The 57,346-nt window shown below is 58.8% G+C and carries 53 protein-coding genes (1 of these 53 only partly in view); 10 read left to right on the forward strand and 43 right to left on the reverse strand.

The window, feature by feature from the left end; all coding sequences use genetic code 11:
- Window positions 1-50: 50 nt before the first annotated feature.
- From N008_RS03625 to N008_RS03640, 4 genes are all read right to left on the reverse strand, one after another.
- Window positions 51-401, reverse strand: coding sequence for a DNA-directed RNA polymerase subunit omega (locus N008_RS03625; RefSeq protein ID WP_044013803.1), 351 nt, complete (start codon window positions 399-401; stop codon window positions 51-53).
- A 103-nt stretch (window positions 402-504) separates the two neighbouring features.
- Window positions 505-1,332 (reverse strand): outer membrane protein assembly factor BamD, encoded by an 828-nt coding sequence (locus N008_RS03630; RefSeq protein ID WP_052381160.1) that lies wholly within the window; start codon window positions 1,330-1,332, stop codon window positions 505-507.
- 98 nt (window positions 1,333-1,430) lie between these two features.
- The gene (locus N008_RS03635) at window positions 1,431-3,116 is read right to left on the reverse strand and encodes an OstA-like protein (RefSeq protein ID WP_052381161.1); all 1,686 of its coding nucleotides are present in this window, start codon (window positions 3,114-3,116) and stop codon (window positions 1,431-1,433) included.
- Between the two features lie 133 nt (window positions 3,117-3,249).
- Window positions 3,250-4,152, reverse strand: a complete 903-nt coding sequence (locus N008_RS03640) for a glycerophosphodiester phosphodiesterase (protein WP_052381162.1) — start codon at window positions 4,150-4,152, stop codon at window positions 3,250-3,252.
- A 108-nt stretch (window positions 4,153-4,260) separates the two neighbouring features.
- Between N008_RS03640 and tilS the strand changes: the two genes are divergently transcribed.
- From tilS to N008_RS03660, 4 genes are all read left to right on the forward strand, one after another.
- The gene (gene tilS / locus N008_RS03645; protein ID WP_044013805.1) at window positions 4,261-5,592 is read left to right on the forward strand and encodes a tRNA lysidine(34) synthetase TilS; all 1,332 of its coding nucleotides are present in this window, start codon (window positions 4,261-4,263) and stop codon (window positions 5,590-5,592) included.
- 44 nt (window positions 5,593-5,636) lie between these two features.
- Window positions 5,637-5,978 (forward strand): hypothetical protein, encoded by a 342-nt coding sequence (locus N008_RS22960; protein WP_156108996.1) that lies wholly within the window; start codon window positions 5,637-5,639, stop codon window positions 5,976-5,978.
- 329 nt (window positions 5,979-6,307) lie between these two features.
- Entirely contained in the window at window positions 6,308-7,249 is a 942-nt protein-coding gene (gene mdh / locus N008_RS03655) for a malate dehydrogenase (RefSeq protein ID WP_044013809.1), read from the forward strand.
- Between the two features lie 234 nt (window positions 7,250-7,483).
- On the forward strand, window positions 7,484-8,749 hold the full coding sequence (locus N008_RS03660; protein WP_044013810.1) for an aspartyl protease family protein: 1,266 nt from the start codon (window positions 7,484-7,486) through the stop codon (window positions 8,747-8,749).
- A gap of 222 nt (window positions 8,750-8,971) precedes the next feature.
- Here the strand turns inward: N008_RS03660 and N008_RS03665 are convergent, their stop codons facing one another.
- From N008_RS03665 to mutL, 3 genes are all read right to left on the reverse strand, one after another.
- Entirely contained in the window at window positions 8,972-9,868 is an 897-nt protein-coding gene (locus tag N008_RS03665; protein ID WP_044013812.1) for a rhomboid family intramembrane serine protease, read from the reverse strand.
- Between the two features lie 63 nt (window positions 9,869-9,931).
- Window positions 9,932-10,729, reverse strand: a complete 798-nt coding sequence (locus N008_RS03670; protein ID WP_044013813.1) for a rhomboid family intramembrane serine protease — start codon at window positions 10,727-10,729, stop codon at window positions 9,932-9,934.
- 216 nt (window positions 10,730-10,945) lie between these two features.
- The gene (gene mutL, locus N008_RS03675; RefSeq protein ID WP_044013815.1) at window positions 10,946-12,964 is read right to left on the reverse strand and encodes a DNA mismatch repair endonuclease MutL; all 2,019 of its coding nucleotides are present in this window, start codon (window positions 12,962-12,964) and stop codon (window positions 10,946-10,948) included.
- Window positions 12,965-13,282: 318 nt separating this feature from the next.
- Between mutL and N008_RS03680 the strand changes: the two genes are divergently transcribed.
- Together N008_RS03680 and bshA are read left to right on the forward strand one after the other, a co-directional pair.
- Window positions 13,283-16,237 (forward strand): glycoside hydrolase family 3 N-terminal domain-containing protein, encoded by a 2,955-nt coding sequence (locus N008_RS03680; protein ID WP_044013817.1) that lies wholly within the window; start codon window positions 13,283-13,285, stop codon window positions 16,235-16,237.
- Window positions 16,238-16,471: 234 nt separating this feature from the next.
- Window positions 16,472-17,614 (forward strand): N-acetyl-alpha-D-glucosaminyl L-malate synthase BshA, encoded by a 1,143-nt coding sequence (bshA, locus tag N008_RS03685; protein ID WP_044013820.1) that lies wholly within the window; start codon window positions 16,472-16,474, stop codon window positions 17,612-17,614.
- A gap of 71 nt (window positions 17,615-17,685) precedes the next feature.
- Here bshA and N008_RS03690 read toward each other — a convergent pair whose 3' ends face one another.
- The 3 genes from N008_RS03690 to N008_RS03700 are packed head-to-tail and all read right to left on the reverse strand — an operon-like array spanning window position 17,686 to window position 19,175.
- Window positions 17,686-18,216, reverse strand: coding sequence for a 5' nucleotidase, NT5C type (locus tag N008_RS03690; protein WP_044013821.1), 531 nt, complete (start codon window positions 18,214-18,216; stop codon window positions 17,686-17,688).
- Between the two features lie 33 nt (window positions 18,217-18,249).
- A complete protein-coding gene (locus N008_RS03695; RefSeq protein WP_156108997.1) occupies window positions 18,250-18,630 on the reverse strand; it encodes a hypothetical protein in 381 nt (126 codons plus the stop codon).
- A gap of 8 nt (window positions 18,631-18,638) precedes the next feature.
- Window positions 18,639-19,175, reverse strand: coding sequence for a hypothetical protein (locus N008_RS03700; protein ID WP_044013826.1), 537 nt, complete (start codon window positions 19,173-19,175; stop codon window positions 18,639-18,641).
- A 267-nt stretch (window positions 19,176-19,442) separates the two neighbouring features.
- Between N008_RS03700 and N008_RS03705 the strand changes: the two genes are divergently transcribed.
- Window positions 19,443-19,796, forward strand: a complete 354-nt coding sequence (locus tag N008_RS03705; RefSeq protein ID WP_044013828.1) for a HesB/IscA family protein — start codon at window positions 19,443-19,445, stop codon at window positions 19,794-19,796.
- A gap of 62 nt (window positions 19,797-19,858) precedes the next feature.
- Here the strand turns inward: N008_RS03705 and N008_RS03710 are convergent, their stop codons facing one another.
- From N008_RS03710 to N008_RS03750, 9 genes are all read right to left on the reverse strand, one after another.
- Window positions 19,859-20,209, reverse strand: a complete 351-nt coding sequence (locus N008_RS03710; protein WP_044013829.1) for a hypothetical protein — start codon at window positions 20,207-20,209, stop codon at window positions 19,859-19,861.
- 74 nt (window positions 20,210-20,283) lie between these two features.
- Window positions 20,284-21,234 carry an MBL fold metallo-hydrolase gene (locus N008_RS03715; RefSeq protein WP_044013831.1) on the reverse strand — a complete coding sequence of 317 codons (951 nt, stop codon included), beginning with the start codon at window positions 21,232-21,234 and terminating at the stop codon, window positions 20,284-20,286.
- Complete coding sequence (locus tag N008_RS03720; protein ID WP_044013833.1) at window positions 21,224-21,691, reverse strand: GNAT family N-acetyltransferase; 468 nt, start codon at window positions 21,689-21,691, stop codon at window positions 21,224-21,226. Before N008_RS03720 ends, N008_RS03715 begins: the two co-directional genes overlap by 11 nt.
- A gap of 12 nt (window positions 21,692-21,703) precedes the next feature.
- Complete coding sequence (locus N008_RS03725) at window positions 21,704-22,339, reverse strand: hypothetical protein (RefSeq protein WP_044013835.1); 636 nt, start codon at window positions 22,337-22,339, stop codon at window positions 21,704-21,706.
- A 130-nt stretch (window positions 22,340-22,469) separates the two neighbouring features.
- Window positions 22,470-23,345 (reverse strand): ChaN family lipoprotein, encoded by an 876-nt coding sequence (locus N008_RS03730; RefSeq protein WP_044013836.1) that lies wholly within the window; start codon window positions 23,343-23,345, stop codon window positions 22,470-22,472.
- Between the two features lie 117 nt (window positions 23,346-23,462).
- Entirely contained in the window at window positions 23,463-24,824 is a 1,362-nt protein-coding gene (locus N008_RS03735; RefSeq protein WP_044013838.1) for an ABC transporter permease, read from the reverse strand.
- A 191-nt stretch (window positions 24,825-25,015) separates the two neighbouring features.
- Window positions 25,016-25,957, reverse strand: a complete 942-nt coding sequence (locus N008_RS03740) for an ABC transporter ATP-binding protein (RefSeq protein WP_044013840.1) — start codon at window positions 25,955-25,957, stop codon at window positions 25,016-25,018.
- A 117-nt stretch (window positions 25,958-26,074) separates the two neighbouring features.
- On the reverse strand, window positions 26,075-26,638 hold the full coding sequence (locus N008_RS03745; protein WP_044013841.1) for a hypothetical protein: 564 nt from the start codon (window positions 26,636-26,638) through the stop codon (window positions 26,075-26,077).
- A 50-nt stretch (window positions 26,639-26,688) separates the two neighbouring features.
- Window positions 26,689-27,201, reverse strand: coding sequence for an RNA polymerase sigma factor (locus N008_RS03750; protein WP_044013843.1), 513 nt, complete (start codon window positions 27,199-27,201; stop codon window positions 26,689-26,691).
- Window positions 27,202-27,354: 153 nt separating this feature from the next.
- Between N008_RS03750 and N008_RS03755 the strand changes: the two genes are divergently transcribed.
- Window positions 27,355-27,666, forward strand: a complete 312-nt coding sequence (locus N008_RS03755) for a hypothetical protein (protein WP_044013845.1) — start codon at window positions 27,355-27,357, stop codon at window positions 27,664-27,666.
- Window positions 27,667-27,935: 269 nt separating this feature from the next.
- Here the strand turns inward: N008_RS03755 and dnaJ are convergent, their stop codons facing one another.
- The 8 genes from dnaJ to N008_RS03795 all read right to left on the reverse strand — a co-directional run bounded on the left by dnaJ (window position 27,936) and on the right by N008_RS03795 (window position 37,469).
- Window positions 27,936-29,075, reverse strand: a complete 1,140-nt coding sequence (gene dnaJ / locus N008_RS03760; RefSeq protein ID WP_044013847.1) for a molecular chaperone DnaJ — start codon at window positions 29,073-29,075, stop codon at window positions 27,936-27,938.
- A gap of 136 nt (window positions 29,076-29,211) precedes the next feature.
- Window positions 29,212-29,778 carry a nucleotide exchange factor GrpE gene (locus tag N008_RS03765; RefSeq protein WP_044013849.1) on the reverse strand — a complete coding sequence of 189 codons (567 nt, stop codon included), beginning with the start codon at window positions 29,776-29,778 and terminating at the stop codon, window positions 29,212-29,214.
- 316 nt (window positions 29,779-30,094) lie between these two features.
- Window positions 30,095-31,177 carry a GTPase ObgE gene (obgE, locus tag N008_RS03770; protein ID WP_081910595.1) on the reverse strand — a complete coding sequence of 361 codons (1,083 nt, stop codon included), beginning with the start codon at window positions 31,175-31,177 and terminating at the stop codon, window positions 30,095-30,097.
- Window positions 31,178-31,346: 169 nt separating this feature from the next.
- A complete protein-coding gene (locus N008_RS03775) occupies window positions 31,347-31,970 on the reverse strand; it encodes an adenylate kinase (protein ID WP_044013850.1) in 624 nt (207 codons plus the stop codon).
- A gap of 121 nt (window positions 31,971-32,091) precedes the next feature.
- Complete coding sequence (hpt, locus tag N008_RS03780; protein ID WP_044013852.1) at window positions 32,092-32,637, reverse strand: hypoxanthine phosphoribosyltransferase; 546 nt, start codon at window positions 32,635-32,637, stop codon at window positions 32,092-32,094.
- A 188-nt stretch (window positions 32,638-32,825) separates the two neighbouring features.
- Window positions 32,826-35,060: a sodium-translocating pyrophosphatase gene (locus N008_RS03785; RefSeq protein ID WP_044013854.1), complete on the reverse strand. Its 2,235-nt coding sequence runs from the start codon at window positions 35,058-35,060 to the stop codon at window positions 32,826-32,828.
- Window positions 35,061-35,320: 260 nt separating this feature from the next.
- On the reverse strand, window positions 35,321-36,433 hold the full coding sequence (locus N008_RS03790) for an acyltransferase family protein (protein WP_081910596.1): 1,113 nt from the start codon (window positions 36,431-36,433) through the stop codon (window positions 35,321-35,323).
- A gap of 121 nt (window positions 36,434-36,554) precedes the next feature.
- Window positions 36,555-37,469 carry a M20/M25/M40 family metallo-hydrolase gene (locus N008_RS03795; RefSeq protein WP_044013858.1) on the reverse strand — a complete coding sequence of 305 codons (915 nt, stop codon included), beginning with the start codon at window positions 37,467-37,469 and terminating at the stop codon, window positions 36,555-36,557.
- Window positions 37,470-37,579: 110 nt separating this feature from the next.
- Here N008_RS03795 and N008_RS03800 point away from each other — a divergent pair, with 110 nt between their 5' ends.
- Entirely contained in the window at window positions 37,580-38,821 is a 1,242-nt protein-coding gene (locus tag N008_RS03800) for a tetratricopeptide repeat protein (RefSeq protein WP_044018282.1), read from the forward strand.
- A gap of 10 nt (window positions 38,822-38,831) precedes the next feature.
- Window positions 38,832-40,169, forward strand: a complete 1,338-nt coding sequence (locus tag N008_RS03805; protein WP_052381164.1) for a hypothetical protein — start codon at window positions 38,832-38,834, stop codon at window positions 40,167-40,169.
- Between the two features lie 23 nt (window positions 40,170-40,192).
- Here N008_RS03805 and N008_RS03810 read toward each other — a convergent pair whose 3' ends face one another.
- From N008_RS03810 to N008_RS03890, 16 genes are all read right to left on the reverse strand, one after another.
- A complete protein-coding gene (locus N008_RS03810; protein WP_044013860.1) occupies window positions 40,193-41,260 on the reverse strand; it encodes a glycosyltransferase family 4 protein in 1,068 nt (355 codons plus the stop codon).
- A gap of 26 nt (window positions 41,261-41,286) precedes the next feature.
- Entirely contained in the window at window positions 41,287-42,417 is a 1,131-nt protein-coding gene (rffA, locus tag N008_RS03815) for a dTDP-4-amino-4,6-dideoxygalactose transaminase (protein ID WP_044013862.1), read from the reverse strand.
- A 63-nt stretch (window positions 42,418-42,480) separates the two neighbouring features.
- Window positions 42,481-43,119, reverse strand: coding sequence for a NeuD/PglB/VioB family sugar acetyltransferase (locus tag N008_RS22240; RefSeq protein ID WP_071884479.1), 639 nt, complete (start codon window positions 43,117-43,119; stop codon window positions 42,481-42,483).
- A gap of 9 nt (window positions 43,120-43,128) precedes the next feature.
- A complete protein-coding gene (locus N008_RS03830) occupies window positions 43,129-44,061 on the reverse strand; it encodes a glycosyltransferase family 2 protein (protein ID WP_044013865.1) in 933 nt (310 codons plus the stop codon).
- Window positions 44,058-44,762, reverse strand: a complete 705-nt coding sequence (locus N008_RS03835) for a WbqC family protein (protein ID WP_044013867.1) — start codon at window positions 44,760-44,762, stop codon at window positions 44,058-44,060. The genes N008_RS03830 and N008_RS03835 overlap by 4 nt, the downstream gene beginning before the upstream one ends.
- Window positions 44,763-44,782: 20 nt before the next feature.
- Window positions 44,783-45,988: a glycosyltransferase gene (locus N008_RS03840; protein ID WP_044013869.1), complete on the reverse strand. Its 1,206-nt coding sequence runs from the start codon at window positions 45,986-45,988 to the stop codon at window positions 44,783-44,785.
- A 466-nt stretch (window positions 45,989-46,454) separates the two neighbouring features.
- Window positions 46,455-47,273 carry a glycosyltransferase family 2 protein gene (locus N008_RS03845; RefSeq protein ID WP_044013871.1) on the reverse strand — a complete coding sequence of 273 codons (819 nt, stop codon included), beginning with the start codon at window positions 47,271-47,273 and terminating at the stop codon, window positions 46,455-46,457.
- Window positions 47,274-47,351: 78 nt separating this feature from the next.
- Window positions 47,352-48,572, reverse strand: a complete 1,221-nt coding sequence (locus N008_RS03850) for a hypothetical protein (protein ID WP_044013874.1) — start codon at window positions 48,570-48,572, stop codon at window positions 47,352-47,354.
- A gap of 12 nt (window positions 48,573-48,584) precedes the next feature.
- Window positions 48,585-49,499, reverse strand: coding sequence for a glycosyltransferase family 2 protein (locus N008_RS21275; RefSeq protein ID WP_197062944.1), 915 nt, complete (start codon window positions 49,497-49,499; stop codon window positions 48,585-48,587).
- An 81-nt stretch (window positions 49,500-49,580) separates the two neighbouring features.
- The gene (gene gmd / locus N008_RS03860) at window positions 49,581-50,693 is read right to left on the reverse strand and encodes a GDP-mannose 4,6-dehydratase (protein WP_044013875.1); all 1,113 of its coding nucleotides are present in this window, start codon (window positions 50,691-50,693) and stop codon (window positions 49,581-49,583) included.
- A gap of 50 nt (window positions 50,694-50,743) precedes the next feature.
- Window positions 50,744-51,688: a GDP-L-fucose synthase family protein gene (locus N008_RS03865; RefSeq protein ID WP_044013877.1), complete on the reverse strand. Its 945-nt coding sequence runs from the start codon at window positions 51,686-51,688 to the stop codon at window positions 50,744-50,746.
- Between the two features lie 88 nt (window positions 51,689-51,776).
- Window positions 51,777-52,772, reverse strand: a complete 996-nt coding sequence (locus N008_RS21280; RefSeq protein WP_081910597.1) for a glycosyltransferase family 2 protein — start codon at window positions 52,770-52,772, stop codon at window positions 51,777-51,779.
- 10 nt (window positions 52,773-52,782) lie between these two features.
- Window positions 52,783-53,781 (reverse strand): STELLO glycosyltransferase family protein, encoded by a 999-nt coding sequence (locus tag N008_RS03875; protein ID WP_044013879.1) that lies wholly within the window; start codon window positions 53,779-53,781, stop codon window positions 52,783-52,785.
- Between the two features lie 192 nt (window positions 53,782-53,973).
- Entirely contained in the window at window positions 53,974-55,386 is a 1,413-nt protein-coding gene (locus tag N008_RS03880) for a lipopolysaccharide biosynthesis protein (protein WP_044013881.1), read from the reverse strand.
- Between the two features lie 82 nt (window positions 55,387-55,468).
- The gene (locus tag N008_RS03885) at window positions 55,469-56,623 is read right to left on the reverse strand and encodes a glycosyltransferase family 1 protein (protein ID WP_044013882.1); all 1,155 of its coding nucleotides are present in this window, start codon (window positions 56,621-56,623) and stop codon (window positions 55,469-55,471) included.
- Window positions 56,624-56,676: 53 nt separating this feature from the next.
- A protein-coding gene (locus N008_RS03890; protein WP_071884480.1) for a glycosyltransferase crosses the window boundary here: on the reverse strand, window positions 56,677-57,346 show its 3' portion. It continues 302 nt past the right edge of the window; only the last 670 of its 972 coding nucleotides appear in the window; the start codon falls outside the window, past its right edge; it ends in the stop codon at window positions 56,677-56,679.

Raw genomic sequence — 57,346 nt, forward strand, 5'->3', positions numbered from 1 at the left:
CTTCGCTTCGCTCTGCATGACGTGCTTTACGGTAGGGCCAGAGAAGCTGCTTAGCCTTCGATGGCGCGCAGGTTGCCGTTTTCGTCGAATTCCGACGGCGTGCGGTAGTGCACTTTGCCTTCCAGGAACTCTTCGATGGCTAGGTTGGTGGGCTTGGGCAGACGCTCGTAGTGCTTGCTGATTTCGATCTGCTCGCGGTTTTCGAACACTTCTTCCAGGTTGTCAACCGTGGTAGCAAACTCGGCCAGCTTGCCGTTCAGCTCCTCTTTCAGCTTCACCGAAATCTGGTTGGCGCGCTTCGAGATGATGGCAATCGACTCGTACACGTTGCCGGTTTCGTTGGCGAATTCCGACATGTTGCGGGTCACGATGGAGGCAGAAACGTTGTTAGGTGCTTTCATGGGTTGAACGGTTAAATTGTTGCATTGCTTAATTGTTGTCGTTGAACGTCGGCCGTTACGTGTGTAAGAAACCAGCAATTCAACAATTCAACAATTCAGCCATTTATTTAGCTGCCGTCGGGTCGGCGGGCTTGAGCTTGGCGGCCTGGGCCTGGGCGTCGATGAACATCTTCTCGGCCTCCTTCAGGCGGCGGCTTTGCGGATACGTATCGATGAAGTGCTGGTAGAACGCCTGCACCTCCAGGTATCGTTCGCGCTGTTTCTCTTCTACGCTTTCGCGGGCCAGATCGTACTGCGCGCTTACTTTCAGAAACTCGGCTTCCTCATTGAAGGCCGAAGCCGGAAACTGCTGCTGGAAGCCGCCCAACGCCACCACGGCCGACTGGTAGTAGCGCAGGTTGTAGTAGAGCTTGGCGCCCTGATAGGCTTTCAGCTCAAGCTTTTTCTGCAGTTCCTGCGACATACTCTCGGCCTCGGGCCGGAACGTGCTGGTGGGGTAGCGGTTGATGAACTCCTGAATGGACTCCAGCGCCGAGTAGGTGTTGGTCTGGTCCAGCTCCCATTCCGGCGAGTCGCGGAACAGCGACTTGGCCTGCAGGAAGTTGGCTTCCTCGGCGTACTGCGAGTTCGGGTAGGTGTCGGCGAAGCTCTTGAAGTAGTAGGCGCCGAGCGTGTAGTTGCGCTGCCGGAAGTTGGTGTTGGCGAAGTAGAACTGCGCTTTTTCGGCTTCGGGGCGGCCTTTCAGCAGCGGCAGCAGGTCTTCGAGCAGGGTGCCGGCCTTGAAGTAGTCGCCCTTCTCGTAATACTGGATGGCCGCTTCGTACTTCTTGTTCACGTCGCTGCTCTTGAGCAGCTTCTGGTAGCCGGTGCACGCGCCAAGCAACAGGGTGCTTAGCAGCAGAACAAAAAGGGTCGGGCGGAAATAGTGCATAAGGGGCGCAAAGGTAACGGATTCTGCCTGAATGGCTGAAGGGTTTGTGGTTTGAGGTGGCCGCGGCGGCCGCCATGGCCGCGTACGGCGCTGGCGGGCTACTTCCGGGCCGGAACCGGGCGGGCCGGCGCGGCCGGCGTCACCGGCGCCTTGGTGGTTTTGGGTTTGGCGCTGGCTTTGGCGGGCGTTTTGGCTTTCGGCTTGGCCTTGGCTTTCACCGGCACGGCGAAGTGCTTGCCCAACACCATGCGGCGGGTAGGGCGTTCCGTGGGGCGCCAGCGGAAGTCTTTCAGCTTCTCATCTTCGGGCTTGAGTTCATGGGGCGGAATAAAGCTGGCATCGGGGTTGGTGAGGAAGCTGATGGTCTGCAGCTTGCCCTCCCCAAAGCGCAAAGCCATGGTCGAGGACACGGCTTTGTTCATGCCACTCACCGCAGTGTCGCCCTCAAGAGCATAGTAGAGGCTCTCGGCGTTGCCAAGCACGTCCACTTTTTTTATGGAGTTGGCCTGGAAATAGGCCACCATGTTGCGGCCCTTCACCTGGTTGTAGTTCAGCAGCGTGTCCTGCCCGATGATAAACGAGTTGGCATACAGGCGCATCTGGTCCAGCTTGCCATTGCGCTGCCGGATCTGCATGCTGTCGGCGGTGAGCTGGTTTTTCTCGTTCCAGAGAATCGGGTTCTTGTTGAGGTAGATGATGGAATCCTGCCGGTCGTAGGTGAGCGAGTCGGCGCGGCCCTGCAAATCGGGACGGAAGATCTTGGCTTTGGGGTAAGCGTAGAGCACGCCGGCGGCGTTCAGCGGCGGGCGGCCTTCCTGGCTGATGAGCGTATCGGCGGCGAGGTAGAGCGTGTCTTTGCCGGAGATGTTGCGCATCACCGGGGCGCCGTACACCTTGGTGCGGCCCCGCGTGCGCCAGTAGCGCCCCACGTCGCCCCGAATCACGAGGTTGTCTTTCTTGCTGGTCATGGAGACGTGGCCGGTGGCCACGCCGTACTGCCGGGCCTCGTCGTACACCAGCCGGTCGCCGCCCAGCAGGTAGTTGGGCGTCTCGATCTTGGCGTTCTTCTGGAAGTTGGAAACCCGCGTGATGGTGTTGTAGGTACCGTTTTCGGCGTAGAGCGTGCCCTGCTGCCCCTTGATGCGGGTGGGCCCGAGGAAGGTGGCAATCTTCGAGATGGTGTTGTACTGCAGCGTGTCGGTGTCGATGACGTTGTCCTTGGTCACCAGCTTCACGTCGCGCTTGAAGCTGAACACCTTGCTGGCCGTGTTGTAGTAGCCAAAGCGGCTATCGAGCGTGTTTTCGGGGTCGACGAGGTGGCCTCCGGTGCTGTAGTAGGCCAGGTTGCGGTTCAGGTCGTAGTCGAGGGCCTGGGTGGTGAGCGTCATGCGCGGGTCGCGCATGGTCACGTTGCCGGTGATGCGGGCCTTGCGGGTGTCGCCGTCGTAGGTGCCCCGGTTGCCGGTGATGGTGATGGTGTCGTTCTGGATAATGCGCACGTTGCTGAACGCCTCCAAGGCGTTGCGCTCCAGATATTGGTAGGCCGAGTCGCAGTAGAGCAGCGTGGTGCCCTGCCGGAAGCTCACGTTGCCAATCAGCTTGCGAATCTCGACGCCGTTGAAGGTGCCACCCACCAGCCGCTGGGTGCCGGGCAGCAGCTCGATGCGCGAGCCTTTGGGCGGCGTGGCAGCCGTAGCCGGCCGGGCAGCGGGCCGCTGCTGGGCCAGGACAAAGGCGGGCAGCAGCGCCAGCCACAACAGAAAAATATGCTTGGGAAAGGTCATTTCAGCGCGAAGGTACGGAACCTGCCCCCTAACGCCACCAAGCCGTTTCTGGTGTCCGGGCGCCACACTTTGCGGGCGGGCCGCCCTGGCGCGGCCCGCGCTGCTCTTTCGGCTTTTCCTGCACTGCGGCACTCTATAAAGTAAACTGCGGCGGAATCATGCCGCGCATGGCGGGCACGTTGTCGGTTTCGATGGCGTCGGGCAGGGTGCCGAGCAGGCGCTTGACGGTGCCACTCGAGCGCCCCCCGAACGTGACCACCTGCAGGCCGGCGGCGTGGGCCTGACGGGTGTTTTCCAGACTCACGAGGTCTTTGCTCAGCACCACGGCCTGCACCTTCTCGGCTTTGGCGTTTTGCAGGCCGGCGGCAAAGTTGTCGGTGATTTCCAGGCCCAGGGGCACGCCCGGCAGCTCGCGGCGCAGCAAAGCCAGCGTGGGCTGGTGGGTGGTCAATATAAGCAGGCGCTCCGGCGGCCAGGGGTAGCGTCGCAGCAGGCGGCCCAGGGCGCGGGCCAGCACCGGCGCGCGCCAGTAGGCATCGTCGGGGCGGCAGGCGTCGGCGTGGTGCAGGTCGAAGTGCAGGTAGGGATGCTGGCCCTGGGTGCGGCTGAGCAGGCTTTCCAGGGTCTGCAGCTTCTCATTGTGGAACCAGTCGTAGGGCAGGCCGGCGCGGTAGGGCAGCTGCAGCAGCTCCGCGGCCGGCTTCTCGCTGATGCACCCGGTGCCGGCCGTCAACGACTCCAGCTTGGCATCGTGGTAGAGCATCAGCACACTGTCCTGGCTGAGCTGCACGTCCACTTCTAGGCCGTCGGCGCCGCGGTCCAGGGCCTGCTGCAAACTGGCGGCGCTGTTGGGCGGCAGCGGGTTGAAGGGCATGATGGGCGTCAGGAACGCCGAGCCGGCGTGCCCGATAACCAGCGGGCGGTAATCGGCGGGCAGCACGGGGTCGGTGGTGCAGGCGGCGGGCAGCAGCAGGGCCAGGCCCAGGCCGGCGCGGCGCAGCACAGGGCGCAGCCGGGCAGTGAAGAAAACAGGCATAGAAAGAGGAGGCGAAAAAACCCGCCGCCCCAATATAGCCCACGTAGCCGCAAACAGCGGCCCGGGCCGTACTTTTGCGGCCTGCCATTTCCTTGCTTCCCCTCCCCTATGCTCGACCAGGTCCGCCGCTACATCCAGGAACACGCGCTTTTCACCCTCGAAACCGACACGCTGCTGGTGGCCGTGAGCGGCGGGCAGGACTCGGTGGTGCTGGCCGACGTGCTGCACCAACTGGGGGCGCAGTTTGCCATTGCCCACTGCCACTTCGGCCTGCGCGCCGACGAGGCCGATGCCGACGAGCAGTTTGTGCGCAAGCTGGCCAAGAAGTACGAGGTGCCCTATTTCGTGGAGTTCTTCCAGACCAAGGCCTTTGCCGAGCAGGAAGGCATTTCGACGCAGATGGCGGCCCGGGCGCTGCGCTACGAGTGGTTTGAGCGAATCCGCCAGACGCAGGGCTACGCCTACGTGGCCACCGCCCACCACCAGCGCGACGCCGCCGAAACCATGCTGCTCAACCTCACCCACGGCACCGGCCTGGCCGGTTTGCACGGCATCCCGCCCAAAAACGGCCACATCGTGCGGCCGCTGCTGGGCGTGGCCAAGCCTGAGCTGTTTGAGTATCTGGTGGAAAACCAGCTGATGTGGCGCGAAGACGCCTCCAACGACAGCCCCGTGTACCAGCGCAACCGCCTGCGCCAGGAGGTGCTGCCCGTGCTGCGCGACATCAACCCCAGCCTCGACCAGACGCTGCAGTTCACGGCCGAGCGGGTGGGCGGGGCCGAGGAAATCGTGCGCCGCTACGTGCAGGACACCGCCGCCGAGGCCCAGCGCACCGAAACCGACGCCACGTACCTCGACATCCGGCTGCTGCAGAAAACGGCCGCCACCACGCTGGTGCTGCACGAGCTGCTGCGGCTGTTCGGGTTCAGCTTTCCGGTGGTGAAGGACATTGTGGCCGCCTTCCCGGCCGAGCCCGGCCGCCGCTTCGAGTCGCCGACGCACCGGCTGGTGAAGGACCGCGAGCAGCTGGTTATCACCCCGAAGAACCTCACCAAATTCGGCACGCACCAGCTGCAGGCCGGCCAGGAAGTGCTGAAGATTGACGGGCTGCACCTGCGCCTGGAGCTGCAGGAAGTAACCGAAGGCTTTGAGGTGCCGCGCGGCAAAGCCGTAGCCGCGCTGGATGCCGATGCGCTGAAATTCCCGCTCATCGTGCGGCCCTGGCAGGAAGGCGACTGGTTTATGCCCATCGGCATGAAAGGCAAAAAGAAGCTCTCCGACTTCCTCATCGACCAGAAAGTGCCCCTCAACCTCAAAGACAACGTGCAGGTGCTCTGCTCCGGCGACGGCAAAATCGCCTGGGTCATCGGCTTCCGCCCCGACGAGCGGTTTCGCGTGAACGACGACACCGAGCGGGTGCTGGTGGTGAAACGGATGTAGAGTTTAGTGCTTAGGAAGTTGAGGAGCGTACAACTATTTAAAACATGGCAACGAAAACGAAGCTGTTAGTTCTAGCAACTTTAACATTTTTAGCTCTTGCCTTTTATCTATTGGCAGGTTTATTAATCACGAGTTCAACACCTTCCATAATAGATGAGACTATCGAGGCCAGTAAAGCAGACAGGAAGCTTAACTCACTGATAGGCACGTATCGGGGTTTTCAAGCAGAATTCGACGAAAACGATACCGAAAGAGATACCATTAATTTCACCATTCTTCACAAAGGTTCGAGGAAGAATATACTTATAAAATACAAGGCAAAGAGCACATATAAAGGCAAGTGGAAACTAATAAATAGTGACACAATCAGCATCACTGATAAATAGCTAACCCCTACCGAGAAGTGAGAAGCAACAGTGCCGATTTTATTGTCCGCAAACTGTAAGTAGGACTTCCCATGCTCCGACGAGCGGTTCCGCGTGAACGACAACATCGAGCGGGTGCTGGTGGTGAAGCGGATGTAGATTTTAGGGCTTAGTGCCTGGTACTTAGTGCTTAGAAAGTTGGTGAATGTTGTCTGCCTGCATCTGTAATTGCCTAAGCTATACGCAGTAAGCACTTAGCGCGGCCTCAAACCTCCGCCTAAGCACTAAGCACTAAGCACCAAGCACTATCTTTACACTTATAACGTAACCCTCACCCAATTCCTCACCCGATGAAAGTTACCGTAGTTGGGGCTGGCAACGTGGGCGCAACCTGCGCCGACGTATTGGCCACCCGCGAAATTGCCAACGAAATCGTACTGGTTGACATCAAGGAAGGCTTCGCCGAAGGCAAGGCCCTCGACATCTGGCAGAAAGCACCCATCATCGGCTACGACTCGCGCACCGTGGGCGTGACCAGCGACTACGCCCGCACGGCCGATTCCGACGTGGTGGTGATTACCTCCGGCCTGCCCCGCAAGCCCGGCATGACCCGCGACGACCTGATTTCGACCAACGCCGGTATCGTGAAATCGGTGACCGAGCAGGTGGTGAAATACTCGCCCAACGCCATCATCATCATCGTGAGCAACCCGCTCGACGTGATGACCTACCAGGCCCACCTCACCTCTGGCCTGCCCCGCAACAAGGTGTTCGGCATGGCTGGCATCCTCGACACGGCCCGCTACCGCGCTTTCCTGGCTGAGGCCCTGAACGTGAGCCCCAAAGACATTCAGGCGGTGCTCATGGGTGGCCACGGCGACACCATGGTGCCCCTGCCCCGCTACACCACCGTAGGCGGCATCCCCGTAACCGAGCTGATCGGCAAAGAGGAGTTGGACGCCATTGTGGCCCGCACCACCAACGGTGGCGGCGAGCTGGTGAAGCTGATGGGTACTTCGGCCTGGTACGCGCCCGGCGCGGCTGCCGCTCAGATGGTAGAGGCCATCGTGCGCGACCAGCGTCGCGTGTTCCCGGTGTGCATCAAGCTGGAAGGCGAGTATGGCATCGACGGCGTGTACCTGGGTGCTCCGGTTATCCTGGGCAAAAACGGCATCGAGAAAGTAATCGAGCTGCAGCTCAACGACGAAGAAAAAGCGCTGCTGGAAACCTCGCGTGGCCACGTGAAAGAAGTAATGGACGCGCTGGACAACATGAGCAAGGCTTCGGCCTAAGCTTCTCCAGCCACCAACAGAAACCGGCCGTTCTGCGCAAGCAGGGCGGCCGGTTTTGCGTTTGGAAGTAGCGCGAACTTTGTAGTTCGCGCTACTCTGCAACGATTCCGCAACAGCCATACAACCTTCCGGCCCAAGGGCGGCCCTATGCAGGCAACCTGGCTCCTGCGGCTCCGGTCTGTTGCTCTCAGTGCGTCTGCTAGTGTCTTGCCTTCCCGCTTTATTACGATATCTATGAAAGCCCTCTTCCTGAGTTTCTGGCTGCTGCTAGCCGGCACCACCGCTACCCTAGCCCAGCAAACGCCCACCGGCATTCGGCCCCTCGACCAGCTGGTGGCGGCCATCAACACCAAATCGGTGGAGCCGCTGCAGCCGTTTCTGGGCAGCGAGACGCGGGTGGGAAGCCTGCCGGCCACCTACACCCCGCAGCTGCTGGCGCAGCTGATTCCCGGCTTTGGGCCCGTGGAAAACGTGCGGCTGGTACGCCAGGCTCCCGAAGGTGCCAACATTCGCTACGTGTGCGCGTTCACCCGCCAGGGCACGGAGAAGGAGTACGACTTTCTGTTGAGTGCCGAGGGGAAATTCCTGGAGCTGAACCTGGCCAAAGCCAGCGTGAAGAAGATTGCCACGGCCACCACCACCCTGGACCTGACCACGCCACCCGCCGTAACCGTGCCCATGCGCCTGATGGACGGCCTGATTGTGGTGGAAGCCGAGGTAGACGGCCGCCGCGGCAATTTCCTGCTCGACTCTGGCGCGCCGGCCCTGATGCTCAACCAGCGCGAGTTTGCCCCCAACCCCGGCGAAACCACCGCCACGGCCGGCGGTATGCGCGGCGTAAACGGCAGCATGGGCAGCTACTCTTACCACACCACCCAGAGCTTCGACTGGGCCGGCATCCGGTTCCAGAACCGCGAAGTGCCCACCCTGGACCTCACCAGCCTGGAGCAGCGGCTGAAGGGTTTGAAGCTGCTGGGCCTCATCGGCTACAACCTGCTCGACCAGTACGCCCTCACCCTCGACTACCGCGCCGCCCAGGTGCAGCTCCGCAAGCCCGACCCCGCCCCCACAGGCCCAGCCCCTACCGGCCCGGCGCCGCTGCTGAGCGTGCCCTTCACGCTGCGCGGCCACCTGCCGATACTGGAAGCCACCGCCGCCGGCCAGACCTGGCAGTTGGCCCTGGACTCCGGCGCCCAGTACAACCTGCTGGACCAGCAATACGCCCCCGCGTTCCAGAAAACGTTGCGTAAAAAGGAAAACGTCACGCTGCAGGGCGCCGACAACCTCTCGCGCACGGTGGTGAGCGGGCAGGTGCCAGAGCTGCAGGTGGGCGGCAAGCTGGCCTTCCGCAACCAGTCCACGGTGTTCACCGATATTTCCCACCTCAACAGCAAGCCCGGCCAGGTGCCGGTGCAGGGCCTCGTGGGCTACCCGTTCCTGAGCCAGTACCGCACCACCATCGACTTCGTGAACAAGCAGGTACGGTTTTATAGCTGGTAGGCCTGTAGCATAGGCTTCAGCCTGTGCCGTCAGTAGCATGTTGTCATTGCGAGCAGCGCGAAGCAATCCTTCCTCTCAAAGCTGAAAACAACCCTAAAAGCAAAGCCCTCCGGCGTTAGTGTACTATACTAACGCCGGAGGGCTTTCTGCTTAGTTTAGGCTTAGCGCATGGAGAGGAAGGATTGCTTCGTCGTGCCTCCTCGCAATGACAGCTAGTGCCTGCTATTTCTGGCTGGCCTTGAACAGGCGCTGTTTTTCGTCTTTGGAAAGGCTTTCGTAGCCGGAGCGGGAGATTTTGTCAAGGATGGCATCGAGGTCTTCCTGCTCGGGCTTGGGCAGGGTGCCTTTGCGGGCGCCCGATGCGGCCGGAGCTGCTGCCGCGCCGCCGCGGTGCGTCACGCGCAGGCGCGGGCCCGAGAGCAGGCCGCCCACCCAGTCGCCGATGGCCTGCACGGGGCGGCCCAGGTCGCGGCCGCGCTGCAGCTGCTTGATGAACAGGAAGCCCAGCAGCGCGCCGCCCAGGTGGGCAATTTCGCCGCCCGGGTTGCCGCCATCAATGCCTGCAATGCTGATGATAACCACCACGGCTGCAATGTATTTGATGCGCACCGGGCCCAGGAAAATAATGCTGAACGTGTAGTCGGGCAGCAGCGTGGCGGCGCCCAGGATGATGGCCGTGACGCCCGCCGAGGCCCCATAGAGCATGGCCGGGCGGCCGGCAAACACCGGCACGAAGTTGTAGGCCAGCAGATACAGCGCGGCACCGGCCAGCGCCCCCAGAATATACAGGCTCACCAGCTTCCGGTCGCCGAGGTACTCACGCACCAGCGAGCCGAACCAGTACAGATTCAGCAGGTTGAACAGGATGTGGAAGAAATCGGTGTGGACGAAGGCGTAGGTGAGCAGCGTCCAGGGGCGGGTAAGCAGCGTCCAGGGGCCGGAGGGCACCGCCAGCCACTCCAGCACCAGCGTGATGTCGAGGCGGCCCGCCGTCACCAGATACAGCGTGACGCGGATCAGCAGCAGCACTACAAACACCAGCACATTGATCAGCAGCAGCTGGCTCAGGGCATTGTCGCGCCGGGTGAGGGTGGCGCGGATGTCATCAAGGAAACTCATGGAGAGGAAAGCAAGGAGAACGGCAGGCTACGCGAAGCTACAACTTGGCAGGCATGCGGCACCTCAGCCGTAGTGCGTGCCGTTGCGCTGCCAGATTTTCAACACAATGAAGCCAATCAACATTCCGCCCAAATGCGCGAAGTGCGCCACATTGTCGCCGGGTACCGGGTGGATGCCCTGGTAGAGCTCGTAGGCGGTATAGAGCGTCACGAACAGCCAGGCCTTGATGGGAATCGGAATCGGGAAGATGATGAGCGACTGCTGCGGAAACAGGAACCCGAACGCAAACAGCACCCCAAACAGCGCCCCCGACGCCCCCAGCATCCCGGCCTCCGGGCTGTTGATGGCCCGGTCGTAGATGGCCTGAATGGTTTCCGTGGCGGAGGCAATCAGCCCTTGGTCGTTAGGCGTGCGCTGCATCTGGGCGGCTACCGCCGAGAAGGAGTCGCCGGCTTCGGGCAGGTAGTTGTGGAAGTAGTTGGAGAAGGCCACGCCCGACGGCGCTTCCTGGAACGCAATCCGGTCGGTGTCCATCTGGTGCAGCTCGTAGGCGCGCACGCCTTGGTAGAGCATGCCGGCGCCCACGCCGCAGATCAGCCAATACGTCAGAAACCGTTTCGGACCCCACACGTCTTCCAGCGAGGCCCCGATGAATACGAGGCCCAGCATGTTGGAAAACAGGTGGGCGAAGCTGCCGTGCAGAAACATATAGGTCAGGAACTGCCAGGGCTGAAAGTACACCGACCCAATCGGGTAAAGGGCGCCCAGCACCGTCACCTGCGACCCAAACTGGCTTTGCAGAAAAAACACCAGCACGTTGATGATGAGCAGCGTGCGAACGGTGGGAGTAAGTCGGAACATGAATCGCTGATTTGCGCTGATTGAAGTGATTTCGCTGATTTTTCTTCCCTTACGCTATACCGGGCGGTTTGGCCGGATGAGGTTGACCTGATGGGTTTTGTTAAACGGTGTAGAGACGCGAAACTTCGCGTCTCGTCGTTGCTGATGTTGTTCAGCCGGCATGGTTCCGGTCGTTCAACGACGAGACGCGAAGTGTCGCGTCTCTACACCGCTAGATCAGCGGCGGAAGAACTCCTGAATCTGGCTGAGCTCCAGTAGCACGAGGGTGCGGCGGCCGTCGGGGGTGTAGCCGGGCACTTGGCAGGCAAACAGCTTATCGACCAGCGTGTTCATTTCGGTGTCGGAGAGGCGGGCGCCCGAGGCGGCGGTGGCCACGCGGCGGGCCAGGGCGCGGGCCATCTGCTCGCGGCGGTCCAGCTTCACGGGGCCGGCGTGGGTCCGGAACTGCTCGATGAGGCCTTCCAGCAGCTCCTTTTCGTCGCGGGCCGGCACGTCGGCCGGGATGCCTTCCACGGCAATAGTATGCTTGCCGAAGTCGGTGAACCGGAAGCCCAGGCCGCGCAGGGCGTCTTCCACCTCGCGCAGAATGGCAAAATCCTGGGGCGTAAACGTGACCGTGCGCGGAAACAGCAGCGTCTGGGAGGCGCCGGTTTCGCGCTCCAGCGTGTGGGCGTACTGCTCGTACAGGATTCGCTCCCGCGCGGCGGCCTGGTCCAGCAGCATCAGCCCCGACTTCACGGCCACCAGCAAATACTGCCCGTGCACCTGCAGCACCTTGTTGCCGGAGCTGGCCGGCACCTCGCGCAGCGGCAGCTCGGGCGCGGCCGGCACCGCCGCCGACGTGGCCCCCACCACCAGCGCCGGCGACACCAACGGCGGCGCAGCGGCAGCAGCGGCCGTGAGGGCGGCGGCACTGGGCACGGGCACGCCTTTGGCCGTGGCTTCGCGCTCCACGTCGGGCACGTTCACCTTGCTGAGGCTCTTGTAGAACTCCTCCAGGTCGCGCTTGGCCTGCTCGGTGGGCCGGGGCGGAATCTGGCGCTCGTAGCCGCTGTCGGCACGGGCGGGGCTGCCGGGGCGGGCGTCGCGGGCGGGCGTGGCCGCGGCGGAGGCGGCCGAAGCCAGCGCGTCGGGCCGGAAGTCGTCGGGGTCGAAGTTACTTTTGGGCAGCTCGCCCAGCGGCGTGCGCAGCGGCCGGATAGGCGCGAAGTTCACGTCGCCATCAAAGTCCAGCGAGGGCGCCATGTTGTGCAGCCCCAGGCTCTGCTTGACGGCGGCGCGCACAATGGCGTACACGGTTTTCTCGTCCTCGAACTTGATTTCCGTCTTGGTGGGGTGCACGTTGATGTCGATGGCCTTGGGGTCGAGGTCCAGAAACAGCACGTAAAACGGATGCGCGTCTTTGGGCAGCAGGCCTTCGTAGGCGGCCAGCACGGCGTGGTTGAGGTAGGCCGAGCGGATAAAGCGGTTGTTGACGAAGAAGAACTGGTCGCCGCGGCTTTTCTTGGCCGATTCCGGCTTGCCGATGAAGCCCTTCACGCTCAGAAACGGCGTCACCTCCTCGCAGGCCGCCAGCTGCTCCTTGTAGCCGTTCCCGAGCAAGCTCACGATGCGCTGGCTGAGCTTGCCGGCCGGCAGGTTGAACACCTCCAGGTCGTTCTGGAACAGCGTAAACGCAATCTGGGGGTTGGCCAGGGCAATGTGCTGGAACTCGTCGAGGATGTGCCGCATTTCCACGGCGTTGCTCTTGAGGAAGTTGCGCCGGGCCGGCACGTTGAAAAACAGGTTTTTGACGCTGATGCTGGTGCCGTCGGGGCAGGCCGTAGGCTGCTGGCTGGTGATTTGGGAGCCTTCGATGAGCAGCAGCGTGCCCGTTTCCTGGCTGGCCTGCTTGGTGCGCAACTCCACCTGGGCCACGGCCGCAATGGAGGCCAGCGCCTCGCCCCGGAAGCCCAGGGTGCGGATACGGAACAGGTCGTCGGTGGTGCGGATTTTGGAAGTGGCGTGGCGCTCCAGGCTCATGCGGGCGTCGGTGGCGCTCATGCCCGAGCCGTTGTCTACCACCTGCACCAGCTGCTTGCCGGCGTCCTTGACGATGAGCTGCACCTGGGTGGCGCCGGCATCGACGGCATTTTCGAGCAATTCTTTGACGGCCGAAGCCGGCCGCTGCACCACTTCGCCGGCGGCAATCTGGTTGGCCAGATACTCGGGAAGCAGCTGAATTATGTCGGCCATTCAGGGGAAATAAAGAGGATACGAAAAAAGAAAAGGCGGGCGTTAACCCGCTGAGCAATTGGACTTGCTCGATGAACGGCCAACCACGGCCGGGATTTTCTCCGTAAGTTTGTGGCCAACATTCGTGTGTGTTGTGTTGGCCGGGCTCCCGGGTTCACACAGTTGGGTAGAGCAGATGACCGGATGCCTGGGGCTCACCATTGCGGTGGCCGGGCCCGCCGGACCCCGCTTTTCCGGCACCCGAATGGGAACAAAAGTAGGGCGAAATCCGCTTGCGTTCAACCAGACCACTTACCGCCAGACACCATACGGGAGCCCATGCTCAAGGAATTTCGGATTAGACTCTTACTGCTGCTACTCGCTGCCACGGGTCTGATCATCACCTCCGCGGTGCCCTACGAAGACGCGGCCAAACCCCGCTCCGTGGCCGAGCAGAACTGGGTGGACAGCGTCTTCAACTCGCTCACGCCCGACCAGCGGCTGGGGCAGCTGTTCATGGTGGCCGCCTACTCCAACAAGGACAAGAAGCACGCCCAGTACACCGAGTTTCTGATCAAGAACTATAACATCGGCGGGCTGATGTTTCTGCAGGGCGGCCCGCGTCGGCAGGGCCACCTCACCAACCGCTACCAAGCCGCTGCCAAGGTGCCGCTACTCATTGCCATGGACGCCGAGTGGGGCCTCGACATGCGCCTCGACTCCAGCATGCACTTCGCCAAGCAGATGACGCTGGGCGCCATGGACGACGAGCAGTACGTATACCAGATGGGCCGCGAAATTGCCCTCAAGATGAAGACCCTGGGCGTGCACGTCAGCTTTTCGCCCGTCGTCGACGTCAACTCCAACCCCGACAACCCGGTTATCGGCAACCGCTCGTTCGGCGAGAACAAAGAGCAGGTGGCCAAGCGCAGCGTGGCCTACATCCGCGGCCTGCAGGACCACGGCATCATGGCCGTGGTGAAGCACTTCCCCGGCCACGGCGACACCGATGTGGACTCGCACGTGGCCCTGCCGGTCATCAACTCCGACTTGGCCCGCCTGACCAACGTGGATTTGTACCCATTTCAGCAGTCGTTTGAGGCGGGCGTGATGGGCGTGATGGTGGGCCACCTCTACATGCCGCTGTTCGATACGGTGCGCTCGGTGTCGGCTACCATCTCGCGCAACCTCGTGACGGGGCTGCTGAAAGAGAAAATGGCCTACAAGGGCCTCGTGTTTACGGATGCGCTCAACATGAAGAGCGTGGCCAACCTCTACAAGCCCGGCGAGCTGGACGCGCTGGCGCTGCTGGCCGGCAACGACGTGCTGCTGTTTTCGGAAGACGTGCCGGTAGCCATCCAGAAAATCAAGGACGATCTGGCCGCCGGCAAGCTGGTGCAGGCTGATGTCGACCAGCGGGTGCGCAAGATTCTGCGCGCCAAGTTCTGGGCCGGCCTCAACAACCAGCCGCCCGTGGACGTGCCCAACCTGATGGCCAACCTCAACCGGCCCCAGAGCCGCACGGTGGCCCAGGAAATCTACGAGCACGCCACCACCGTGGTGAAAAACCAGGACGACCTGCTGCCGCTGCACCGCCTCGACACGCTGCGCATTGCCACCGTCACCATCGGAGCCGGGCCGGGCAGCACGCTGGGCGAAATCATGAGCAAGTACCAGAGCGGCCCCGTGTACGCGGTAGCCAACCGCTACGCGCCCGACTCCACGTTTGCCCGGATTCTGCCGCGCCTCGCCCCCTACAATACGGTGGTGGTGACGCTGCACAACATGAACAACACGCCCACCCACAACTACGGTTTGGGCGACGGCACGCTGAAATTCCTGAAGGATCTGCAGGCTAACCCGCGCATCAAAACGGTGGTGGTGGCCATGGGCAACGCCTACTCCTTGAAGCACCTGGATGGCGCCCGCACGCTGGTGTGCGGCTACGAAGACAACTACGCCTCGCAGCTGGTGGTGCCGCAGGTGCTGTTTGGCGCGCTGCCCGCGTTGGGCCGCCTGCCGGTCACGGTTACGCCGGAGCTAACGGCGGGCGTGGGCCTGCCGACGCCGGACTTCAAGCGCCTGCGCTACGCCACGCCGGAAAGCGAAGGGCTCGACTCCAAAGTCCTGGCACAGATCGACAACATTGCGCTGGAATCGGTGGCGTATGCGGCCGCGCCCGGTTGCCAAGTGCTGGTGGCCAAGAACGGAGCCGTGGTGTTCGACAAAAGCTACGGCTACTGCACCTACGACAAGAAGCAGCCCGTCAGCAACAGCACGCTCTACGACCTGGCGTCGGTAACGAAAGTGGCCGGTACGCTGCAGACCATCATGTACCTGAAAGATCAGGGCAAGCTCGACCTCGACAGCAAAGTAGCCGCCTACCTGCCCGAGCTGAAAGGCACCAACAAGCGCGACATGACCGTGCGCGAGGTGCTGCTGCACCAAGCGGGCCTGAAAGCCGGCATCCCGACCTGGGAGAAAACCATCACCAAAACCGGCCCCAAGCCCACCTTCTACGCCAGCACCAGCACGGCTGGCTTCACCAACGAAGTGACGCCCAACCTCTACAGCGTGCAGACGGCCGAAGACTCGGTCTGGACCTGGGTGCAGCGCTCCGGCTTGCTGCCCAAGACCAAGGGCAAGTATCCGGTGGAGTATTCCGACCTGAGCTTCATCATTCTGAAGCGGGTGGCCGAAAAGCTGCTGCAGGAGCCCATTGAGAACTTCCTCGACAAGAGCTTCTACAAGCCGCTTGGCCTCGGCACCATGACCTACAACCCGCTGCAGAAGTTTCCGCAGTCGTGCATCGCGCCCACCGAAAACGACACCTACTTCCGCCGCGCCCAGCTGCAGGGCACCGTGCACGACCAGACGGCAGCCATGATTGGCGGCGTGGGCGGCCACGCGGGCCTGTTTGCCAACGCCAACGACCTGGCCATCCTGATGCAGATGAACCTGCAGAACGGGCGCTACGGCGGGCTGCGCTACTTCCAGAGCCCCGTCGTGACGGAGTTTGCGCGCAGCACCGTGGCTGGCAACCGCCACGGCCTGGGCTGGGACCACGGCGACCCGACCAAGCCCGAAGGCCCCACCAGCAACCTCTCGCCGGCCAGCACGTTTGGCCATACGGGCTTCACCGGCACCTGCGTCTGGATGGACCCCGAAAACAAAATCCTCTACATCTTTCTTTCCAACCGGGTGTACCCCGACGCCGGCAACAACAAGCTGCGCCAGTACAACATCCGCACCCGCATCCACGACGTCATCTACAAGTCGCTGCAAAAGACATGACCTGTTGTCCGGCTTTTCTGTTTCTTTGACTCCGCAATCGGCGGCAAGGCGTTCCTGAGGGAGCAGCTTGCCGCCGTTTTTTTTGTCTTTGCGCCCGCAGGGAAGAATCTGAATTGCCTGCTGACCGGCTTTTATCAGGTTCCTTTCTGCGGTCGGAATGACACCTCCCTTACCCGTTTCTGCTCTGCCCCGCCGCTCCACCTGCGCGACGGCGCAGGCTAAAGCCTACGCTACATGAACATCGGCATTGTCTGTTACCCCACCTTTGGCGGCTCCGGCGTGGTAGCCACCGAGCTGGGCAAAGCCCTGGCCCAGCGCGGCCACCGCGTGCACTTCATCACCTACAGCCAGCCGGTTCGCCTCGATTTCTTCAACGAGAACCTGTTCTACCACGAGGTCTACATCCCGCCCTACCCGCTGTTCCAGTTTCCGCCCTACGAGCTGGCACTGGCCTCCAAGATGGTGGACATCGTGCAGAACGAGAAGCTGGACGTGCTGCACGTGCACTACGCCATTCCGCACGCCTCGGCGGCCTACATGGCCAAGCAGATCCTCATCACCAAAGGCATCCGCGTGCCGGTCATCACCACCCTGCACGGTACCGACATCACGCTGGTGGGCAAAGACGCCAGCTACGAGCCGGTGGTCACGTTCAGTATCAACCAGTCGGATGGCGTAACAGCCGTTTCGGCCGACTTGCGCAAGGAAACCTACGAGTACTTCGCCATCGAGAAGGACATTGAGGTGATTCCGAACTTCATCAACCTGGACCGTTTCAAGAAGCAGGACAAGAGCCACTTCAAGGCCGCCATTGCCCCCGACGGCGAAAAGCTGCTCATCCACACCTCCAACTTCCGCTCCGTGAAGCGCGTCGAAGACGTGGTGCACATCTTCGACGGCGTGCGCCAGCAGATGCCGGCCAAGCTGCTGCTCGTCGGCGACGGGCCCGACCGGCCGCGCATTGAGAAGCTCTGCCGCGACCTAGGCCTCAGCAGCAACGACGTGCGTTTCCTGGGCAAGCTGGAGGCCGTGGAAGAAGTATTGAGCGTGTCGGATCTGTTTCTGATGCCGTCTGAGAAGGAAAGCTTCGGGCTGGCGGCGCTGGAAGCCATGGCCTGTGAAGTGCCCGTCATCAGCACCAACGCCGGCGGCATTCCCGAGCTGAACGAGCACGGCATCACGGGCATGACCAGCAACGTCGGCGACGTGGCCGACATGGTGAAAAACGCCCTGTTCGTGCTCCAGGACGACAACCTGCCCCGCTTCAAGGACGCTGCCCGCGCCCACGCCGAAACCTTCGCCGTCGGCAACATCGTGCCCCGCTACGAAGCCTGCTACCAGCGCGCCATTGATGCCGTGCTGGCCGCCACGGCCTAGTCGTTTTTCGTTCCTCAATAAAAACAGAAGGCCCGGCGCAATGCGTCGGGCCTTCTGTTTTGTAGGATTGGCTACAGGAAGATGGCGCCGATTTCCTGCCAGCTGTGCACGCGGCGGCAGCGGGTTTCCAGGGCGTTGTGCGGCGCGTCGAACAAGATACCTTCACCCCGGAAGTTGTCGAAGTTGAAGGCGTTGTCGTCGATGAGAAAGTCGGCGTTGAGGATGCTTTTGTCGCCGCAGAACACCACGTTGCGCCACGGAATGAAGCTGAAGTGCTGCTGCAGCCACTCGTACTTATCCAGAAACGAGTTGGGAAACTCCATAGCCGCCGAGGCGATGAACAGCTCGTGGCGCCGGCTTAACTCGCGCAGCACACGCTGGCTGTCGGCCATGAGGGGCAGGTCTTTGAAGAAGCCGGGCCGGTTGGGGTAGCCGCGCAGCGCCAGCTGGTGCTCCGGTGCCACGGCGTCGTGGAAGTTCTTGCCGCGCAGCTGCGCCAGGGTCATTTCCAGCCCAAACTCGTGGGCGTACCACTCCTGAAACCGGGCAATGGAGTCGGCTATTACCTCATCCATATCCACGGCAATGCGGGTTTTCGTCATAGTTTGGGGTTGCTACGAGCCACTTGGCTCTGTTTATTCAGGGTCTTCGTCCGCCGAAGGAGCACTCACCCAGGCGCAAACAGCCGTCAGCAACGCCACTACCAGCACCACCTGCCACGTAGCGGAGTTTACCGAAACGGCCGGACTCTCCCGCGACCCAAGCACGAACAAGCCTAGCCACCAGATGCTCAGCGCCACCAGCACGGTAGCGGCCACGCTGGGGTGCTGGTCTTTGAGCAACACCACCAGCCAGTACATCAGAAACGCAATAACGAGCGGAACGCCGGCTATCAGCACCACTATAGCCCACAGAATTTCTCCCATGGACGTGTTCTTCATGGCCTCGGCCCAGCACAGGCGGCTGCCGAGCAGCGCCACGGCCAAAGCAGCTAATCTAGGCCGGGCTATCGTCATGCCGCCACCTAAAACAGCCCGAAGGCTTCGCGCTTGACGGCCAGTAGGGCCCGCTCGGTCGGGTCCACTTCGTCGGTGATGAGGCTTTCGAGGATGCGCTTGGCCAGCTCGGTGCCGCGGGCCTGCTGGGGCTGGGGCAGCGTGTGGTAGGCCTTGTTGATAGCCGTCAGGACATGCTCTTTGGCGGCTTTCACTTCGCTCCAGGTGTCGGGGCTCATGTAGAGCTGCTGGCTGAGGTTGTGCTCGTATTCGGCCCGGATTTCCTGCAGCAGCAGCCGATGATAGTCTGGGGCCGTCTGGCCGGCGCTGCTCAGGCGCACCAGCAGGTTGCTGGGCGTAATGCGCTCCAGCAGCAGCGTGATGCGCTCGAAGGCCTGCAGGCGCAGCGGCAGCGTGGCCTTGTTGTTTTCCAGGCGCAGCTCCAGCAGGCGGCGCTGCTGCTCCCGGTCGAGGTGTTGCCGGACGAGGTAGAAAATAGAGCCGGCCACCAGCAGCGCCGGCAGCAGGGTTTTGAGCAGCTCAAACAGGTAAGCGGTGGTATTCATGCAGAATGGGGCCGCCACACGGGCAGCAGAGGTGAACTAAAACCAGAAAACGACTATGCGCTGCGAAGGTAACCACCCCGCGCAGATGCCGCACTACCCGCCCGGCGGCATTCCGGCCACCCGCCCCCGGCGCCAGCAGAACGGGCTTCGCTGAACCAGCGGCTGACTGCTGCTGTTGTAGCCACAACAAAGCCAGTCCGGCAGTAACGCTACTCCCCCGCCGGCTTCGTATCTTTGTCGCCTTACTTTTCTAAAAACGAACGCACTATGGCAACGGCCGTCTCCACGAAACTTGCTCCCATCAGCCTCACGCCACGCGCGCTGGAAGAGGTTCGGAATATCCTGAACGAGAAAAACGTGCCCGCCGAATACGGCCTGCGCGTGGGCGTCCAGGGCGGGGGCTGCTCGGGCATGAGCTATCTGCTCGGCTTCGATAAGCCCAAAGACCAGGACGAAACCTTCGACCTCGACGGCGTAACGCTGATCATGGATAAGAAGCACGCCATGTACGTGCTGGGTATGGAAGTTGATTTCCAGGACGGCCTCAACGCCCGCGGCTTCATCTTCAGCAACCCCCAGGCCAAGAGCACCTGCGGCTGCGGCTCGTCGTTTTCGGCGTAAGCAGCTTTCGGTTTTCTCGCACAAAAAAAGCTCCGGCCCTACGGCCGGAGCTTTTTTTGTGCCTATTCCGCCGGGGCCAGCAGCGCCAGCACGGCGGCGGGGTCGGCTACTTCCACAATGAGCTGGTTGTAGTCATCGTGGTCCAGGTCGATGATGAGGGCGTTGTCGGCGTTGTGCACGTCCCAGAAGATGCGCTTGCCATCCTGGTAGAAAGTGCCGGCCGCCAGCAGGCCGGGAATGTGGGTGCCGGGGGCGCGCCAGCCTTTCCACCAGCCTTTCAGCACGTCGGCGTCCTGCCGCACGCTCCGGATGTGGCTGCGCGGAATCAACAGCTGGCTTTTCAGGGCCCAGAGCTTGTGCAGGCCCTGCACGCTGAACAGCACGTCGGGGCCCTGGATGGTTACGTCTACCATGGTTTCAGAAGACTGGATGAGACTGAAAGAACGTTCTTTTCCGGCTTATTCCTCGCTTTCTGAAGCCAGCAGCGTCAGAAAGCCAGCTTTTCGCCCTGCACCGGAAAAATCAGGCGCACGCCGAGCGTGTTGCCGGCGGCCAGCTCGCGGCGGATGGTGGCTTCGTGGTCGGCGGTGGGCTTGAGGTGCGTCACCACCACTGGCAAACCCCGCAAGGCGCCGGGACCCGCCAGCTGGGCCAGTACTGCCAGCTCCTGCCAGAACAGCCGCGGCGTGAGGTGGCCGAACAGCTGCTTGTCGGGCTGCTGGTTTGGGTAGGACGTTTCCATAAAAATCCCGCGTAGCTGGCCGGCCTGCAGCAGCGACGCCACCGCCTGCCACACGGTACGCAGGTTCTGGGTTTGCTCCACGGCATCGGCGCCGGTGTCGCCGAGGTAGAGCAGGTAGTGGCGGCCGCTACGCACCAGAAACGCGGCGCTCTGGAAGGGCCGGCCGTGGCTGAGCGCGTAGGCCGTGGCGTGGAGCGCCGTGTTGGCCAGCGGCAGCTCTTGCCCGATGGCCAAGGGCTGCAGCTGGTATTTGCCCAGGGCCGGCGCCGCGCCTCTGGGGCCGAAGTTGGGCCAGGCCCGCCAGTTGAAGTAGTCGTTCTGCAGGGTAGCCAGGCAGCCGGGCAGCGCATAGATGGGCTTGGGCGCGTCGTCGGGGGCGTTGAGCAGCAGGCCCGCTACGTGGTCGAGGTGGGCGTGGGAAATCAGGTAGCCTTTGATGCGGCTGCGGATGGTTTCGGTGGCCGGCCCCGGCAGCGCGCGGCGGGCAATGGCCTTTTCCACGCCGGTGTAGAGGCTACCCGCATCCAGACACACGTAGTCGGTGGAGCCGGCCGCCGCCACCAGGTACGCCGACAGGTTGCCTTCGCTGAGCCCGCCCTGCACGCCCAGCGGCACCACCGTGAAGGCCGGCTGGGCCAGAGTCGGCAGGTGCCAAAGCAAAATTACCAGCGCCAGCAGCCAGCCGCTACCGCGCATGACTGTCGGCCGCTAAACGCTGCTGCCACGCGGTCTGGCTTAGCTCAAACCGCACCTCGCCGCTGCCGGTGCGGCCGGTAGCCTGCCAGCCCTGGCGGCGGTAGAACTCCTCGGCCCGGGTGCCGGGGTCGGTACTCAGCCACACGGGTTCCGGGGTGTGGGCGAAGTACCAGGCCAGCATCAAGTGGTGCAGCTTCCGGCCGATGCCCTGCTGGTCGAAATCCGGGTGCACAAACAGCGCCCAGACGCTGTGCTGCTGCAAATCAACGACAGCAAAGCCCACAATCCGGCCGGATTCTTCGGCTTCGGCCACCCAGCCCCGGCCGCGCTGCGCGAGGTAGTCGGCATAGTCGGCGGGCGTAATCAGGGCCGGGTCGCGGAGTACGTTTTCCGTCACGGCCAGGCGCACGGCCGACATGCCGGGAATATCGGAGAGGTGCGCTGGTCGAAAAACCATAATCCGGAGTATTTAGCTGAGGGCGTGCGGATAGCCGATGGCCTCCAGGTCGGCGGCCAGCTGGGGCCAGTCGGTGAGGTCGGAGTTGAGAGCCTGGGCGGTGGCCTGCGTGAGAGGCTCGTGGCGGTAGAGGCGGGCCACGTCGGCGGTTTCGAGGGGCTCCCGCTCGGTTTCGTCGAGGTAGTACTCGTTGGCCCAGTCGGCGTAGGTGTCGGGGTCGTTGTCGAAGATGTAGAGCAGCTCCTCGGAGCCGTCATCTTCGTTGTCCACAAGGCCGGTCTGCCAGCCGTGGGTGGGCGTGTACCACACGCAGAACGTGGTGCCGATGGAGGCGGCCGGCTCGCCGAACACAAACTCGTCGAACACTTCAGGCAGGCCGCGCGTCACCTGCGCCTTTTCGGGCTGGTCGTATTCGGAGAGGAAGCCGTTGATGCAGCAGCCCTCGGGCCGGAACAGCACCAGCATCTGGTCGCCCTCGCCGTCGCTCATCTCAAACAGGGCCTCGTTCTCGTCCCAGGCGGGGTTGTAGGTGTAGTAACGGAACTCCGGGTCGGGCGAGTTGATGGCGTCCAGCGCCGCCAGGGCCTGGCAGAGGCGCTGCAGCGTAGCCGCGTCGGGCAGTTGGGTGAGGTCGAGGGTGGAAATCATGGGTCTGGTACGCTGTGTCATTCCGAGTGCAGCGAGGAATCTCGCGTGCTGCTATCTGGTTGCCATTGCAACGTCAGCACGCGAGATTCCTCGCTGCACTCGGAATGACGTTCCTTTTTGCTGTCAACAATTAATACGTTTTGGTCATATCCTCGGGCACCACCAGCAGAAAATCGGCTTTCTGCTGATTCTCCTTATCGAGCTTGTCGAGGCTGGCCTGCGAGACGGTGCTGAGGGTGAGCACCTTCAGCTGCGGATTCTGCTGGCGCAGGTAGGCCAGAATACCGTCGTGGTTGTCGGAGTGGTAGGCGCCGTTGACGTGGAGCAGCAGGTGGCCGGCGGGGCGGGCCTGCTGCAGGAAATGCGCCATGGTGGCATCCTTGAGGGCCTGGGCAGCTACCATCTTTTGTGGCGTCATACTGCCATGGGTGCTCTCGCCCATCATGGCTGCCATCTTTTGGTAGCCGGGCAGGTTGTAGTCTACTTGCAGCGGCAGCGGCATCATCCAAGCTTTGGCTTTAGAGGACACTGTGTCCAGCGAAGCCAAACCATAATAAGATACTTGCCGGGCGTAGCGGCGCGGCACGTTGGTGCCCACCACCCGGAATTTCTGCTGGCGTGCCAGTTGCAGCAGCGGCTTGTAGTCGGTGGCGTAGTTGGGCCAGGGGCGGCTGTCGGCCTCGAAGGCTTTGTCGTCCAGCTCGCCGGTGGTATACTGGTCGACCAGCGGCTGCACGTCGCGCTCAAACATTTCCAGGCCCAGCACCAACTGGCCCTGGCGCAGGCGCAGCAGGTCTTTGGTGAGCTGCAACGCCAGCCAGTGCGCCATGGGGTCGTTGTGTTGCTCGCCGAAGAACACCACGTCGGCGGCGGCCAGCTCCTTAAGCATCTTGTCGTAGCCGGCGGGCTTGCCGGCGGCCGTGAACAGGCGGTAGGCGGGCCGGTCTTGGGCGTGCACGGCGAAGCTGAGCATCAGCAGAACAAACGAGAGAAACGAGATACGCATAGCACGAAGATACACTGCGCCCTCCGCGAAAACACGGCGTCCTCTGCGGGCTAAGTCGTTGCTACGATTTTAGCCCGCAGAGGACGCCGTGTTTAGCGCAGAGGGCGCAGTGTTGTGCTAGCCCTTATAGAACATCCACTTCGACAGCTCGCGGTAGTTGACTTTCTTGCCGTACATCAGAATGCCCACGCGGTAGATGCGGCCGGCCAGCCAGGTGGTGAAGATGAAGCCCAGCACCAGCAGCACCATGGAGGTAGCCAGCTGCCAGGCCGGCACGCCCCCGAACGGCAGGCGCATGACCATGGCAATGGGCGAGGTAAGCGGAATCATCGACATCCAGACGGCCACCGAGCCGTTGGGGTTGGTGGTGAGGATTGCCTGCGACACCACGAAGGTGAGCACCAGCGGCATGGTCACGGGTAGCATAAACTGCTGGGTGTCGGTGTCGTTGTCGACGGCCGCCCCGATGGCCCCGAACAGCGCCCCGTAGAACAGGTAGCCACCCAGAAAATAAAACAGGAAGCAGCCCACAATCAGCGGCACGTTCAGGTCGGCGGCGCGCAGAGCGGCCGTCATCTTGGCGGCTACGTTGGTGTCTTTCTTGGCGGCTTTTTCCTGCGGCGTATCGGTGCTGACCGTAGCCGTGGCCGAACCCGAAGCCATGGCCGTAGTACGGCTCACCCGGTCTTCCACCATCTTCTCGGGGCTCACGGAGCGCGCCATTACGGAGCTGATGCCCACAGAAAGCAGCACCCACAGCGCCAACTGCGTGAAGCCTACGGCCGCAATGCCTAGCACCTTGCCCATCATCAGCTGGAAAGGCTTCACCGAGGAAATCACCACTTCCACGATGCGGCTGGTTTTCTCCTCCATTACGCCGCGCATAATCTGCACGCCGTACATGAAGATGAATATGTAAATCAGGAAGCCGCAAGCGTAGGCTACGCCCGTGCTGACGCCGGTGCTGGAGCTTTTCTCGCCGTCGTCGCTCAAGCTCACCGTTTCCAGGCTCACGTCGGCCTTGAGCTTATCAAGCGTGGCGCGGTCGATGCCGGAGGCCGTGAGGCGCTGGTTTTCAATCTGCAGCGACACGGCGCGGTTGATGTCACGCTCCAGCGACACGCCCAGGCCCTTGCGCGAAAACACCTGGAAGCCGCCGGGGTTGGCCAGGTCCTGCTTCGGAATGTAGAGCAGGGCGTCGTGCTTGCTTTTCTTGAACTCGGCTTTGGCCTGGGCCAGGTCGGGCGTGGTCGCCACAAACCGGATATCGTCCTTGGCCTCGGGCAGCTTCCCGGCAAACAGGTTGCCGGTATCGGCTACCACCACCGTCTTGCCGCTGTCCGACATCTTAGCAATGAGCACAGGCACCGCAAACAGCGCCACCGTCAGCAGCGGCCCAATCAGCGACATGATAATGAAGCTTTTCTTGCGCACCCGCGACAGGTATTCGCGCTGAAAAACGAGGAATATTTTATCCATGATGGGTTTCGGTTTTGGGGAGAACGTCATGCAGAGCGGAGCGAAGCATCTCGCGTGCTGACGTTGTGGAAATATTGATTGCTACACGGGCGAGATTGGCTCCGCCTTCCTGCGGTTGCTCAACTTCACCCGGAATGACTGATTTACTACACTGGCGAGATGCTTCGGCTGCGCCTCTGCATGACGGTCTGTTAAACCGATGCTTCTTCCATCAGCGTTTCGGGCATGGTTTCGCGCACGCGCCGGATGAAAATGTCGTTGATGCTTGGAATCAGCTCCCGGAAGGCATGCACTTCCACGCTGCCAATGAGGTAGCGCAGCAAATCGTTGGGCGTGGTGCCGGCGTGCAGCCGGATGACGTCGTAGAAGTGGCCGTTTTCGCGCTCCTTGTGCTCCAGCACCTCAAAGTCGGGGTGCGTGACCATGAGCCGGCCGCGGCCTTCCACCGCGTAGGTCTGGGTGCGGAACGTGTTCTTGATGTCCTGCACCGAGCCGTCGAGCACCTTGCGCGAACGGTTGATGAGGGCAATACTGTCGCAGAGCTCCTCCACCGATTCCATGCGGTGGGTACTAAAGATGATAGTGGCGCCTTTCTCGCGCAGGGCCAGAATCTCGTCTTTGATGAGGTTGGCGTTGATGGGGTCGAAGCCCGAAAACGGCTCATCCAAGATGATGATTTCAGGCTCGTGCAGCACCGTGGCAATGAACTGCACCTTCTGCTGCATGCCCTTGCTCAGGTCTTCCACGTTTTTCTCGGCCCAGGGCTTGAGTTCTAGGCGCGTGAGCCAGCTTTTGATGCGCTGGGTGGCATCGGTGCGGCTCAGGCCTTTGAGGCGGGCCAGGTACAAAAGCTGCTCGCCCACTTTCATCTTCTTGTAGAGGCCGCGCTCCTCGGGCAGGTAGCCAATCTGGCCGATGTGGCTGGGGTTGAGCTTCTCGCCCCGGATGCGGATTTCGCCGGAGTCGGCGGCCGTAATCTGGGTGATGATGCGGATGAGCGAGGTTTTGCCGGCGCCGTTGGGCCCCAGCAGCCCGAAGATGCTGCGCTCCGGGATGTCGAGGCTTACGCCGTCGAGGGCGGTGTGCGCGGCGTAGGCCTTGCGCACGTCAATGGCTTGCAGAATGGGAGGCATGGAAGAAGGGTTTGTGGTGCCGTAATATTACACGAATCCGATACAGAAGCTGCTTCAACTTCTCTCAAGCGGTGGTTTCAGCTACCTGAACCGGCAGAAACAGCGCCCAAACTGGCGTTATTCCGTATCCTCCAGCTCGCGCAGGCTGGCCTCCAGCCGGTCGAGGTGCTGGCCGTAGAGGCGCTGCAGGTACCAGCGGGTTTTGCGCACCACCAGCAGCTGCAGCAGGGCACCGGCAAACAGCAGGCCGCCGGCCATGCCGAGCAGGTACCCTACCCGTACCCCACCCGGGCGGCTCAGCTCCGAACCTACGGTAAAGCCGTAGCTCGTCAGGATGGCAAATGGCCCCGCGGCCAGTGTAGCCTTGTAGAAGAACTGCAGCAGCCGGCGTAGCTCCACGCACATCTTCCGAAGATGCGCCTGCACATTGTCCTCCACCGTCGCCATCCGGCGCAACACCCCCAGCTTGAGGTAGTAATAGTAGAGCTGGCCGGCTCCAATCAGCTGCAGAATACTCACCTGCGCTAGTGCTATCAGCTTGTCCGTTCGCAGATACGCAACCGCGAAAAGCAGCATCAGCGCGGCCGTAGCCGCCATTTCCCACCGGGCGTTCCGACGCATCTTCTCGATGATGCCCGGCCGGGTTTTCAGCAATTGCTGCAGCTGGGCTGTATCCAGCATGGGTGTCGACGGCGTAGTCTTCCATTGGCGGCGAAAGTCATCGAGTTCCATCAGACGGGGCGGGTAAGGTGTTGGCGAATCTTGTCCTGCACGCGGTGCATTTTCACGCGCACGTTGTTTTGGGTGATGCCGAGAATGTCGGCCATTTCCTCGTAGGTGCGCTCCTCCAGATACAGCAGCACAAAGGCCTTATCGACGTCGGAGAGGCGGTCGATGGCGCGGTAGAGGGCCGCCATATCCTCGGCCTCGTAGTTGGGCGGCTCGGTTTCCTGCGCCAGCTGCAGCGCCTCGGCCTCCAGGCGCAGCGCCTGCGGGCGGCGGGTGCGCTGGCGCAGGTTGCTGATGGCCACGTTCAGGGCAATGCGGTACAGCCAGGTGCTTAGTTTGGCGCTGGCCTGCGGCACGTAGTTGGGCCAGGCCCGCCAGAGCTGCAGCACTATTTCCTGGAACAGGTCCTGCCGGTCGTCGGCGTCCGGGCAGTACAGCCGGCACACGCGCCGCAGCAGCGGCTGGTACTCATTCACAACGGCAACAAAGGCAGTAGAGGGTGCAGCGGGGCTCATGCAGGCAGCGGGATTTCAGCTACTATATCGGCAGCCCGGCGGCGGCATTACAGGCAGGCCCCATAAATATTTTTCGGCCGCGTCAGTAGTCCGCTGTAATGCCCTGCCACCGCGTGCGATTCATCCGGCAAATCACTTCTTCACCGCCTTGCCATGAAAAAGCCGAACGTATTTACCGGCGCAATTTTCGGACTCACCGGCCTGGTCAGCCTGATTTTCTCTCACGACTGGCTGCAAGCCGGCATGTGGCTGACCCTGGGCGGCGGCCTGTTCCTCTCCGACCTGCGCTACCGCTCTGCCGGCGCAGCCGAAGGCGGCAGCACCACAACCGTTCCTCTGTCGCCAGCGCGCAAATACCTGTCGATGGGGCTGGTGCTGGTGAGCCTGCTCCTGTTCGGGTTCATGGTAAGCCGCGACTTCAAGGCCAGTCAGCACCGCAAAACCAGCACGCACAACGCCCGCTAAGAAACTGTTCGAGATACATCGGACGGTGTAGAGACGCAATACTCTGCGTCTCGTCGTTGAACGACTGGAATTGCGCCGGTTAAACAACATCAGCAACGACGAGACGCAAAATATTGCGGCTCTACCTCGTACTGACGGCTTCCGCAGTTAGCTCAAAACAGATTTCAAGCCAAAGCAGAGCCAAAAAAAGCGCCTGCGTCCCCAAAGGAAGCAGGCGCCCAATCGTCTACAAAATCCGTGAAATCCGTCTAATCCGGTTAAATCCGTGATTACTGGAAGTACTCCTTCACTTTCTCGAAGAAACCTTTCTCGTTTTTGCCGGGGTTCGGGGTGAAGTTCTGAGCATTGCGCAGCTTCTCCAGCAGCTCCCGCTCCTCGCCGGTCACGTTCTTCGGGGTCCAGACGCTGAGGTGGATCAGCTGGTCGCCGCGGCCGTAGCCGTTGATGTCCTTGATGCCCTTGCCGCGCAGACGCAGGATTTTGCCGGGCTGCGTGCCGGCGTCCACCTTAATCTTCACCTTGCCCTCGATGGTCGGCACCTCGATGCTGGCGCCCAGCGCGGCATCCACGAACGAGATATACTGCTCGAACATGATGTTGTTGCCGTCGCGCTTCAGCGACTCGTGCGGCTCCTCCTCAATCTGAATGAGCAGGTCGCCGGGCACGCCGCCGCGCTCCGGGAAGTTGCCTTTGCCGTTCATGCTCAGCTGCATACCCTCGGCCACGCCGGCCGGGATGTTGATGGGAATCACTTCCTCGTGCAGCTGGCGGCCGTCGCCGTGGCAGACGTCGCACTTGCTGGTCACTACTTTGCCCTCGCCTTCGCAGGTGGGGCAGGTAGAGGCACTCACCATCTGGCCGAGCATGGTGTTCACCACGCGTTTCACCTGGCCCTGGCCGTTGCAGGTGCCGCAGGTTTTGAGGTCGGTGCCGTTTTTGGCGCCGGTGCCCGAGCAGGTGTTGCACGCTACGTAGCGCTTCACCTTGATTTTTTTCTCCACGCCGTTGGCCACCTCTTCCAGGTCCAGCTTCAGCTTGATGCGCAGGTTGGAGCCTTTGCGCACCCGCCGGCCGCCCTGGCCGCGTCCGCCGCCGCCAAAAAAGCCCTCGAAACCGCCGCCCCCGAAGATGTCGCCGAACTGGGAGAAGATGTCCTCCATGTTCGGGCCGCCGCCGTTGCCGCCCATGCCCTGGTGGCCGTACTGGTCGTAGCGGGCCTTTTTGTTGGGGTCCGACAGCACTTCGTATGCCTCAGCGGCTTCCTTGAACTTGTCTTCGGCCGTTGGGTCGTCGGGGTTTTTGTCGGGGTGATATTTGATGGCCACCTTGCGGTAGGCCTTCTTAATCTCATCCGCGGCTGCGTTTTTGGCTACGCCCAGCACCTCGTAATAATCTCGCTTCGCTGCCATTGTTGGTATTGTACTTCGTCTGTCATGCAGAGGCGCAGCCGAAGCATCTCGCGTGCTGACGTTGGGGGAGTTACTATGTCAACGGTGCCATGCGGGATGCTTCGGCTGCGCCTCTGCATGACGACCTTCTCTGGGTTTACTGCCCCAGCACCACCTTGGCGTGCCGGATTACCTTGTCGCCGAGGTAATAGCCGCGCTCCACTTCGTCCACGATTTTGCCCTTCAGGTCATCCGACGGGGCCGGAATCTGGGTGATGGCCTCGTGCAGGTCGGGGTCGAACGCGCCGCCTTTGGTTTCCATCGGCGTCAGGCCCTTCTGGTTGAGGGTCTTCTGCAGCTTGTTGTGGATGATGTCGATGCTTTCGCGTACGGCGTTGGCGTCGTCGGTGTCCTTGGTGTGGTGGCGGGCCCGGTCGAAGTCGTCGAGCACGGGCAGCAGAGCCGCCATCAGCTCCTGGTTGGCGGTCTTGAACAGGTCGGCGCGCTCCTTGGTGGTGCGGCGCTTGTAGTTCTCAAACTCGGCGGCCAGGCGCAGGTACTTGTCTTTCAGGTCGGCCAGCTCGGCTTCAGTTTTCGAGCCGGGCGCGGCAGCTTCAGTGCCTTCTACCTCCCCTGCTTCGGGGGCATTGGGCTCCTGGGTGAGCTCGCCGGCGGTGTGGTCGAATTGGGTATCGTCGGGTTGGGGGTTGGTATCGTCAGCCATCTTCGCTTTAAATCGTCGGAATGGGTTGAATCGGGAGGACATAGGCTGGGAGCGGGTCGCAAGGAGTTTGCCAAAGCCCGCGCGGCTGTCATTGTGGCACAGAAACCCGCCTGCCCAGGCAGTTGGTTCAGTCACTTCCGGTTAGTGCGGGCAAGAACTGGCAGCCTGGGCGTGGCCGCTGCTCCTGCCGGTCCGACGCCAGAGGCGTCCGACCGGTCGCCGTCAGGGCCTGCCGCGCAAGCCACCTGAACAACGACCTCACAACTTCAGCACGCGGCAGCCGGTCAGACGGCTACCGCCGTCGGACCGGCCGGCGCTACTCTTGCTCCTGCTCTGCCTCGGGCGCTTCGGCAGCATCCTCTTCCTCCTGCTGGCTCTGGCGCGGCGCCACGGCCGCAGCGGCGCGGTTTTGCTGCAGCGCCTCCCAGATCAGGTCTTTCAGCTGCTGAATGTTCTTGTTGGCCAAGCTGGAAATGAACACCGTCGGCAGGTCGGTGGGCAGCGTAGCCCGGATTTCCGCCTCCAGCTCCTCGTCCAGCATGTCGGACTTGGTGATGGCCAGCAGGCGCTGCTTTTCCAGCAGCTCAGGGTTGAACTGCTCCAACTCGCTGAGCAGCACCTCGTACTCGGCGTTGATGTCCGGCGAGTCGCAGCTAATCATGAACAGCAGGATGGAGTTGCGCTCGATGTGGCGCAGGAAGCGCGTGCCCAGGCCTTTGCCCTCGGCCGCGCCCTCAATGATGCCCGGAATATCGGCCATCACAAACGACTTGTAGTCGCGGTAGGCCACCACACCCAGGTTGGGCGTGAGGGTGGTGAAGGCGTAGTCGGCAATCTTGGGCTTGGCCGCCGACACCACCGACAGCAGCGTGCTTTTGCCGGCGTTCGGGAAGCCCACCAGGCCCACGTCGGCCAGCAGCTTCAGCTCCAGAATCACCCACTCATCAATGCCGGGCTCACCGGGCTGGGCGTAGGCCGGGGCCTGGTTGGTGGCCGACTTGAAGTGGTCGTTGCCCCAGCCGCCGCGGCCGCCGGGCGTCAGAATCAGGCGCTGGCCGTCCTCGGTGATTTCCAGCTTCTTCTCGCCGGTTTCGGCGTCGCGGGCCACGGTGCCGAGCGGCACCTGAATGATGATGTCTTCGCCCTGGGCGCCGCTGCGCAGGTTTTCGCCCCCGCCTTCGCCGGGCTTGGCAATCAGGTGCTTGCGGTACTGCAGGTGCAGCAGCGTCCAGAGCTGGGAGCTGCCTTCCAGGATGATGTGGCCGCCGCGGCCGCCGTCGCCACCATCGGGGCCGCCGTTGGGCAGGCCTTTGGCGCGGAAAAAGTGGTGCGAACCCGCCCCGCCTTTACCCGAGCGACAGTTGATTTTGACGTAGTCGATGAAATTATTGGAAGCCACTTTTCAATTAAAAATTGAGAATTAAAAATTAAGAATTTACGCTATTCCTAATTTTTGATTCCAGGATGTCTGTAAAACAGCTGTCATCCTGCCCATTCCGCCGCAGGGGCGAAATACACAGGATGACAGATGGTTCTGCCACTACCCCAAGCGGGTAGCAGGCGCAAAGTTACGCTTTTACTTCGTCGGTAGCCTGATGGCTGCTTTCGGGGGCGGCGGGCTGGTGCTTCTCGATGATGCCGCAAATCTGCCCGAAGATGTCTTCGATGGCGCCGATACCGTTGAGGGCATGGAATTTCTGCTGCGCGGCGTAGTAGCCGGCTACCTGGGCGGTTTCGGTGTTGTACACCGTCACGCGCTTGCGGATTTTGGTTTCGTCCTGGTCGTCGGGGCGGCCGGAGGTTTTACCCCGCTCCAGCAGGCGCGTTACCAGCTCTTCCTCGGCCACTTCCAGGGCCACCATGCACGACACCTTGGTTTCGTGCTCGGCCAGCAGGCGGTCGAGGCTTTCGGCCTGTGGCACAGTGCGCGGGAAGCCGTCGAAGATGAAGCCAGCGGCCTGCTTGTTGGTTTGCAGGGCGCTGTCGATCATGCCGATTACCACTTCGTCGGGCACGAGCAGGCCTTCATCCATGAGTTTTTTGGCACGCAGGCCGAGTTCAGTGCCCTGGGAAATCTGGGCACGGAGCAAATCGCCGGTGGAGAGGTGCACCAGATTATAGCGGGCAATCAGCTTCTGGCTTTGCGTTCCTTTACCGGCGCCGGGCGGGCCGAAGAGCACGAGATTCAGCATGAGTTGGGGAGCGAAGTGTTACGCGGAGGAAAGGAAAAGTGGGCGTGTTTCTGAAATATAAGCAACGAATAGGAAAGCCTCTACGGGCGCCAGCGAATTTTAGCTGCGTCCGGGAGCCAATTCAGCTGCCTACGGCCTTGTACACGTCCGGATAATTGCGGCCCAGTCCGTCGAAATCCAGACCGTAGCCGACAATGAAATCATTGGGGATGCTCAGGCCCACGTAGCGGATGGGCAGCTCGTGCTGCAGGCACTCGGGCTTGAGAAACAGGGTGGCCACTTCCAGCGAGGCGGGCTCGCGGGCGCCCAGCGTATCGAGCAGGCGGCGCATGGTGTGGCCCGTATCCACGATGTCCTCGACGATGATGACGTGGCGGCCCCGGATGTCTTCGGTCAAACCCAGCACTTCCTGCACGGTGCCGGTGCTGCTGGTGCCCTGGTACGAGGCCACGCGGATAAAGGAAATCTCGCACGGAACGGCCAGCGCCTTCATCAGGTCGGAGGCGAACATAAACGAGCCGTTGAGCACCGCTACCAGCAGCGGCGTCTTGCCGGCGTAGTCGTGGTTGAGCTGGGTGGCCAGCTGCTGAATGCTGGCGGCCAGCTGCCGGGCCGGCAGGTAGGGCTCGAACTGTTTGTCGTGCAGCGAAATATGGTCCGGATTCATCCGTTTGGGGTTGGGCCGTGGGTGAGCGGGCAGGCAAATGTAGTAGAAAAAAGCCGCCCTCCCGGTGAAGGAAGGCGGCTTGAGGGTGAGGTTTGTTCGGGGTTTGTGGTTCGCTTTTCGTTGTTCGTGTCCGGATTCTTTCACCGCCAACCCAACGAAAAACCAACCACGAACTACTAAAAACGCTCCTACAACTGCTTGCGCAACAGCACGAAAACGGCTTCCGCAGCATGGTCGGTAACGTCGGCAAAGCGCACCTTGGGCCGCACGTCCACTTCGGTACGCGGCACCAGGTGGGCCGGCGCCACGCCCCGGTTTGGGGCGGCAATGTGCGGGGCAATTACCAGGCTCACGATGCTCATCAGCTTGATCAGGATGTTCATGCTGGGGCCGGAGGTGTCTTTGAACGGGTCGCCGACGGTGTCGCCGGTGACGGAGGCTTTGTGGGCGTCGGAGCCTTTGTACTCCATCTTGCCGTCAATCATCACGCCTTTCTCGAAGCTCTTCTTGGCGTTGTCCCAGGCGCCGCCGGCGTTGCTCTGGAACATAGCCATCAGCACGCCACTCACCGTGACGCCGGCCAGCGTGCCACCCAGTACCTCGGGCCCGAAGGTGAAGCCCACAATGATGGGCACCACCAGCGCAATCGCGCCCGGCAGCATCATTTCGCGAATGGCAGCCTGGGTGCTGATGGCGACGCACTTCTCGTACTCGGGCCGGCCAGTGCCCTCCATAATGCCCGGAATCTCGCGGAACTGCCGGCGCACTTCCTGCACCATAGCCATAGCCGCGCGCCCCACCGCCGAAATAGCCAGGGCCGAGAAGATGAACGGAATCATGGCGCCCACAAACAGGCCAGCCAGCACCCGGGCGTTGCTGATGTCGATGCTGGTGATGTTGGCCGTGCCCATGAAGGCCGCAAACAGCGCCAGCGAGGTGAGGGCCGCCGAAGCAATGGCAAAGCCCTTGCCGGTGGCCGCCGTGGTGTTGCCCACGGCATCCAGAATATCGGTCCGCTCGCGCACTTCCTTGGGCAGCTCGCTCATTTCGGCAATGCCGCCGGCGTTGTCGGCAATGGGGCCGAAGGCGTCGATGGCCAGCTGCATAGCGGTGGTGGCCATCATGCCGGCGGCCGCAATGGCCACGCCGTAGAGGCCGGCGCACTCGTAGCTGAGCACGATGCCCGCCGCCAGCACGATAATCGGGAGTACCGTGGACTCCATGCCCACGGCCAGCCCGCCGATGACGGTGGTAGCGTGGCCCGTGGAGCTTTGGCGCACAATGCTCAGCACCGGCCGCTTGCCCATGGCTGTGTAGTACTCGGTGATAATGCTCATCAGCGTGCCTACAATCAACCCCACTACCACGGCATAAAACACCTGCATGGCGCTGAACGTGACGCCGCGAATCACAAGGGATTCAGCAGGCAGCATCCAGCGGATAATGAAGTAGGAGGCAATGCCCGACACGACGACCGACACATAGTTGCCCAGGTTAAGGGCGGCCTGCACGTTGCCGCCCTCCTTCACCCGCACGCACAGGATGCCAATGAGGGAGGCAATGATGCCCATGCCGGCAATCACCATCGGAAGCAGAATCGGGGAAAGGCCCTGAAACTGGTCGCCGGTGGCCACTACCTCGCGGCCCAGTACCATGGTGGCCAGGATGGTGGCCACGTAGGAGCCGAACAGGTCGGCGCCCATACCGGCGACGTCGCCCACGTTGTCACCCACGTTGTCGGCGATGGTGGCGGGGTTGCGGGGGTCGTCTTCGGGGATGCCGGCTTCCACCTTGCCCACGAGGTCGGCGCCCACGTCGGCAGCCTTGGTGTAGATGCCGCCGCCTACGCGGGCAAACAAGGCAATGCTTTCCGCCCCCAGCGAGAAGCCGGTCAGGACTTCCAGCGCGGTTTCCATCTCAATGCCATTGGCACTGCCGCCTTTGCTCACCACAAACAGCTGATAGAACACGATAAACAAAGAGCCCAACCCCAGCACCGCCAGGCCGGCCACGCCCATGCCCATCACCGAGCCACCCGAAAACGACACGTTCAGGGCCTGGCTCAGGCTGGTGCGCGCCGCCTGGGCCGTGCGCACGTTGGCCTTGGTGGCAATCTTCATCCCGATGAAGCCGGCCAGCGCCGAGAACACAGCCCCAATCAGGAAGGCAATGACGATGACGGGGCTGGACTTTTCGCCGGTGCTGCCCAGGTAAAACAGGAATGCGGAGGCAATCAGGCCGAAGATGGCCATCACGCGGTATTCGGCTTTCAGGAAGGCAATGGCGCCGTCGGCAATGTAGCCGGCAATGGTGCGCATCCGCTCGTCGCCGGCATCCTGGCGGCTCACCCAGCCCGAGCGGCCCCACGTGTACAGCAAGGCCAGGACACCCAACGCGGGCACTGCGTAGAGAACAGTCATCATAGAGCGGGGGTAAGAAGTGGGAGTTTAGTTGGGAATGAGACAATTAGGAGGGTAAAATAGAATTTATTGCCTAATCCTCAACCTGCCCTTCGCAAATGCGGGCTGCTTATTTATTGGCTGACTGGCAGCTACATGGCTTTTCGGCTATTCTTGAAATGCAGAAAGCCGCTTCCTCAATCGGGAAGCGGCTTTCCGGCGCGTAAGGCGGGTTTGCTGGAGTAGCGGTTATAGCTGCTGCATCTGCTACGTAGTTGCGAGATTTACACTTTCCGGAAGTACCTGACAGATGCCCGCTCAGTTACCAAGTATAGCATGTATGACACAAAGGTTACTAAGGGAAGAGCCAGCCAGTAGTATCGGGCGTAAAACACAGTTTCTCCGGTTAAATACACTAGACCACCGTAGCACAGCAGCAGCAATGGGAAGTGGTAGAGGTAAAGCGAAAAGCTGAATACCCCCAATTTGTGTAAGCCTCGAATCAACAAATTATGTGAGGAGACTTTGCCCGCTAGTAGCGTAGTCATGCTCAGCACGGCCAGTAGCGTGGCCACCAAGCCGGAAATGGGCTTGATTTTCAGGACGGCTAGCAGCAATAAGGCCCCAAATAGACCACCCATCAATAGCACCAGCCACCAAGCGGGAACCCGACGGGCCCAGCTAAGCCAAGGCGTGCGGACTACTACATCGTAGAACATGGCACCCACTGCGAAGTAGAAGTTGAATGTTAGCAAGTAATCAATAAATGGGTTCAGCAGACCGTGCTGGGTCCAAAGCAGGCCTGCCGCGTATATGACTACAGACAAACCGTAGTACACCCATGTCCACCAGAAAGCCAGTGGTACGGCCAAGTAGAAAATGGCTTCTGGTAGCAAAGACCAATAAACATTGTTGTAGCCGATATAAACTTCCTGAAGTGGAAGAAAAACCAACGTCCGCATTAATCCCAACAGATCTAGGCTTTGCAACTCTTTCCAGGCTTCAGCCAGGGTGATGTTCAGTTCTCTCCCATTCTCAACAGAAATAGCTGCAGGCACTCCACACGCTACACACCACAAGCCTACTATTGCTAGTAGCGAGGCAAACAAAAACGGCGGATAGATCCGTACGATACGGTTGATGTAAAATGCCATCGGTTTCCGGTGCTTGCGTAGTTGCGCATACCGAATGAAAAAGCCTGATAGGACAAAAAAGAATATAACCATTTCATAGCCGGCCGAACTGAGCATGTCGGCCCCGAAAGCCACGTAATCTAACGCCCCCCAAGTTGTCCGTGGATGCACCAGCAAGTACTGACGTCCGCCCGACCACAGAATGAATTTGGCATGGAAAATCACTACGTAAAATGCACAAAAGCCCCGTGATGCGTGCAGAATATCTAGCTCCTGGTAAGCTAAGGTGCTGTAAAGGGGCCTTCTCGGCTACCGTTTGGGCAGGAAGATTCACGCTTTGTTCTAAACTGTTGATGTGCTGCAAAGGTCTGAGTTTATTTGACAACTACAGCTGCCGCATCAACTCCTGATATAAGGCCAGCATGCTGGCAATGTCGCGCTTGTCCACAATTTCGTCGGGGGAGTGCACATTATCTTCAGGGGCGCCGATGAAGCACCAGTCCCATGGCTGGGCACCGTGCTGCAATTCCTTGGCATCGGAGCCGCCGCTACCTTCCACTTCCAGCTGGTGCGGAATACCGGCCGCCTCCGCAATGCGCCGGATGCGCTCCACGTAGCTGCGGCGCGGAATCAGGGAGTCGCGCAGAGAGATGGCCACGCCCTGGCCGGCATGCACGCCTTCCGTCACCCAGGTGATGTCGGAAATCAGGGCCTGCCGCACCCCATAGGTTTCGTAGATGTGCTTGGCCAAGTAGGCCACCGACCCGCCGCCGTGCTCTTCCCAGCAGCTGAACACGATGATGCCATCCTGCAGGGTTTCGCATAGCCGCAGCGCATTCCAGACCCCAAGGCGGTTGTCGAGGTAGCAGCTTTGCACGGTGGTGTCCGTTTCGCGGAAGTCGCAGTAATACGTGAGTTCGGTGCCCCGGTCGATGTCGCGGGTGAACTCATACGTGGGTTGGCCCGTTTCTTCATCACTTCCCAACGTGCAGTCAATTTCCCCTTGCGAATCCCGCCCTACCAGCCGAATGCCTTCGTCCAGCACCGGCCCGCCAATCCGAACCAGTTGGCGGCCATAGCGCACGGTAAAACCGATGCTGTCCAGGTGAGCAAAAACGGCTGTACGGGGCTGGCCAAAAACCAGAATAATACAATCCTGCCATTGCTCGCCGGCCAGCACGGTGGGCTGCGTCTGCCAGCCGGGGCTGGCCGTCTGGATGTAGTTCAGCAAAAACTGCGTGAGGGCTGCCTCATTTCCGGCGGGGGCCGGAATCTGACAGAGGGTCCGTAAAAGCTCCATGATTGACCTGTTATTTGTCCAAAACTAGGATAAAAGCCATACTTTAGTGTTTCCGATGGGCGGTGCGCTTCGGGCCCTGCGCCCGGCCGCACCCGCAAGCCGCCGATTCTATGATTCTTCGCCTCCGATTTGTCCTGTTGCTTCTGCTGCTGCCGCTGCTGGCCAGCGCCCAACAGCCGGACACCATGCGTACGCCCATCCGCAGCATCCAGACGGAGAATGTGGACGTGCTGCCGAATGCCGTTGACACCAAAGGCTGGCTGCTGCTCGACAAGGACATCCAGACCGAACTGGAAGGCGCCGTACAGAACCTCTATAACTGCAAGTACGACCGGGCCGAAAAGCAATTCCGCTCCCTGCGGCGGCGCTACCCGCAGCACCCCATGCCCTACTTCCTGCTGGGGCTGAGCCAGTGGTGGAAAATCGTCCCGACCAACATCAAGACCAAGCAGTACGACAAGCTGTTCTTCGCCTACATGGATTCGTCCATCACCAAGGCCGAGGCGCTGTACGATGCCGACAAAAAGAACTACGAAGCCTGCTTTTTCCTGGCCGCCGCCTATGGCTTTGATGGCCGCCTCAACGCCGAGCGCAGCAACTGGCCCCGGGCCACGGTAAGCGCCAAGCGCGCCCTGAAATACTTGGAAATCAGCAAGGAAGCCAACGGTCTGAGCCCGGAGTTTCTGTTCGGGCAGGCGCTGTTCAACTACTACTCCGTCTGGATTCCGGACAACTACCCGCTGCTCAAGCCCGTGCTGCTGCTGTTTCCGAAAGGCAGCAAGCAGCTGGGCCTGCAGCAGCTGCGCAGCGTGGCCGACAACGGCTTCTACGTGGGACCTGAGGCGAAAGTCTTCCTGATGCGCATCCTCAACAATGAGGAAAACAATCCCACCGCGGCCATGCCCATTGCCCGCGACCTGGCCTCCACCTACCCCGATAACGGCTACTTCCAGCGCTTCTACGCGTTGCTGGCCTTCAACATGGGTGAGTTTCGGGAGAGTGAGCGGGTGAGCCTGGAGATTCTCAGCAAACTCAACCAGGGCCTGCCCGGCTACGAAGGCATTAGCGGCCGCTACGCCACCTACTTTCTGGGCTGGCTGATGCAGAACCGCTATAAGGATTTCGCCAAAGCCAAAGACTACTACCAGCGCTGCATTGTATTTGCCGAAAGCACCGATGAGGCCAACGGCGGATTTTACCTGCACGCCAACTACAATCTGGCCCGCATTGCCGAGAAGGAAAAAGACTTTGGAACCGCCCGGCGCTACTACACCGTTGTGCAGGACATAGCCGACAAAAAGTCCGACCAGTACCGGGAATCGAAGGCGTTTCTTAAGAAGTACAAGAAGTAACCCTGCGCGTATGGAACTGCAAGACCTGTTCTTAACGCCTTTTTATCTAGGGCTTTTTTATGCGCTGGCATTTGCGGTGCGTCCTCGTGTTACCAACTTGTACACGCGCAAGTATTTTATACCTGCTTTCACCTTAAAGATGGTTGGGGCCATTGCCTTAGGACTAATCTACCAGTTTTATTATGAGGGCGGCGACACATTCAATTATTATTATCATGTATCTATTATCTACAAAGCATTCGGCGATTCGTTCCCGGCCGGTATAAAGCTGCTCACTTCTACCAATAAACTTGATCCAGAAATTTCTCGTTATGCAGCAGCGATGTTTTGGTTTGGTGCCAATACTGAGTATTACGTCGTTCGGATCGCAGCTGTGATAAGCCTACTTTGCTTCAATACGTATTCAGTTATTGCACTGTTTTTTGCTGCGATTAGCTTCACAGGCATGTGGGCTATGTATATTACGTTTGCCAAAATATATCCTGCCGCTTACAAGCAGCTTGCCATAGCTGTTTTCTTCCTGCCCTCTGTCTTTTTCTGGGGCTCGGGCTTTATGAAAGACTCATTATGTATAGGAGCTCTCGGCTGGGTATTTTACGGATTTTATAATACTTTAATTGCAAAAAAAAGAGTTATATTTTCTGCCATTATAGGAATCATGTGTGCCTATCTGCTCACCATGATTAAAGTGTATATCCTGATGTCATTCATGGCACCAGCTATTTTTTGGGTATTCAATGAGAACAGCCAACGTATTAAAAACGCTACGCTTCGTATGCTGGTTAAACCACTCTTCATCGTAATAGGAGCGGGTATTGGGCTGGTGGGTGCAACACAGCTTACAGAGGGGGATGAAAGATTTGATGTGGATAATATTGGGGAACGAACGCGGATAACGCAGCAAGCACTTTTCAATCGCACCAAGGAAGATGGCTCAGGCTACGACATCGGCAATATCGATGGTAGCTTGGGCAGTATTGTGAATGTGGCGCCACAAGCTGTATTTGTCTCTATTTTTCGTCCCTTCATCTGGGAAGCGCGCAATCCAGTAATGCTTCTTTCTGCGCTGGAAGCCTTCTGGTTTACATTTCTGACTCTCCGAATATTCTATCGAACGGGTATTTTTAGAACATTTCGGCTTATCGGCTCACTACCTATCCTGTCATTCTGCTTCCTATTCACCATTATTCTGGCAATCGGGGTAGGTACTAATAGCGGCAATTTTGGCACACTAGTACGTTATAAAATTCCGCTTATGCCATTCTATTTAGGTGCGCTATACATTCTGCAGGCTGAAGCACTTAAGTTGACTCCATCTCGGCGGCGTAGTGTAACTGTTGCCGCTTAGCGTGAGCCGCACTCTAACGCGCTCTACGAAAATAGGTTCAGAAAAGTCTGCTCGTTAGCCAGCACTGAATAGCGCTCCACGATAGTAGCGCGGGCCTGTTCTCCCAGACTGATCCGTAGCTCCGGATCCTGCATAAGCGTTTCCAATGCCTGACGCCAGTCGGCGGCGGTGGTGCAGACGTAGCCGTTCACGCCGGATTTCACTACCTCGGTGTTCATGCCTACCGGCGACACCAGAGCCGGAATGCCCAGCGCCATATATTGCAGCGCTTTGAAGGCGCACTTACCTTTCGCCCATGGATCATCTTCCAGCGGCATCAAACCAATATGCAGGCCAGCCAGATCTTCAATCTCGGTATCCTTGCGCCAGGGCTGGAAGTTGAGCGAGCGAAGCGGCAGTTCAGGCGGCTGATTGGAAATCACCCGAAACTCGAAATCGTACTGCTGCTCCAGCTCGGCCAGCACCGGCACCACCTGCTCCAGGTATTTGAGCGTAGAGTGCGTGCCTGTCCAGCCGATTACCAAACGGCCGGGCGCCTTCTGGTCGCGCACGCGGTTATGCAGGTTGACTGTATCGATTGTAGTAGGGTTGATGACGGCGTTGGGGTTGAACTGCCGAGCGTAGTCGCGCAGATAGGCGTTGCCGCAGCTGATTTTATAGGCCCAGCGGCAGATGCTGCCCACTTTATGGTGCCACTTCACCCCGGCTACTATCTTGTTGGCCTCCGACGTGTTCGGAATCCAGATAGCGTCGTCGAAGTCGTAGATTATCTTCTTGCCCAGCACCTTCGCAATTAGCCACTCAAACACCGGCGGACCAATGGGCGAGGCTTCGCGGTGAATGAAGACGTAGTCGTAGGTCGGCACCGAAAACAGCAAAAGAAACCGCCGCAGGAAGCCCGCCAGAATGCCGGTAACTTTGGCCAGCGCGTGGCCCGGCTTGTAAAGGATGGCCCAGGTATCTTCTGAAATGAAAGAGGCCAGCCGGTAAGAATGTCCTGCCTGAGTGAGCAGGGGTAGATATTGTTCGAACCGAAAACGCTGCGATGGGGCCCGGCCCGGCGGGTAGGGCACGATGAAGAGAATACGCATAGGGGGAAGCTCTGAGGACTCTGGCGCTACCGGCAGCGGTAGAAAGCCAGCACTTCCCGCACAATGCGCTGCTGCTCGACTTCGGCCAGTTCCACGTACAAAGGTAGCCGAACCAGACAATCTGCGTACCGGTCGGCGCGGGGCAGCGGCCGGCCGTTGTGGCGCGTAGCGTAATAGGGGCTGCGGTGCAGCGGCTGATAGTGGAAAATGGCCGCTATGTCGCGGGCTTTCAGATACGCCAGCAGGCTGGTCCGTTCGGCCAGCGAGCGGCATACGAAGTAATACAGGTGGCCGTTGTTGCTGGCGTAGGCGGGCTGGGCCGGCAGTTCCACCCCCAACTCAGCCAGCGGCTGCAAGGCGGCGTGGTAGCGCCGCCAGATGGCGCACCGTCGTGCCTGAATGAAATCTAGGGCTTCCAGCTGCGCCCACAGGTAGGCCGCGTTAATTTCGGCCGGCAGAAACGAGGAACCCACGTCCACCCAGCTATACTTGTCGGTTTCGCCTCGAAAGAAAGCTGCCCGGTTAGTGCCTTTTTCCCGCAAAATTTCTGCCCGGCTTACTAGCTGCGGGTCGTTGACGGCCAGAAGGCCACCTTCACCCCCGGCCGTGATGTTCTTGGTTTCATGGAAGGAAAATGCTCCCAGCGTACCCAATGAGCCCAGCGGCCGGCCCTGGTAGGTGCTGCTGATGGCTTGCGCCGCATCTTCCACCACGGCTAAGCCGTTGTGCGTTGCTACGGCCAGCACAGCGCCCATGTCGCAGGCCGTGCCGGCGTAGTGCACCGGCACAATAGCGCGGGTCCGCGGCGTCACCAGCGCTGCCAGGGCTGTGGCATCTAGCGCCGGCGCGTCGGGCGCACAGTCCACGAACACGAGCCGGGCCCCGCGCAGCACGAAGGCGTTGGCCGTGGACGGGAACGTGAAGCTGGGCAGCAGCACTTCGTCGCCGGGCCGGATATCGAGCAGCAGCGCGGCCAGCTCCAGCGCATCGGTACAGGAAGTGGTGAGCAGGGCGCGGGCCGAGCCAAGCTGCTGTGCAAACCAGGCTTCGCAGCGCCGCGTGAAGAGTCCGTCGCCGGAAATTTTACCGGAGCGTACTGCTTCCTCGATGTAGCGGGTTTCAGTGCCGACGAAGTACGATTTGTTGAACGGAAGCATAGCAGGCCAGGGCGCGGAGCCACAAAGCTAGCAGGATGCCGCTTGCCGGCTGCCTCCTGCTGGCTAACGCAACCGCCGGGCCGGCACGCCTACATAAGTACCCGGTTCCGGCAGGTTGCGCGTCACGACGCTGCCGCCACCCGTGCGCACATCAGCCCCCAGCGCCAGCGAGTCGATAACAGTGGTTCCAATTCCCAAAAAGCACCTCTCCCCCACTGCCACCTGCCCGGCCAGGCGCACGCCAGGCGCCAGCAGCGAGTGCGCGCCGATGAATGTATCATGGGCGACTAAGCAGCCAGTGTAGAGCAGCACGTTGGCCGCCAGTGTCACGTTCAGGTCGAGCACGCAGCCCGGCGAGATAAACACGCCTGGCCCCAGCTGCACACTTGCATCAACGAAGGCACTAGGGTGGATAAACTGCCCAAACGGGATGCCATCCGCCCGAAGCTCATCAAATACCTGCTGCCGCCGGGCCATGTGCCGGTAGCCGATACCGAGCAGCAACTCATCGAAGCGGCCAGCCGCAAATTCCGTTGCCACTGCCGCCAGCGGGCCCAGCACGCGCCCTTCGGCGGTGGTAGCGCTTGGGCAGGTATCATCAAAAAAGCCGGCCACCCTCCTGCCTTGCTGCCGCAGATGCTGTGCCATCTGCTGGCCCAGCGCGCCGGCGCCTAGTATAGCAATGCGGGAGGCAGAAGGCATAGGAGTAGGCTAATCCAGGGTTTCGGCTTCCACATAGTTGGGGCGGCGCGTGGTTTTCAGGTTGATCTGGTGGATGTATTCCCCCAGAATTCCCATACCCAGCAGCAACAAGCCCACGCCAAAGCCAATAGCAATGATCAGCGAGGCGAACCCCGGCAGCAAATCATTGTAGAGCAGCTTGCGCAGCAGGATATAGCCCGAATAGAGCGTAGTCAGCAGGAAAACCAGCACCGAGGCGTAAGTAAGCAGCCGCACCGGCGCATCAGAGAATGTAACGAAGATGTTGAGTGAGTGGCGCAGAAGCTTGCGGATCGTGTAGGCACTTTGGCCCACCGCCCGCGGGCTGTGTGACACCGGCACGCTGCCCACGTGCGCAGTTACCCAGGTCAGGTAGCCATCCAGAAAGGTATAGGAGTTGCGCATTTCCAAGCAATGCCCGCCCACACTGGCCTTCAGCAGCCGGAAAGGCGAGTAGTCAGGGTGCAAGTCGGGAATGCCGGCGCGCAACAGCCGCCGCAACAGCCCTGACGAGAGGTTGCGCCACCCGGCGTGCCGGATAGCTTCGTAACAGCCATATACCACATCGTAGTCCGCCTCCTGCTGCCGCCGGATGAGGAGCGCAATGTCGGCTGGATCGTGCTGCAAGTCTTCATCGAGCGTGATGAAGAACCGGCCCCGCGCGTGCCGGAAGCCGCAGAGCAGCGCGTTGTGCTGCCCGAAGTTGCGGGCCAGCCGCACGGCCCGCACCACTTCCGCGCCCCATTCTTGTCGCAGATCCCGGATTACGCGCCACGAGTCGTCAGGCCCGCAGTCGTGCACGAAGATCAGTTCGAAAGAGTAGCCATGCGCTTCAAAAAAATGGCGGAGCTGCTTCGCCAGCTTACGCAAAGTAGCTTGCCCCTGATACACGGGCACTACCACCGAGTAGTCGGGCACTGTCATGCAGACCGGCTTTCAGGGAACGACAACATGTACCGGCGGGCAGCGGGCCCGACATTCAGTAACAGATCCAGCACGCTCACCCGGTGTTCAAACGGGCCGTGCAGCTGCGAGTATTCGGGGTATCTTTCGTAGCTCATCCAAGTCAGGGCAATGCCCGCTCGGGCAAACTGCTCGACATCAAGATACGCACCCGCCGCCGGACCCGACACGTACTCGGTGCCACCTACTGCCTGCACCAGCTGCACCAGCCGCGCTGTCTGGTCACCGTCTACGGTAAAATCGGCTGACGAGTGCAGCCGAGTTTGAACACCTAGCCACCCCGCAACTGCCCTGATGAAGCGCTGATTGATAAAGCTCAGGTTTACTTCATCAGGAGCATATAGCTTCTCAATCTCCGGCCGGTACTGCTCGAAGTATGGAGCACGAGCATAGGCCTGAGCTAACGTGCGCCAGTGCCGGGTATGCCAATTGGAATCAGACACCTTTGTTTCGCTGATTTTCTGTGCCAGCCGCTCCTGCCGCACCGGAATAGTCAGCCATTGCACGCCCTGCGCCGTTTTAACGCGGTTGCGGTTACGCCAATCGTTTTTGGTATACTGCACCTCATCATATAAGATGAAGTCATCAACGCTGTTCAGCAGGTCAAAGTAGCCCTTCCAGGGAATGTAGTTGGACTGCAGGATGGCGACCTTTTTCGACATTGTGGGCAATATACGCCGTGCTATGCCTTGGGCAGAAGCTGCGCATAGGCCTCGCGGGCCCGCTCTACGCTACGGTGCCGTTCAGCCAGCCCCCGGATTGTGATGCGGTGGTCAGGATTCTGAAGCAAAACCTGAAGCTGCCGGAAAGCAGCAGGCACGGTTTCAGGGCGGCTTAAGTTGAAAATAGCGCCGCCGCCCTCCTGCTGAATAATGTCGCTGTCGTCGCCGACGCCCTCTGTCAGCAATACTGGTAACCCCGCGGCCCAATACTCTCCTACCTTGATGGGAGAGCAGAACCGCCGACACTCAGCCGGCTTTATGGTAGCAAATGCAAAGCTGGCGGCCGCTAGGTATCCGGGTACATCGGCGTGGGGCGCTTTGGTCACGAACACATTGTCTGGCGCGAAACCAACCGCTGCGAGTTTTGCACGCACAGTGGCTTCCGAATTGGGGGTGAGGACAATTAGCCGGAAGGCAGGACCAAACTCATAGGCGGCCGTCCGGAACAGTTCATACGCTTCTTGATCATAGTAGATATCCCCAAACTTGCCTACATACACTCCTACAACAGCATCGGCCGGAAATCCCAACCGAACGCGTATTTGCGCCCCTAAGACGGTATTATTGCGAAAAGCAGTGAGATCAACGGAGCAAGGCACCGTGACGATCCGGTCGGCGGCTACGCCCTCCTTAATTAACTGCTGGCGGTAATTCTCGGCTACCGGCAGCAGACCGCTAGCTAGTTGCTTCTGCTTCTGCTCCCAGTATCGCTGAAATAAAAAACGCGGGTCGTAGCGCTTCCACACGCCTGACTCCAGCATATAGTCAGCGTGCGGCTCAAACGATTCCACATAAAATGGCAATTGGGTTTGCTTCCAGACCAGATATGCCAAGGCGCCTGCTGGCGCGCCACGCGCTAAGATGAAGTCGGCACGGAACTGCGCTACCTGCTTCACCAACTCGGCCGGAAAGCGCGTGAAGTCTTCTATCTTATTGAGAATGACGTTGCGCCCTGGCCGCGAGCGCAACGGCTCGAAACTAATTTTGTCGGCATTAAAGCCTAGTGCAAGAATCAACTCCGCTTGCGCGTCAACCCCTCGTTCGATGGTAACCAAACGCACGGCGGACACATCAGAACGCTCTTGCAAGATGCGCAAGTGCGGGAGTATCGTACTTACTGTCAGCGTGTCATGCAGGCCCCAGTAACCAAGAAAAAGAATACGCATTCATCTGGCCAATCAACAAAGCGACTGGCGTTATTTAGAAGACTAGTAGATTTCTTGTTCCTTCTCTTCCGGAGCACAATAATACAACATACAAGTGAAATCCCCATTTGTGGCCTGAGAAACCAGAGACGATCAACCCATTAACATACTGAATACAAGATAAATATCACGGGGCCAATTACAATGCGACCCAATTAATGTACATATAATTCTTTGCAAAAGTTGTGCGAGCCAGAGAGGTGGCGGGAATAGTAATGCATTGTGAACTACGCTCGGCCAATAGCTTTACAATTTACACATACTGAATCCCTCTTCTGTGGCCATAGCTAATCTTGCACAGTTTAGCGATACTGAACTTGATATCAACAGGTATCACTCAATGCATTATTTAGATAATTAAAGAAGCATCATATACCAAAATCTATTTATTGTTTATTAATAATCACAAAATAAATAACGCTTATCACTATGGAATTATTTTCATAAACCGCATCACGCGTTGTATGATGTACTTGTAATATGGGGGCAAATAATTGTTCGTTTCAGCGCTTAGCTTCCAATTGTGGTTCCCTGTATCATAAATGGCTTCGCTCCTTTTAAACAACAGATTCTTCCAGTCGCTGTTATCAGCAAATTCCCAGTTAACAAACCCTTCATCCCTAGCTTTTTTTCTAACTCTAATGCGGTTAATCATTTGCGGAATAGACCGATACTGAAAATGCATCACCTTGATCCTATCCGGGCTCGTAATACCCATATATTTCGGCATATCACGTCCGACCTGCCATTTCAATCTGTCACGATGACGAATAAACCTCACTTCAGAGTAAGTATTGGGAAGATAATAACGAATATTATTGAAATTAACCGGAGTTAATTGTGTAAAATCATACTCTATAATATCCTCATGTGTTAACACATACTCTATGGATTCTTTAGCAACTACTTGATATTTTTTATCAATATTAACTAACGTATCTGCAGGATTGCATGGGTAAATTTCATCACTGTCCAACCGAAAGCACCACCAGTCACCTTCTTCTCCTAGGTGATGAAAAGCTTCATACACCTCTCCCCGCATGCCTTCGTAAAAAGGTTTACTGTCCTGCTTCCAGGCAACAATTGAAGGTATCTCTTTTGCCAGATTTTGCACCAGCTCCCAAGTACCATCTGTACTACCATTGTCGTAAACAAAGATTTTCTCTGCCCAAACAGCGGCGCTGCGTAAACAGTGTTCTATAATGTCCACTTCGTTTTTTACGAGACTGATAGCATATATTTTCATGAGAAGACGCGGAAATGAAAAGCAGAAACAACCTCCATATTATCGGAAGCAAACACATGGCTTAGCTTTTTGAGCAGCCTATCTGATTTTAGCTAAAAGTAGGTCATAGGCAGCATGTGCTAGCCTTGTAGAACGGTAACGTTGGGCCAGCTTTTCGCATGTGGAACGATAATTTTGAGTATTCAGGATTGTCCGCAGTTGCTGCAAAGCCTCATCTACGCTATCAGGACGTGTTAGGTCAAAAACGGCCCCTCCACCTTCGCGCTTAACAATGGCCGAATCGTCTCCTACCCCATCAGGCATCAAAATAGGCAGGCCGTTGGCCCAATACTCTCCATGCTTAATTGGTGAGACAAACGGTGTAGGGCGATGCAAGCCGAAAGCAAAGTCAGCTGCCGAAAGGTAATGTGGAACTTCTGTGAAAGGAACTTTGGCTACATAGGTCTGGCTGGGCAGTAATCCGGCCGCTACTAATTGATCCTGCACGGCTGCCGCTGGCAAAGGCGTGAGTAGAAGCAGGCGGAAAGAAAGGCCGAAAAAATCAGCCGCCTGACGGAATAAAGCGAAGGCTTCATCGTTGTAGTAGATACCGCCAAACTTGCCTGCGTAAACACCAACCACTGCATCTTCAGGCCAGCCTAAGTGCTGTCGCACAGCCCGTCGATGCGCGGCATGATAGGCAAAAGCTGTCAAGTCCACTGAACAGGGCACTGTAATAATTCGCTCGGCTGGCACTCCCTCGCTAATAAGCTGCTGCCGGTAATTATCAGCTACCGGAAGTAGGAAGCGAGCGTACTTTTTTTGCTGCTTTTCCCAATACTGCTCCAGTAAGTAGCGGGGATCGAAGCGCGACCACACGCCAGCCTCACGCATGTATTGCCCATGAGGCTCAAACGATTCAACGCTGAAAGGCAACCCCGTACGCCGCCAGACCAGATAAGCCAGCGACCCTGCGGGGGCTCCACGGGCAAGCAGAAAAGTACAGCCTTGTTCTTTTGCCAAAGCCGCAAGTTCGGCCGGGAAGCGGGTGAAATCTTCCGTCTTGGTAAGCAGCACGGATCCGCGCCGACGCGATACCAACGGCCGAAAAACTATTTTGGGAGATGCAAAGGGCAGGTGCAGTTGGTAATCAGTAGTGGATTGACCGTCGCGCTCAATTGTTACCACACAAATATGCGCCACGTCTTCGCAAGCCTGTAGCAGGCGCAGATGTGGCAGCACAGTAGCCGTTGTCAAAGGGTCATCTGCGGACCAATAACTCAGAAATAATAGGCGTAATGAACCAGGGGAAGTAGGCATACTATCTGAACTTTAACGATCCATCCGGCGCTTGGCCCATTGTACTAAAGCAGGAGGTGCTGCACAACGAATCAGTAGCTCAACCCCTGCCCGTAAGGGCAGACCTGGAATGGCCCGTAGTGCATGGCGCATGGCTTGTGCCTGAAAGCCATCTATGTGAGAGTGAATGGAGCATAGGTAGTAAACCCGTCCCAATAGCCGCCGCCGCTGTCCAGCAGTTAGGGTCAGGTGCTGTTCCATCCATCCGGCTGCTAATTCTAATCGCCGAATCAAGCCCTGGTTATCAGCCCTCATCGAGCGCTGGTCGTGGTCGTTCATGGTCAGCGTTACGGCATCCACAAGCTGCACTCCCCCCCCATGTTGCGTGTTTTCCAGCATAAACATCCAGTCCTCGACAGCTGCATATCGCCGGTCTTCCTCAAAGAGGTATAGGCTGGGATTCAGGCGGCGTATGCAGATATTGCATGCCAGCGGGTTGCCATCCAGAAAAGCTTCAAACCCGAGCGGGCCGGCGGGCAGTGAGGACAGATCGGAGGGTCGCCGTTGCCCGTCGCGGTCGAAATCGTATTTAGTGGCAATAAAAGCAGGCTGGCCTAACTCCGCAATCTTCTGTTTTAGCGTAGTTAAGTGGGTGGGATGCAGACGATCATCTGAATCCAGGAATATCACGTACTCGCCTCGGGCGCGGGCTAAACCGTAGTTCCGGGCTGCGCCGCGCTCAGCGTTTTCCTTGGACAGGTATTGAATCCGTGGATCGGCCAAGTAAGGCTGCACTACAGCGGCGGTTTCGTCCTTGCTCCCATCATCCACTATCAACAGTTCCCATGCTTCAAACTTTTGGGCCAGCACTGAATCCAGCGTTAGCCCAATCAGGTTAGCCCGATTATAGGTAGGTGTGACTATGGAGAAAAAAGGCGTGTTAGTCATTTTTGTGGGCAACATAACATAAAAGAAGCCGGCTCAATACCGGCTTCTTTATAAGGCAATTAGAAGTCGAGTCGTGGACCACTACTCATGGTAGTTATACACTTTGTGTCCTCCCTCTAATAGGTAGGCATCACGACGAAACAGATCAACATCAGCTACTACCATATCCTTCACCAGCGAAGCCAAATCATGCTTAGGTTCCCAGCCCAATTGCGTTTTTGCTTTGGTAGGATCACCGATAAGTAGCTCTACCTCGGTAGGACGGAAGTATCGAGGATCAATTTCAAGTACTATCTCACCAGGCAGCACTTGGCTTTCGGGGTTGCTGTTGCTTACAACTCGGGCTTTTTCATCTACCCCTTCCCCCTCGAAAGCCACCTCAATGCCTACCTCGGCAAAGGCCAGACGCACAAACTCGCGCACAGTAGTCGTCACGCCTGTAGCAATAACATAATCCTCTGCCGATTCCTGCTGTAAAATACGCCACATTGCCTCTACATAATCTTGGGCATGGCCCCAATCACGCTTCGCGTCAATATTGCCCAGGAAGAACTTACTCTGCAGACCCAGAGAAATACGGGCTACGGCCCGCGTAATTTTGCGGGTTACAAAGGTTTCGCCACGCAATGGACTTTCGTGGTTAAATAGAATGCCATTGCAGGCATAAATGCCATAAGCCTCTCGGTAGTTCACTGTTATCCAATAGGCATAAAGCTTTGCTACCGCGTATGGAGAACGAGGATAAAAAGGCGTTGTCTCACTTTGGGGCACCGCTTGTACCAAGCCATAAAGCTCTGAGGTGCTGGCCTGATAAATTCGGGTTTTCTTCTCCAGTCCGAGTATCCGGATAGCCTCCAACAGACGTAAAGTCCCGATACCGTCGGCGTTGGCTGTATATTCAGGCGTATCAAACGACACCTTCACGTGCGACATGGCGCCGAGGTTGTAAATCTCGTCGGGCTGCACTTCCTGCACAATCCGTATCAGGTTAGTGGAGTCATTAAGGTCACCGTAATGTAGCTTCAGCCGCACATCCGTCTCGTGCGGATCTTGGTAAAGGTGGTCAATACGGTCGGTATTGAAAAGCGACGAACGCCGTTTGAGACCGTGGACCTGATATCCTTTACTAAGCAACAACTCAGCTAAATAGGCTCCATCCTGACCGGTGATGCCGGTTATTAGCGCAACTTTCATGAGAACAAGTCAAAGATTAAAAAAAACAGACTGTAGCGAGGCTTCTTCGCCTAACGGTTAGCGACGGCATCTGGTTGAGCCACAAACTCAGCGTATACTGCAGCCACACCTTCTTCCAAGCCAATACGCGCTTTCCAGCCATGGCGAGTCAGTTTATTTACGTCCATAAGCTTGCGCGGAGTACCATCAGGGTACTCGGGGTTAAACCGAATATCACCTTCGTAGCCCACAGTGCGTTTTACCAGTTCGGCCAGTTCCTTAATACTTAAGTCTTCTCCAGTCCCGATATTTATTAGTCCTGGTTCGCTGTAGTTCTCCAGCAACCACACGCAGGCATCTGCTAGGTCGTCAGCATGCAGAAATTCGCGGCGCGGGGTACCAGTACCCCACACCTCTACTTCAGGCAAGCCAGCCTTCTTTGCTTCGTGGAACTTTCGAATGAGTGCTGGCAGTACGTGTGAGTTTTGCAGATTATAGTTGTCATGCGGCCCATAAAGATTGGTGGGCATGGCCGAAATGAAGTTGCAACCGTATTGGCTCCGGTAAGCATCGCAAAGCTTAATACCGGCAATTTTAGCAATAGCGTAGGGCTCGTTGGTATTTTCCAGAGGCCCTGTCAACAGCGATTCTTCTTGCAGAGGCTGCGGAGCCATTTTGGGATAAATGCACGACGATCCCAGGAACAGCAGCTTCTTCACCCCATTGAGGTAGCTGTGGTGTATGACGTTGCTCTGAATCATCAGATTGTCATATAGAAACTCCCCCCGATAGATGTTATTGGCCTGAATACCGCCCACCTTAGCGGCTGCCAGCACTACATACTCCGGCTTGATTTCCGCAAAGAACTCAGCTACTGCCACCTGATTGCGCAGATCTAGCTCTACAGATGTGCGCAAAATAAAGTTGTCGTAGCCAGCTTCGCGCAGACGGCGCATAATAGCAGAACCAACCATGCCACGGTGTCCAGCTATATAGATTGGGGCATGAATGTTCATGTGCGCTTATTACGATTGAAAAGAATTTCCGGCTTTATGGCCAGTTGAAGTTAGGTCTGTAGCTGCCGCCAACAGACTACCATGAGTGCTAATCTCTCACAGGTTCCCGCCACCACTCCAGGTTAACGGCTGGGACCGAAGCTGCAGGCGCAGATTTCTCGGTGGGTCGCAAAGCGCTTACTATGCCACGCGGCAATACTTTTCTCGCCACTGGGTTGACAGTATTGCCCAGAATCATCCGACGCGTACGGCTGCTGTAGCTAAGTAGGTTCGGCAGCAGACGCAAGGCAATGGCGCGGGCTGCAGCGGGGTCACGCTTACTGGTCCAGTTAATTTCCCAGTACGGGTACAGGTTGCGGCGCTCCTCGTCGCTGAGTTGAAATACGCTGCCATAGCGAGACTCCTGCTCAGTCAACTCCACCATTTTTACCAAATTGGGGTACCACTTATCTGACGTAACAGTACGCTGATCGGGGTGCAACTGGTACACGGCTACCATTTCCGGAATATAGTGGCCGGGCGCAAGGTGGGCAATGCGGTACCACTGGTCAATGTCGGCGCACATGTCCACGGCACGGCGCATACCCCCGGTTTCTTCGAAGTAGCGGCGCTTGACGAAAGTGGCGTGCTGGGGTGGAATAGACTCAAACAAAATACTGCGAGGAGTAATTTCTCCCCGAGGTCTACTGCTGCTCACAATTTTACCGGCCAGATCAATGGCGTACTCTCCACCCGATACAAAACTGGCTTCGGGATGACGTTGGAAACCAGCTGCCATCGCCCGAAAGGCCCCAGGCAGATAATAGTCGTCAGAGCTTTGTACTGCCAGAATTTCGCCCGTAGCTTGAGCCACGCCCTTCGTTACGGCATCTACGAAACCCTCGTCCCTTGCCGACCACCATCTGATACGGTCACCATAGCTCTTTAGCACGTCCACCGTTTCGTCGGTCGACCCGCCATCGGAAACAATAACCTCTATCGGCCCCGGATAATCCTGCTTGAGGATGCTATCGAGGGTCCGGCCAATGAAACGGCCCTGATTCCAAGACGGAATCACAACGGATACGGAAGGAAAATCCTGCATGACCTGATAACTAGTTAGTAAGCGCCTCAATATCGGCCAGCCACAATTCCAACAGCTCTATTTCCAGCGCTGATACAATGTTTTCCTTAGCCAACTCCGCGTATGCCCGGCGTAGATTCTCACCTACTGTATTATCGGGGCTGATGGCACGGGTGACGGCCGCAATTACGCGGTTAGGATGCAGGTAACATGGAATTTCGCTTTCGAAATCCTTCATATAATCATGGGGATTACGCACCTGCAGAACCGTAGCCTGCGTGAAGCCTAGCCGGTAACCATGTACCCACATGATAGGCTGAGCTACTAAGCCCCGCAGAATGTCAGTGAAGCGAAACGTGACATACGCCGGCAGGTAAAGAAGTGGAAACAACTCTCGCCGTACCAGCGTGTTCTGCGAGTTAAACGGGCACAGAGTCCCTTCGGGCAGCACGATGGGGTCGCGCTTGTCGAAGAAGATTTCGGTGTTATCAATCAGCCGGTAAATGGCATCCACATCAGGGTCAGAGTCGGCCAGACCCTGCCAGATGCCAATTTTAGCTTCCTGGGGCTGTAGCTCCTCTTCCTTTAGATTGTGCTCCGTATCCAGAATCAGGTCGAGTGGGTAGCCGCGGGGCCAAATGTGGTGGCTGGTAAAATTCTTGTAAATATTAACGAACCCTTTATCGGCTGGAGCCGTCGCAAACGTGCCATCCAGCGCTGGGAAGGTCCAGTCATCATAAGGGATGTTATCGTCGTCGGTATCCACGATGACGTTAGCCCCTTCACGAATGGCGTACAGATAGCCCATCATCTTGCGACCATAGTGGTTGAAGGGCAGCTTTTCGCTCAGCCGGAAACCCAGCGCCTCCTGGGCCGATACGTCCAGATAACTTACGCCGGCAGCCTGCCAGTCGGCAGGCGACTTTTTGTCGCCTGCCACTACCAAACTATAATCTGGCAGGGCAGCAAACTTGGTAACGGCCTCTGTGGGAGCAAAAATGGAGGTGATGACAATACTAGTATTCGACATGCAAAAGAAGGGAAGGGTAGGTACTATTTGGCGCTTTTGCCGAAATGGCAGAACGGAAAGCAGACCATCCGACCTGACAAAGTTAATGCCTTTTCAGCGTTGCATTCCATTATGCCTCAACAAACGCCTCTTAGTAAGGCGGCGGAGCTTCCGGAATTACTACGTTATTTATTGTTAAGCTCGGTAGAAAAATCAGGCCGGCAGGAGAAAAGGCAGGTAGTGCTCAAGTCCTAGCCGCAGGCCCTTGAGTAGGACTAAGGTGATACCTAATAATAGCAGAGTACGCAGAGCAATGCGCACTACAGGTAGTTGCAGCAGGTGCAGAATGTGCATGTCAATCAGAAATATACACATCAGACTACCAACCCCAAATAGCAGCAGGGCCAGATTTACATCGTGCGCGTACACTCCTATAGCCAACGCTGCTGCCCGGGTGAGCAACAGTAGCAGGTTGGTAAGCAGTAAGTAGCGTTGCTTGCCAAGTACGGTGTATAGGTTGCCGGTTGCCTGCGAGGTAAGCTTGAAAATATAGTAGTAACCCAAGTACCCTGTGAACACGCCCGCCATTTCCCAACGAGCGCCGAAAGCTATTCGAAAGATGATGTCGCCAAAAACAGTAATCAGCCCCAACGGCAACAGGCCTACATAGAGCAGCTTGTTGTAGATATTGAGCGTTAGCTCACGCAGCCGCGCCAGATCAGTATGATACAGCTCGGCAGCTTTTTGGTAGAATACCGGCGCGATGGCCGAACCAGTAAGGCCCACCGGAATTTCGAGCAGCGTAACCGAAAAGGAATATAACCCTACTACAGTGGCTCCGAACCCGCTGGTGAGAAAAAAGATGGGCAGCTGCGCTGAAAGCGTGTTGATGTAGGCGCTGGGCAATGAATAGAAGGGAAACTCGCGGTATACGTACGCCACGGCCCGCACCTGCGTCCACGAAAATGAACGCCGCAACTCGCCCCATTCGCGGTGCACACCGCTGCGCAGCAGCCCGACGAACGTGGTGAGCTTGCTGAATACGTCGCCGACGACCAGCCCCGAGGCATGCCCACCGGTAGCCCAGCCCCAGCCAATGGTAAAAGCCCGCCCCGCTACCGACGTGGCTACATCTACCCCGGCACGCGCACGAAACTGCTTGGTACGGGTGTACCAGGAGCTGAGCAGCAAACTCAGGTTGTAGAGCAGTAGAATAACGGGTAGCAGGTAGAACCACCAGCCCAAGGCTTCGACCTGAAGCCAGGCCACTATCCAGGGGCCAAACAGCAACAGGGCTAAGCCGGTAATCAAAAAAGACCCCACCGCTAACACTGCTGAAAGCTGCATCAGGGCTAAAGCTTCATCTTTGGTTTTGGGCAGTGGAATAGCTGTTTGGTAAGCCATGCTACCAAGTAAAGCCAAGTTGCTGACAGCGGCGCTGAATACGGCAAATTGCCCATAAGCAGCCGGCGGGTAAATGCGCGTCATTACTGGCGTGAGCAGAAACCCCAGCACCGTAACGGCTGCCGACCCGGAGAAGGACACAAAAAAGTTCTGCGCGAACGACCCTTGCTGCCGTAAGGGCTGCGTCAGAGCAAGAACACGCCTTTTGATATATTCCTTCATAGTTCAGACAACCCTTACTGAACAGGCTGTTACAAATACTTTAGCGGGCTTCAAACAGTAAGGAAGGCAACGGGATGAGGGCTCAAAGAGCCAGCCGGTCTAAAAGATCCGCGAAGCTGGTCGCATACGCGGGTCGGGTGTGGTAAGCAGTAGCAAATTCCTGACAAGCCGCGCTACGCTCCCTTAGTTCGGTATCGGTCAGTGCCATCACTTCTCTGGTGTGGCGCTGAATACCAGCGATAATGACCGCCGGATCCGGGCTGGTTATTTCCCAGCCCAACGCCGCGCCGCGCACGGCCGCCGACTGTGTTACAATAGGCAACAGCCCGAAATGCAATAATTGCGCCACTGCCCCTGGCCCTCCTTCCGACGCACTCGGATAAATCTGGCCGATGCACGAATTGGCAAGCTTCACGAACTCGGCCGACGTTACATCTACCCAGCCCAGGTACACGATATTGGGGTGTTGAGCCAACAGCGGTTTCAGCCATTGCCACAGGCGGGGCTCCCGTTCAATAGCTCCCGCAATATACAGGGTAGCTTCCGGCATCTGCCGGAACGCCTCCACAGCCAGATCCACTCCCTTCAGGATTGCTCCACCGCTGCCCAGCCACAAGAAATTGCGCCGTGCTCTGCTCACGTCCTTTGTTACGTGAGTTGGCTGTTGGGCTACCGATATATTCAGCAGGTGCTTCTGTGGCCTCTCCGAATATAGCCGCTGTTGGAACGCCGTACCGAAGCTAGTGAGGAAGTCAGCGTGCTCATCTGAGAAGCTTACTCGCGTTTGCCGCTCGGGCCGTACCCAAATGCCAGTGCGGGCATGAAATGCCTCCAAGCGTTGCAGTTCGGCCAGGTTTTGGAAAGCCCAGTAGTTTTCAGTGCAGTAGAACACTTTCTTGATCGGCAGCTTCGGCGGGCACTCGGCCAGCCGGTCGTTCTGCACGAAAGCCACTACGTAGCTCTCCCAGGCAATAGGCTCGGTACAGTGCACGTCGTAAAAGTCGACAACAAGCCCACGCTCGTTGAGCTGACGCACCATTTCGGCTGTTTCCCAGTACATGGAATGCTCATTGAGCATCGGAGCCTTCTCCAGCTTCCCGGCAACGTAGTACGGAATAACATGCGCCACGTACACGATGAGCGCCCGAGGTGCGTGCGCTCCATTTTTTCCCAGACCGATGTCGCGAATGGACGTTCCCCCGAGGGGCGTGAATAAACGGTCGGCGGTCTGGCGCATGGCCTGAGCAAGCCGGAAACGGACCCCACGAATAGTTGGCATAGGCTGTTTCTTTAAACGGCTTCGTTTTCTTTCCTTGGCTTACCTACCAGCTGACTGACTACAGCATTGGCTCGTACCAACGCATTGGCTGGAATGCCTAGCTTCGCCAGCCACAGCAAGGCCAGCCCCCGCCGGTCCGGGAACAGGCGGCGGCGCTCTTTCAGCCAGCGCACACTTTCGGTGCTGCCGAGCCGATAAAGCTCCTCCGAGTATTGGGCAAAATGCTTCCCGATAATAGCATCTGCTTCAGCACTAACGCCTAAGTGTTTGCTCAGAATCCGCATATTGGATTCTACAATCTGCCGGTACCGTTTATGCATAAACGAATTACCGTGAATACGGTAAAGCGCAGTGACTTCAGGCTGGTAGATAAACTTACAGACGCGGGAGAGCCGCAGCCACATATCCCAATCCTCATAAACGAGTGATTCGTCATAAGGACCAACCTTCTCCAGACTGCTACGCCTTACCAGCGTGGTCATGGTACCGATAAAGTTGGCACGCAGTAAAGACAGCCATACATCACCCTCAGCCGGAATAATCTGGCCGGAATCGTAGATGGACGCCACTATCGTATTGCCCTGCGGATCAATCTTGCTTAGGTCGCTGAACACAACACCGGCCTCTGGACCGGCAGCTTCCAACACTGGCACCTGCGTAGCTAGCTTGTTTGGCAGGTAG

Origin of the sequence: Hymenobacter sp. APR13 (assembly GCF_000737515.1) — a bacterium.
GTDB lineage: Bacteria > Bacteroidota > Bacteroidia > Cytophagales > Hymenobacteraceae > Hymenobacter.

Coding starts and splice junctions, on each gene's coding strand:
- N008_RS03625 (WP_044013803.1), bottom strand. CDS start 401: ATGAAAGCACCTAACAACGTTTCTGCCTCCATCGTGACCCGCAACATG.
- N008_RS03630 (WP_052381160.1), bottom strand. CDS start 1,332: ATGCACTATTTCCGCCCGACCCTTTTTGTTCTGCTGCTAAGCACCCTG.
- N008_RS03635 (WP_052381161.1), bottom strand. CDS start 3,116: ATGACCTTTCCCAAGCATATTTTTCTGTTGTGGCTGGCGCTGCTGCCC.
- N008_RS03640 (WP_052381162.1), bottom strand. CDS start 4,152: ATGCCTGTTTTCTTCACTGCCCGGCTGCGCCCTGTGCTGCGCCGCGCC.
- tilS (WP_044013805.1), top strand. CDS start 4,261: ATGCTCGACCAGGTCCGCCGCTACATCCAGGAACACGCGCTTTTCACC.
- N008_RS22960 (WP_156108996.1), top strand. CDS start 5,637: ATGGCAACGAAAACGAAGCTGTTAGTTCTAGCAACTTTAACATTTTTA.
- mdh (WP_044013809.1), top strand. CDS start 6,308: ATGAAAGTTACCGTAGTTGGGGCTGGCAACGTGGGCGCAACCTGCGCC.
- N008_RS03660 (WP_044013810.1), top strand. CDS start 7,484: ATGAAAGCCCTCTTCCTGAGTTTCTGGCTGCTGCTAGCCGGCACCACC.
- N008_RS03665 (WP_044013812.1), bottom strand. CDS start 9,868: ATGAGTTTCCTTGATGACATCCGCGCCACCCTCACCCGGCGCGACAAT.
- N008_RS03670 (WP_044013813.1), bottom strand. CDS start 10,729: ATGTTCCGACTTACTCCCACCGTTCGCACGCTGCTCATCATCAACGTG.
- mutL (WP_044013815.1), bottom strand. CDS start 12,964: ATGGCCGACATAATTCAGCTGCTTCCCGAGTATCTGGCCAACCAGATT.
- N008_RS03680 (WP_044013817.1), top strand. CDS start 13,283: ATGCTCAAGGAATTTCGGATTAGACTCTTACTGCTGCTACTCGCTGCC.
- bshA (WP_044013820.1), top strand. CDS start 16,472: ATGAACATCGGCATTGTCTGTTACCCCACCTTTGGCGGCTCCGGCGTG.
- N008_RS03690 (WP_044013821.1), bottom strand. CDS start 18,216: ATGACGAAAACCCGCATTGCCGTGGATATGGATGAGGTAATAGCCGAC.
- N008_RS03695 (WP_156108997.1), bottom strand. CDS start 18,630: ATGACGATAGCCCGGCCTAGATTAGCTGCTTTGGCCGTGGCGCTGCTC.
- N008_RS03700 (WP_044013826.1), bottom strand. CDS start 19,175: ATGAATACCACCGCTTACCTGTTTGAGCTGCTCAAAACCCTGCTGCCG.
- N008_RS03705 (WP_044013828.1), top strand. CDS start 19,443: ATGGCAACGGCCGTCTCCACGAAACTTGCTCCCATCAGCCTCACGCCA.
- N008_RS03710 (WP_044013829.1), bottom strand. CDS start 20,209: ATGGTAGACGTAACCATCCAGGGCCCCGACGTGCTGTTCAGCGTGCAG.
- N008_RS03715 (WP_044013831.1), bottom strand. CDS start 21,234: ATGCGCGGTAGCGGCTGGCTGCTGGCGCTGGTAATTTTGCTTTGGCAC.
- N008_RS03720 (WP_044013833.1), bottom strand. CDS start 21,691: ATGGTTTTTCGACCAGCGCACCTCTCCGATATTCCCGGCATGTCGGCC.
- N008_RS03725 (WP_044013835.1), bottom strand. CDS start 22,339: ATGATTTCCACCCTCGACCTCACCCAACTGCCCGACGCGGCTACGCTG.
- N008_RS03730 (WP_044013836.1), bottom strand. CDS start 23,345: ATGCGTATCTCGTTTCTCTCGTTTGTTCTGCTGATGCTCAGCTTCGCC.
- N008_RS03735 (WP_044013838.1), bottom strand. CDS start 24,824: ATGGATAAAATATTCCTCGTTTTTCAGCGCGAATACCTGTCGCGGGTG.
- N008_RS03740 (WP_044013840.1), bottom strand. CDS start 25,957: ATGCCTCCCATTCTGCAAGCCATTGACGTGCGCAAGGCCTACGCCGCG.
- N008_RS03745 (WP_044013841.1), bottom strand. CDS start 26,638: ATGCTGGATACAGCCCAGCTGCAGCAATTGCTGAAAACCCGGCCGGGC.
- N008_RS03750 (WP_044013843.1), bottom strand. CDS start 27,201: ATGAGCCCCGCTGCACCCTCTACTGCCTTTGTTGCCGTTGTGAATGAG.
- N008_RS03755 (WP_044013845.1), top strand. CDS start 27,355: ATGAAAAAGCCGAACGTATTTACCGGCGCAATTTTCGGACTCACCGGC.
- dnaJ (WP_044013847.1), bottom strand. CDS start 29,075: ATGGCAGCGAAGCGAGATTATTACGAGGTGCTGGGCGTAGCCAAAAAC.
- N008_RS03765 (WP_044013849.1), bottom strand. CDS start 29,778: ATGGCTGACGATACCAACCCCCAACCCGACGATACCCAATTCGACCAC.
- N008_RS03775 (WP_044013850.1), bottom strand. CDS start 31,970: ATGCTGAATCTCGTGCTCTTCGGCCCGCCCGGCGCCGGTAAAGGAACG.
- hpt (WP_044013852.1), bottom strand. CDS start 32,637: ATGAATCCGGACCATATTTCGCTGCACGACAAACAGTTCGAGCCCTAC.
- N008_RS03785 (WP_044013854.1), bottom strand. CDS start 35,060: ATGATGACTGTTCTCTACGCAGTGCCCGCGTTGGGTGTCCTGGCCTTG.
- N008_RS03795 (WP_044013858.1), bottom strand. CDS start 37,469: ATGGAGCTTTTACGGACCCTCTGTCAGATTCCGGCCCCCGCCGGAAAT.
- N008_RS03800 (WP_044018282.1), top strand. CDS start 37,580: ATGATTCTTCGCCTCCGATTTGTCCTGTTGCTTCTGCTGCTGCCGCTG.
- N008_RS03805 (WP_052381164.1), top strand. CDS start 38,832: ATGGAACTGCAAGACCTGTTCTTAACGCCTTTTTATCTAGGGCTTTTT.
- N008_RS03810 (WP_044013860.1), bottom strand. CDS start 41,260: ATGCGTATTCTCTTCATCGTGCCCTACCCGCCGGGCCGGGCCCCATCG.
- rffA (WP_044013862.1), bottom strand. CDS start 42,417: ATGCTTCCGTTCAACAAATCGTACTTCGTCGGCACTGAAACCCGCTAC.
- N008_RS22240 (WP_071884479.1), bottom strand. CDS start 43,119: ATGCCTTCTGCCTCCCGCATTGCTATACTAGGCGCCGGCGCGCTGGGC.
- N008_RS03830 (WP_044013865.1), bottom strand. CDS start 44,061: ATGACAGTGCCCGACTACTCGGTGGTAGTGCCCGTGTATCAGGGGCAA.
- N008_RS03835 (WP_044013867.1), bottom strand. CDS start 44,762: ATGTCGAAAAAGGTCGCCATCCTGCAGTCCAACTACATTCCCTGGAAG.
- N008_RS03840 (WP_044013869.1), bottom strand. CDS start 45,988: ATGCGTATTCTTTTTCTTGGTTACTGGGGCCTGCATGACACGCTGACA.
- N008_RS03845 (WP_044013871.1), bottom strand. CDS start 47,273: ATGAAAATATATGCTATCAGTCTCGTAAAAAACGAAGTGGACATTATA.
- N008_RS03850 (WP_044013874.1), bottom strand. CDS start 48,572: ATGCCTACTTCCCCTGGTTCATTACGCCTATTATTTCTGAGTTATTGG.
- N008_RS21275 (WP_197062944.1), bottom strand. CDS start 49,499: ATGACTAACACGCCTTTTTTCTCCATAGTCACACCTACCTATAATCGG.
- gmd (WP_044013875.1), bottom strand. CDS start 50,693: ATGAAAGTTGCGCTAATAACCGGCATCACCGGTCAGGATGGAGCCTAT.
- N008_RS03865 (WP_044013877.1), bottom strand. CDS start 51,688: ATGAACATTCATGCCCCAATCTATATAGCTGGACACCGTGGCATGGTT.
- N008_RS21280 (WP_081910597.1), bottom strand. CDS start 52,772: ATGCAGGATTTTCCTTCCGTATCCGTTGTGATTCCGTCTTGGAATCAG.
- N008_RS03875 (WP_044013879.1), bottom strand. CDS start 53,781: ATGTCGAATACTAGTATTGTCATCACCTCCATTTTTGCTCCCACAGAG.
- N008_RS03880 (WP_044013881.1), bottom strand. CDS start 55,386: ATGAAGGAATATATCAAAAGGCGTGTTCTTGCTCTGACGCAGCCCTTA.
- N008_RS03885 (WP_044013882.1), bottom strand. CDS start 56,623: ATGCGCCAGACCGCCGACCGTTTATTCACGCCCCTCGGGGGAACGTCC.